At 73.6% G+C, this 49,668-nt stretch carries 48 protein-coding genes; 32 read left to right on the forward strand and 16 right to left on the reverse strand.

Annotation, left to right across the window (positions count from 1 at the left end; translation table 11 throughout):
- Nucleotides 1-20 precede the first annotated feature (20 nt).
- The 3 genes from ABZ404_RS05450 to ABZ404_RS05460 all read left to right on the forward strand — a co-directional run bounded on the left by ABZ404_RS05450 (nucleotide 21) and on the right by ABZ404_RS05460 (nucleotide 5,941).
- Complete coding sequence (locus ABZ404_RS05450; RefSeq protein ID WP_358833638.1) at nucleotides 21-2,528, forward strand: MFS transporter; 2,508 nt, start codon at nucleotides 21-23, stop codon at nucleotides 2,526-2,528.
- A 134-nt stretch (nucleotides 2,529-2,662) separates the two neighbouring features.
- Nucleotides 2,663-5,110, forward strand: a complete 2,448-nt coding sequence (locus ABZ404_RS05455) for a SpoIIE family protein phosphatase (protein ID WP_358833637.1) — start codon at nucleotides 2,663-2,665, stop codon at nucleotides 5,108-5,110.
- A 105-nt stretch (nucleotides 5,111-5,215) separates the two neighbouring features.
- A complete protein-coding gene (locus ABZ404_RS05460; RefSeq protein ID WP_358833636.1) occupies nucleotides 5,216-5,941 on the forward strand; it encodes a class I SAM-dependent methyltransferase in 726 nt (241 codons plus the stop codon).
- 28 nt (nucleotides 5,942-5,969) lie between these two features.
- Here the strand turns inward: ABZ404_RS05460 and ABZ404_RS05465 are convergent, their stop codons facing one another.
- Nucleotides 5,970-6,821 carry a lytic polysaccharide monooxygenase gene (locus ABZ404_RS05465; protein ID WP_358833635.1) on the reverse strand — a complete coding sequence of 284 codons (852 nt, stop codon included), beginning with the start codon at nucleotides 6,819-6,821 and terminating at the stop codon, nucleotides 5,970-5,972.
- A gap of 383 nt (nucleotides 6,822-7,204) precedes the next feature.
- On the opposite strand from ABZ404_RS05465, the gene ABZ404_RS05470 reads away from it, so the two are divergent.
- The 10 genes from ABZ404_RS05470 to ABZ404_RS05515 all read left to right on the forward strand — a co-directional run bounded on the left by ABZ404_RS05470 (nucleotide 7,205) and on the right by ABZ404_RS05515 (nucleotide 16,534).
- The gene (locus ABZ404_RS05470; RefSeq protein WP_358833634.1) at nucleotides 7,205-7,582 is read left to right on the forward strand and encodes a WXG100 family type VII secretion target; all 378 of its coding nucleotides are present in this window, start codon (nucleotides 7,205-7,207) and stop codon (nucleotides 7,580-7,582) included.
- Between the two features lie 9 nt (nucleotides 7,583-7,591).
- Entirely contained in the window at nucleotides 7,592-7,765 is a 174-nt protein-coding gene (locus ABZ404_RS05475; RefSeq protein WP_358833633.1) for a hypothetical protein, read from the forward strand.
- Nucleotides 7,766-7,897: 132 nt separating this feature from the next.
- Nucleotides 7,898-9,574, forward strand: coding sequence for an RNase A-like domain-containing protein (locus ABZ404_RS05480; protein WP_358833632.1), 1,677 nt, complete (start codon nucleotides 7,898-7,900; stop codon nucleotides 9,572-9,574).
- Between the two features lie 31 nt (nucleotides 9,575-9,605).
- Nucleotides 9,606-10,163 (forward strand): hypothetical protein, encoded by a 558-nt coding sequence (locus tag ABZ404_RS05485; RefSeq protein WP_358833631.1) that lies wholly within the window; start codon nucleotides 9,606-9,608, stop codon nucleotides 10,161-10,163.
- A 9-nt stretch (nucleotides 10,164-10,172) separates the two neighbouring features.
- Nucleotides 10,173-10,472 (forward strand): RNase A-like domain-containing protein, encoded by a 300-nt coding sequence (locus ABZ404_RS05490; protein ID WP_358833630.1) that lies wholly within the window; start codon nucleotides 10,173-10,175, stop codon nucleotides 10,470-10,472.
- Nucleotides 10,473-10,482: 10 nt separating this feature from the next.
- Nucleotides 10,483-11,169 (forward strand): contact-dependent growth inhibition system immunity protein, encoded by a 687-nt coding sequence (locus tag ABZ404_RS05495; protein WP_358833629.1) that lies wholly within the window; start codon nucleotides 10,483-10,485, stop codon nucleotides 11,167-11,169.
- A 211-nt stretch (nucleotides 11,170-11,380) separates the two neighbouring features.
- Nucleotides 11,381-12,214, forward strand: coding sequence for a M55 family metallopeptidase (locus tag ABZ404_RS05500; RefSeq protein WP_358833628.1), 834 nt, complete (start codon nucleotides 11,381-11,383; stop codon nucleotides 12,212-12,214).
- A complete protein-coding gene (locus ABZ404_RS05505) occupies nucleotides 12,207-13,532 on the forward strand; it encodes a M20/M25/M40 family metallo-hydrolase (RefSeq protein WP_358833627.1) in 1,326 nt (441 codons plus the stop codon). The genes ABZ404_RS05500 and ABZ404_RS05505 overlap by 8 nt, the downstream gene beginning before the upstream one ends.
- Before the next feature lie 15 nt (nucleotides 13,533-13,547).
- Nucleotides 13,548-15,569: a prolyl oligopeptidase family serine peptidase gene (locus ABZ404_RS05510; protein ID WP_358990146.1), complete on the forward strand. Its 2,022-nt coding sequence runs from the start codon at nucleotides 13,548-13,550 to the stop codon at nucleotides 15,567-15,569.
- Nucleotides 15,566-16,534 (forward strand): LD-carboxypeptidase, encoded by a 969-nt coding sequence (locus tag ABZ404_RS05515; protein WP_358836085.1) that lies wholly within the window; start codon nucleotides 15,566-15,568, stop codon nucleotides 16,532-16,534. The genes ABZ404_RS05510 and ABZ404_RS05515 overlap by 4 nt, the downstream gene beginning before the upstream one ends.
- Before the next feature lie 34 nt (nucleotides 16,535-16,568).
- On the opposite strand, the gene ABZ404_RS05520 is transcribed toward ABZ404_RS05515, so the two are convergent.
- Nucleotides 16,569-17,660 (reverse strand): adenosine deaminase, encoded by a 1,092-nt coding sequence (locus ABZ404_RS05520; protein WP_358836086.1) that lies wholly within the window; start codon nucleotides 17,658-17,660, stop codon nucleotides 16,569-16,571.
- A gap of 33 nt (nucleotides 17,661-17,693) precedes the next feature.
- Complete coding sequence (locus ABZ404_RS05525; protein WP_358836087.1) at nucleotides 17,694-18,434, reverse strand: GntR family transcriptional regulator; 741 nt, start codon at nucleotides 18,432-18,434, stop codon at nucleotides 17,694-17,696.
- A gap of 242 nt (nucleotides 18,435-18,676) precedes the next feature.
- Here ABZ404_RS05525 and ABZ404_RS05530 point away from each other — a divergent pair, with 242 nt between their 5' ends.
- The 3 genes from ABZ404_RS05530 (at nucleotide 18,677) to ABZ404_RS05540 (ending at nucleotide 21,858) form a co-directional block, all read left to right on the forward strand.
- Nucleotides 18,677-19,114, forward strand: a complete 438-nt coding sequence (locus ABZ404_RS05530; RefSeq protein ID WP_358836088.1) for a YdeI/OmpD-associated family protein — start codon at nucleotides 18,677-18,679, stop codon at nucleotides 19,112-19,114.
- A gap of 89 nt (nucleotides 19,115-19,203) precedes the next feature.
- Nucleotides 19,204-19,737 carry a GNAT family N-acetyltransferase gene (locus ABZ404_RS05535; RefSeq protein WP_358836094.1) on the forward strand — a complete coding sequence of 178 codons (534 nt, stop codon included), beginning with the start codon at nucleotides 19,204-19,206 and terminating at the stop codon, nucleotides 19,735-19,737.
- Between the two features lie 135 nt (nucleotides 19,738-19,872).
- Nucleotides 19,873-21,858, forward strand: coding sequence for a DUF5107 domain-containing protein (locus tag ABZ404_RS05540; protein ID WP_358836089.1), 1,986 nt, complete (start codon nucleotides 19,873-19,875; stop codon nucleotides 21,856-21,858).
- A 102-nt stretch (nucleotides 21,859-21,960) separates the two neighbouring features.
- Here ABZ404_RS05540 and ABZ404_RS05545 read toward each other — a convergent pair whose 3' ends face one another.
- On the reverse strand, nucleotides 21,961-22,308 hold the full coding sequence (locus ABZ404_RS05545; RefSeq protein ID WP_358836090.1) for a VOC family protein: 348 nt from the start codon (nucleotides 22,306-22,308) through the stop codon (nucleotides 21,961-21,963).
- 24 nt (nucleotides 22,309-22,332) lie between these two features.
- A complete protein-coding gene (locus ABZ404_RS05550) occupies nucleotides 22,333-23,142 on the reverse strand; it encodes a methyltransferase domain-containing protein (RefSeq protein ID WP_358836091.1) in 810 nt (269 codons plus the stop codon).
- Nucleotides 23,143-23,382: 240 nt separating this feature from the next.
- On the opposite strand from ABZ404_RS05550, the gene ABZ404_RS05555 reads away from it, so the two are divergent.
- A complete protein-coding gene (locus ABZ404_RS05555) occupies nucleotides 23,383-24,144 on the forward strand; it encodes an MBL fold metallo-hydrolase (protein ID WP_358836092.1) in 762 nt (253 codons plus the stop codon).
- A 28-nt stretch (nucleotides 24,145-24,172) separates the two neighbouring features.
- Here the strand turns inward: ABZ404_RS05555 and ABZ404_RS05560 are convergent, their stop codons facing one another.
- Complete coding sequence (locus tag ABZ404_RS05560; RefSeq protein WP_358990148.1) at nucleotides 24,173-25,690, reverse strand: phosphatase PAP2 family protein; 1,518 nt, start codon at nucleotides 25,688-25,690, stop codon at nucleotides 24,173-24,175.
- Between the two features lie 74 nt (nucleotides 25,691-25,764).
- On the opposite strand from ABZ404_RS05560, the gene ABZ404_RS05565 reads away from it, so the two are divergent.
- Nucleotides 25,765-26,355, forward strand: a complete 591-nt coding sequence (locus ABZ404_RS05565) for a TIGR03086 family metal-binding protein (RefSeq protein ID WP_358834377.1) — start codon at nucleotides 25,765-25,767, stop codon at nucleotides 26,353-26,355.
- Between the two features lie 7 nt (nucleotides 26,356-26,362).
- Here ABZ404_RS05565 and ABZ404_RS05570 read toward each other — a convergent pair whose 3' ends face one another.
- Nucleotides 26,363-26,842 carry a CBS domain-containing protein gene (locus tag ABZ404_RS05570; RefSeq protein WP_358834378.1) on the reverse strand — a complete coding sequence of 160 codons (480 nt, stop codon included), beginning with the start codon at nucleotides 26,840-26,842 and terminating at the stop codon, nucleotides 26,363-26,365.
- A 251-nt stretch (nucleotides 26,843-27,093) separates the two neighbouring features.
- Between ABZ404_RS05570 and ABZ404_RS05575 the strand changes: the two genes are divergently transcribed.
- Nucleotides 27,094-27,927, forward strand: coding sequence for an RNA polymerase sigma factor SigF (locus tag ABZ404_RS05575; RefSeq protein WP_358834379.1), 834 nt, complete (start codon nucleotides 27,094-27,096; stop codon nucleotides 27,925-27,927).
- Here the strand turns inward: ABZ404_RS05575 and ABZ404_RS05580 are convergent.
- On the reverse strand, nucleotides 27,839-29,041 hold the full coding sequence (locus tag ABZ404_RS05580) for a PAS domain-containing protein (protein WP_358834380.1): 1,203 nt from the start codon (nucleotides 29,039-29,041) through the stop codon (nucleotides 27,839-27,841). The genes ABZ404_RS05575 and ABZ404_RS05580 overlap by 89 nt on opposite strands.
- Nucleotides 29,042-29,112: 71 nt before the next feature.
- On the opposite strand from ABZ404_RS05580, the gene ABZ404_RS05585 reads away from it, so the two are divergent.
- Together ABZ404_RS05585 and ABZ404_RS05590 are read left to right on the forward strand one after the other, a co-directional pair.
- Nucleotides 29,113-29,820 (forward strand): ANTAR domain-containing protein, encoded by a 708-nt coding sequence (locus tag ABZ404_RS05585; protein ID WP_358834381.1) that lies wholly within the window; start codon nucleotides 29,113-29,115, stop codon nucleotides 29,818-29,820.
- A gap of 124 nt (nucleotides 29,821-29,944) precedes the next feature.
- The gene (locus tag ABZ404_RS05590; RefSeq protein ID WP_358834382.1) at nucleotides 29,945-31,159 is read left to right on the forward strand and encodes an aminotransferase class I/II-fold pyridoxal phosphate-dependent enzyme; all 1,215 of its coding nucleotides are present in this window, start codon (nucleotides 29,945-29,947) and stop codon (nucleotides 31,157-31,159) included.
- A 114-nt stretch (nucleotides 31,160-31,273) separates the two neighbouring features.
- Here ABZ404_RS05590 and ABZ404_RS05595 read toward each other — a convergent pair whose 3' ends face one another.
- Together ABZ404_RS05595 and ABZ404_RS05600 are read right to left on the reverse strand one after the other, a co-directional pair.
- Nucleotides 31,274-31,930, reverse strand: a complete 657-nt coding sequence (locus ABZ404_RS05595) for a VTT domain-containing protein (protein ID WP_358834396.1) — start codon at nucleotides 31,928-31,930, stop codon at nucleotides 31,274-31,276.
- On the reverse strand, nucleotides 31,930-32,700 hold the full coding sequence (locus ABZ404_RS05600) for an MBL fold metallo-hydrolase (protein WP_358834383.1): 771 nt from the start codon (nucleotides 32,698-32,700) through the stop codon (nucleotides 31,930-31,932). The genes ABZ404_RS05595 and ABZ404_RS05600 overlap by 1 nt, the downstream gene beginning before the upstream one ends.
- 267 nt (nucleotides 32,701-32,967) lie before the next feature.
- Here ABZ404_RS05600 and ABZ404_RS05605 point away from each other — a divergent pair, with 267 nt between their 5' ends.
- From ABZ404_RS05605 to ABZ404_RS05630, 6 genes are all read left to right on the forward strand, one after another.
- On the forward strand, nucleotides 32,968-33,372 hold the full coding sequence (locus ABZ404_RS05605) for a hypothetical protein (protein WP_358834384.1): 405 nt from the start codon (nucleotides 32,968-32,970) through the stop codon (nucleotides 33,370-33,372).
- 112 nt (nucleotides 33,373-33,484) lie between these two features.
- A complete protein-coding gene (locus ABZ404_RS05610; RefSeq protein ID WP_358834397.1) occupies nucleotides 33,485-35,611 on the forward strand; it encodes a phage holin family protein in 2,127 nt (708 codons plus the stop codon).
- A gap of 66 nt (nucleotides 35,612-35,677) precedes the next feature.
- Complete coding sequence (locus ABZ404_RS05615) at nucleotides 35,678-37,060, forward strand: amino acid permease (RefSeq protein WP_358834385.1); 1,383 nt, start codon at nucleotides 35,678-35,680, stop codon at nucleotides 37,058-37,060.
- 124 nt (nucleotides 37,061-37,184) lie between these two features.
- On the forward strand, nucleotides 37,185-37,523 hold the full coding sequence (locus ABZ404_RS05620) for a hypothetical protein (RefSeq protein ID WP_358834386.1): 339 nt from the start codon (nucleotides 37,185-37,187) through the stop codon (nucleotides 37,521-37,523).
- 62 nt (nucleotides 37,524-37,585) lie between these two features.
- On the forward strand, nucleotides 37,586-37,732 hold the full coding sequence (locus ABZ404_RS05625) for a hypothetical protein (RefSeq protein WP_358834387.1): 147 nt from the start codon (nucleotides 37,586-37,588) through the stop codon (nucleotides 37,730-37,732).
- Nucleotides 37,733-37,887: 155 nt separating this feature from the next.
- Nucleotides 37,888-39,468, forward strand: coding sequence for an alpha/beta hydrolase (locus ABZ404_RS05630; RefSeq protein WP_358834388.1), 1,581 nt, complete (start codon nucleotides 37,888-37,890; stop codon nucleotides 39,466-39,468).
- Between the two features lie 24 nt (nucleotides 39,469-39,492).
- On the opposite strand, the gene ABZ404_RS05635 is transcribed toward ABZ404_RS05630, so the two are convergent.
- Nucleotides 39,493-40,581 (reverse strand): type III polyketide synthase, encoded by a 1,089-nt coding sequence (locus tag ABZ404_RS05635; protein WP_358834389.1) that lies wholly within the window; start codon nucleotides 40,579-40,581, stop codon nucleotides 39,493-39,495.
- 384 nt (nucleotides 40,582-40,965) lie between these two features.
- Between ABZ404_RS05635 and ABZ404_RS05640 the strand changes: the two genes are divergently transcribed.
- Entirely contained in the window at nucleotides 40,966-41,352 is a 387-nt protein-coding gene (locus tag ABZ404_RS05640) for a nuclear transport factor 2 family protein (RefSeq protein ID WP_358834398.1), read from the forward strand.
- On the opposite strand, the gene ABZ404_RS05645 is transcribed toward ABZ404_RS05640, so the two are convergent.
- Together ABZ404_RS05645 and ABZ404_RS05650 are read right to left on the reverse strand one after the other, a co-directional pair.
- Complete coding sequence (locus ABZ404_RS05645; RefSeq protein ID WP_358834390.1) at nucleotides 41,342-42,145, reverse strand: helix-turn-helix transcriptional regulator; 804 nt, start codon at nucleotides 42,143-42,145, stop codon at nucleotides 41,342-41,344. The genes ABZ404_RS05640 and ABZ404_RS05645 overlap by 11 nt on opposite strands.
- A gap of 3 nt (nucleotides 42,146-42,148) precedes the next feature.
- Nucleotides 42,149-43,477, reverse strand: coding sequence for a glycosyltransferase 87 family protein (locus tag ABZ404_RS05650; protein ID WP_358834399.1), 1,329 nt, complete (start codon nucleotides 43,475-43,477; stop codon nucleotides 42,149-42,151).
- 223 nt (nucleotides 43,478-43,700) lie between these two features.
- Between ABZ404_RS05650 and ABZ404_RS05655 the strand changes: the two genes are divergently transcribed.
- Both ABZ404_RS05655 and ABZ404_RS05660 read left to right on the forward strand, forming a co-directional pair.
- Nucleotides 43,701-44,861, forward strand: coding sequence for a molybdopterin-dependent oxidoreductase (locus ABZ404_RS05655; RefSeq protein WP_358834391.1), 1,161 nt, complete (start codon nucleotides 43,701-43,703; stop codon nucleotides 44,859-44,861).
- The gene (locus ABZ404_RS05660) at nucleotides 44,861-45,283 is read left to right on the forward strand and encodes a hypothetical protein (protein ID WP_358834392.1); all 423 of its coding nucleotides are present in this window, start codon (nucleotides 44,861-44,863) and stop codon (nucleotides 45,281-45,283) included. Before ABZ404_RS05655 ends, ABZ404_RS05660 begins: the two co-directional genes overlap by 1 nt.
- 243 nt (nucleotides 45,284-45,526) lie before the next feature.
- Here ABZ404_RS05660 and ABZ404_RS05665 read toward each other — a convergent pair whose 3' ends face one another.
- From ABZ404_RS05665 to ABZ404_RS05675, 3 genes are read right to left on the reverse strand one after another with little or no spacing between them, the layout of a single operon-like run.
- Nucleotides 45,527-46,186 (reverse strand): methyltransferase domain-containing protein, encoded by a 660-nt coding sequence (locus tag ABZ404_RS05665; RefSeq protein ID WP_358834393.1) that lies wholly within the window; start codon nucleotides 46,184-46,186, stop codon nucleotides 45,527-45,529.
- Nucleotides 46,183-46,863: a TIGR04282 family arsenosugar biosynthesis glycosyltransferase gene (locus ABZ404_RS05670; RefSeq protein WP_358834394.1), complete on the reverse strand. Its 681-nt coding sequence runs from the start codon at nucleotides 46,861-46,863 to the stop codon at nucleotides 46,183-46,185. The genes ABZ404_RS05665 and ABZ404_RS05670 overlap by 4 nt, the downstream gene beginning before the upstream one ends.
- The gene (locus ABZ404_RS05675; protein WP_358990151.1) at nucleotides 46,860-47,570 is read right to left on the reverse strand and encodes a glycosyltransferase family 2 protein; all 711 of its coding nucleotides are present in this window, start codon (nucleotides 47,568-47,570) and stop codon (nucleotides 46,860-46,862) included. The genes ABZ404_RS05670 and ABZ404_RS05675 overlap by 4 nt, the downstream gene beginning before the upstream one ends.
- A gap of 125 nt (nucleotides 47,571-47,695) precedes the next feature.
- Between ABZ404_RS05675 and ABZ404_RS05680 the strand changes: the two genes are divergently transcribed.
- Nucleotides 47,696-48,436, forward strand: a complete 741-nt coding sequence (locus tag ABZ404_RS05680; RefSeq protein WP_358835201.1) for a response regulator transcription factor — start codon at nucleotides 47,696-47,698, stop codon at nucleotides 48,434-48,436.
- Nucleotide 48,437: 1 nt separating this feature from the next.
- Nucleotides 48,438-49,550, forward strand: a complete 1,113-nt coding sequence (locus ABZ404_RS05685; protein WP_358835200.1) for a HAMP domain-containing sensor histidine kinase — start codon at nucleotides 48,438-48,440, stop codon at nucleotides 49,548-49,550.
- The last annotated feature ends 118 nt before the right edge of the window (nucleotides 49,551-49,668 follow it).

A 49,668-nucleotide genomic window follows, 5' to 3' on the forward strand; every position in this document is an offset into this window, starting at 1 on the left:
GCGCGACGAGGGGAGCAGACGTGGGTGGGATCACTCTGGTGAAGGACCCGGCGCGGGGCGGGCCTTCGGGGGAGCGGCGGCGGGCACGGCGGGCCGTGCGGGAGCCGGTCCCGGAGTTCTCCGACACGGCGGCGGCCGTCCCGGCCGATCCGGCGCCGCCTGCCGGACAGCCTGCCGGACAGCCTGCCGGACGGCCTGCCGGGCCGCCCGCCGGACCGTCCGAGGCCCCCGTGGCGCTCAGCGCGCGCCGGGTGCGGCTGGTCTTCGTCGGGCTGATGCTCACCATGCTGCTCGCGGCCCTCGACCAGATGATCGTGGCGACCGCGCTGCCGAAGATCGTCGGTGATCTCCACGGCCTCGACAAGGTGTCCTGGGCCGTCACCGCCTATCTGCTGGCCTCCACCATCGGGCTGCCCGTCTACGGCAAGCTCGGGGACCTCTTCGGCCGCAAACCCGTCTTCCAGTTCGCCATCGTCGTCTTCGTGATCGGCTCGGCGCTGGCCGGCTGGGCGCGGACCATGGACGAGCTCATCGCCTTCCGCGCCGTCCAGGGCGTCGGCGGCGGCGGGCTCATGATCGGCGTGCAGGCGATCATCGCGGACATCGTGCCGCCCCGCAGGCGCGGCCGCTTCATGGGCCTGATCGGCGCCGTCTACGGTCTGGCCTCCGTGGCCGGGCCCCTGCTCGGCGGGTTCTTCACCGACCACACCTCCTGGCGCTGGTGCTTCTACATCAACGTCCCCTTCGGCCTGGTCACCCTCGCCGTCATCGCCGTCGTCCTCCAGCTGCCCCGCCCCGCCGCCCGCCCGCGCCTGGACGTCCTCGGCTCGCTCCTGCTCATCGCCGCCTCGACCTGTGTGGTGCTGCTGACCAGTTGGGGCGGGACGGAGTACGCGTGGGACTCGCGTGTCATCCTGGGGCTCGCCGCCGGAGCCCTGGGTACGACCCTGCTCTTCGTCGTGGCCGAGCACCACGCGCGCGAACCCGTCATCCCGCTGCGGCTGTTCCGCGACCCGGTCTTCGCCATCTCCGGACTGGTCGGCGCGGTCATCGGCGTCGCGCTCTTCGGCGCGGCCAGCTATCTGCCGACCTTCCTCCAGATGGTCGACGGCGCCAGCGCCACCGAGTCCGGGCTGCTGGTCCTGCCGATGATGGGCGGCATCGTCGCCGCATCGATCATCTCCGGCCAGCTCATCAGCCGCACCGGCCGCTACAAGATCTACCCGGTCCTCGGCAGCGCGGTCGCCGCCGTCGGCATGGGGCTGCTCTCCCGGCTCGAGACGGACACGCCCCGGCTGGACTACAGCGTCTGGATGGCGGTTCTCGGCATCGGTATCGGCCTGGTGATGCCGGTGCTCGTCCTCGCCGTGCAGAACGCCGCCGACCCCGCCGACCTCGGTGCCGCCACCAGCGCCAACAACTACTTCCGCCAGATCGGCGGCAGCGTGGGGGCCGCCGTCTTCGGCACCCTGTTCACCAACCGCCTCGCCCACTCCCTCACCGAGCAGCTCCCCGCGGGCGCCCGCCTTCCCGACCCCGAGTCGATCACCCCGCAGCTGGTGCACACCCTGCCGCCCACCCTGCGCGACGGCTACATCCGCGCCTACGCCGAGGCCATGCCGCGGATCTTCCTCTACCTGGTGCCGGTCCTGGTGCTCGGCCTCCTGCTCGCCTTCTTCCTCAAGGAGAAACCGCTGGTGTCCCAGAACGCCCCCGCCGTCGACGCGACCCCCGTGCCCCAGGCGCGTACGCCCCACGCCCCCGCCCACAGCGGCGTCCCGGTCTGCGGCACGGTGCAGCACAGCGACGGCACCACCGTGCCGCGCGCCGCGCTCACCCTCGTCGACGTGCGCGGACAGCAGGTGGGGCGCGGCGGCAGCGGCGAGGACGGGCGGTACGCGCTGAGCGTTCCGGGGGCCGGCAGCTACGTCCTGATCGCGGCGGCCGGAGGGCACCAGCCGCAGGCCGTCTCGGTGACCGTGGGGGAGCGCCCGGTCGAGCTCGACGTGGTCCTCGGCGGCGCCGGACGGCTGGCCGGGTCGGTGGTCACCGCCGACGGCACTCCGGTACGGGACGCGGCCGTCACCCTCACCGACGTACGGGGCGAGGTCGTCGCCACCACCCGCAGCGGGCGCGAAGGCGCCTACGTGATGAGCGAGTTGGTGGCCGGAGAGTACACCCTGGCCGCCAGCGCTCCCGCCTTCCGGCCGGCGGCCCTCCCCGTCAGCGTCCAGTCCTCGCGCGAGACCCGCCAGGACATCGAGCTCGCGGGCGGCGCCGTGCTGCGCGGCACGGTCAGGGCGAGCGGCGGACGGACGGTCGAGGACGCGCGCGTGACGCTGCTCGACGCGGCCGGGAACGTGGTCGACACCCTCACCACCGGACCCGACGGCACCTTCCGCTTCGTCGACCTCTCCTCCGGCGAGTACACGGTGATCGCGGCCGGCTATCCGCCGGTGGCCACGGTGCTCCGGGTCGCCGGTGGCGGACGCACCGAGCGGGACCTCCAACTGGGCCACGAGGACTGACTATTCTTCAACCACGTGCCCGGTACACGCGGGCGTACGCCGTATTCCGGCGTTGCCCCGCGCGGGGCCTTCGCATGGCCGTACGGTAGGTGGCACAGCCGCAGATCCTTGCGGCGGGGAAGGAGCCTCCACCCATGGACAGTGGCACTCCGCCGACGCTGCCCCGGCAGTCCGCCGTGGCCGGACGGATTCCGCTTGCCGTGATCGTCGTGGACGGCGACGGGCTGGTGTCGCACTGGTCGACCGGTGCGCGCCGGCTGTTCGGGCCCACCCGCGAGGAGGCGGTGGGCCGTCCCGCCCTCGACCTGCTGCCGGTCTCCGGCGCGCTGGACGAGGACCGGTCCGGCGACGCGCTGGGCGACCTGGACGCCTACGACATGTTCGGCCCGGCGCTGGACGCCTCGCTCAACGGCCTGACGTCCTACCCCACGGCCGGGCGCGCCGCCCTCTCGGACCCCGGGCGGCCCCGCGTCGACGTGCTCTGGTGGGCGTATCCGCTGGTCGGGCCCGGCTCCGGGCGGCTTCTGGTGCTGGCGGCGGACGCGGCGCTGCTGCACGCCGGCCACCCGGGGCCCGGCCGGGGCGGTGTGGAGCGGATAGCACCCGGCTTCGCGCTGCACACCGAGTTCCAGGGCGCGGACGAGCTGGCCCGGCGGCTGCCCGAGATCCTGCCCAGCATGAGCGTCGGCGAGAGCTCCCGGATCGTCTCGCAGGTGCTCGAACTGGGCTATCCCGTCCTGGAGTTCAGCCAGCACGACCGGGTGCCCGTGACGCCCGACTGGGGTGTGCCCCGCCGCCCCGGGCGCAGGGCCGTGCGCGGCGCCGAGCAGGACCCGGCCGCCGTCGGGACGGTGCCCGCGCCCGAGCCCGAGTTCGCGCAGGACCTGGAGTACGCCGCCGTGCGCGAGCGGCTGGAGTTCCTCAACGAGGTCAGCGGCCGTATCGGTTCCTCCCTCGATCTGTCCCGCACCATCCAGGAGGTGAGCGCCGCCGTGGTGCCGCGCTTCACCGATGTCGCGGGCACCTATCTGCGCGAACAGGTCATCGCCGGTGAGGGGTTCCCGGATGGGCCGCCGGACGAGACCACCCTGTGGCACCGGGTCGCCCTCGAACACGTCGACGCACCCGGGCGGTGGGACGACGTCGTCCCCGTGGGCGAGTCCATGCCGTTCCCCGCGCACACCCCCTTCTTCCAGTGCATGACGACCGGCGAGCCCGTGCTCGTCCCGCGCATCAGCGAGCAGATGGGCACCGCCATCGCCTCGCAGTTCGAAAAGCGCGACATCCGGCCTCTGATCAACGGCCGGTCGATGCTGGTGGTTCCCCTCAAGGCGCGCAACGTGGTGCTCGGGTTCATGATCCTTCTGCGCCACGCGGAACGGGCCGAGTTCAACGACATGGACCGGGTGACCGGCGCCGAACTCGCCGCCCGCGCCGGGCTTGTCCTCGACAACGCCCGTATGTACACCTACCAGGAGAGCGTCGCCGAGACCCTCCAGGACTCGATGCTGCCGCAGGTCACCCCGCAGATGACCGGCTGCGACACCGCCACGCGCTATCTGCCCGGCACCCTGCTCGGCCGGGTCGGCGGCGACTGGTTCGACTCCATCAAGCTGCCCGGCTCCCGGATCGCCCTGGTGGTCGGCGACGTCATGGGCCACGGACTCAACTCGGCCGCGATGATGGGCCAGTTGCGTACCGCCGTGCAGACCATGGCGGCGCTGGACCTGCCGCCCGCCCAACTGCTGCGCAACCTGGACGACCTCGCGCAGCGGCTCGGCGAGCACTATCTGGCGACCTGCCTCTACGCGGTGTACGACCCCATCGAGGGCGAGCTCCTGCTGGCCAACGCGGGCCATGTGCCGCCGGTCCTGGTCCGCGCCGCCGACGGCCGCAGCGAGCTGCTGGAGCTGCCGACCGGCGCGCCCATCGGCGTCGGCGGGGTGCCCTTCGAGACCGTGCGGTTGCGTGTCGAGCCGGGCGACCGGCTGGTGATGTGCACCGATGGCCTGGTCGAGGTGCGCGGCGAGGACATCGGCGTGGGCCTCGCGACCCTCTGCGAGTCCGCCGCGCACCCGGCGGCCTCCATGGACGACGCCTGCGACACCATCATCCGCGCCCTCAACATCCGGGGCGGCCGCAAGGACGACGTCGCCCTCCTGATGGCCCGGCTCAACGGCATCGCGCGCGAGGACGTGGCCGAGTGGTCGCTCGCCATCGACGCGCGCGAGGTGGCACGGTCCCGGCGCCTGGTCGTCGGCCGGCTGCGCGACTGGGGTCTGGAGGACCTGGTGGAGACCGTGGAGCTGCTGGTCAGCGAGGTCGTCACCAATGCCGTACGGCACGCGCACAGCCACCAGGTACGGCTGCGGATGGTGCGGGCCGAGACGCTGCGCTGCGAGGTCGTCGACGACGACCACACGCTGCCGATGCTGCTGCACGCGGGAGCGCTGGACGAGTCGGGGCGGGGCCTGCGGGTGGTGAGCCGGCTGGCCCGCGAGTGGGGGACGAGCCGTACGGGCGGGGGCAAGACCGTGTGGTTCGAGGTGCCGCTGCCGTCCAGGGGGCGCACGAGGCGCTGAACCGGCTCGAACGGGGCGTGAAGGCTTGCGCCGGGCCCTTGTCGGCGTGCCTCCGGAGCGATAGACCGATCTTGACACTGTGCGTGCCAGCCTGGGGAGTCGGTCATGAGCGTGACGAGTCGGTACAAGGACGCCTGGGAAGGCTTCTGGAACGAGGCGCCCGACGAGACGGGCGCGGTGTTCTGGGACGCCGAGCCGGCTCTCACGGCGGGCCCCCACCTCGCCCTCTTCGAGCCCCATCTCACCGATCTGGCCCTGCCGATGGTCGATCTGGGGTGCGGCAACGGCACCCAGACCCGCTTCCTCGCCGACCGCTACGACCGCGTGGTCGGCGTCGACCTCTCGCCCGCCGCGGTGGAGCGGGCCAGAAGCCAGGACCCGGACGGGCGCGCCCGGTTCGAGCAGTTGGACGCGACCGACGAGAAGGCCGTCCAGGACCTGCACGCGCGCCTGGGCGACGCCAACGTGTATGTGCGCGGGGTGCTGCACCAGTGCGAGCCGGCCGCCCGCGGGCCCCTGGCCGACGCCGTCGCCACGCTGGTCGGGACGCGCGGCCGGGCCCTGCTGGTGGAGCTCGCGGAGGCGGCCAAGCAGGTCCTGGCGGGCCTGACCCAGGACCCGGCGGGGGCGCCGCCGAAGCTGCGCCCGGTCTTCGCCCACGGCCTCACCCCGGGCGAGGTGGCCGACGCGGCCGTGCCCGAGCTGCTGGGCGCGGCCGGGCTGACGGTCCTGGCCCGCGGCGAACTGCCCCTGACCACGACCGAGTACCGCCCGGACGGCACCCGGATCGCGCTGCCCTCCACGTGGTGGGTGGTGGGGCGCGCCGGGTGAGGGCCGGCGCGCCCGTGCCCGCCGCGGGTCAGAATTCCTTGCGCCGGCGCAGCAGCAGGACGCCGCCGGCCAGGACACCCGCCAGGGAGGCGGCCGCGACGGGCTGCGCCGCCGTGCCGGGGGCGAACGAGTCCTTGGGCGCCGCCCCGCCGCCGTGCCCGTGGTGGCTGACGGTGGACTTGGCGGCGCCCGCGTCGATGGTGCGCTGACTGGGCGCGGCCGGCTGGGCGGCGGCCTGCGCGGCCTGGCCGTACACGACGTCGGAGCAGCTGTAGAACGCCTCCGGGCTGTCGCTGCGCTGCCACACCTTGTAGATGACGTGGCGGCCGGTGCGGGCGGGCAGGTTCGCGGTGAAGGTGTACGAGCCGTCGGTGGAGGTCCGGGTCGTGGCGTACGTGGCGACCGGCCGGGAGTCCAGGTCGGACCACTTCAGGGGCTTCGTCGGGTCGAAGCCCTCCTTGGTGATGTAGAGCGTCATGGTCCCGGAGTGCGGGGCCGTCACCCGGAACCTGAACCCGAAGGGGCCCGTCGAGACACCGGTGGCGGGCCAGTCGGTACGGGCCCAGTCCAGCGCGCGGTACTTCTCGCGGTTGGCCGAGCACAACTTGCCGTCCGGGATGAGCTGTTGGTGGTGCCCGTCGGCGTTGGCGATGTTGACCTCGTTCCAGTCGTAGAGCGGCTGGGTGCCGGAGTCGGCGACCAGGTCCTTGCACACCTGCGACTTGGGGGTCTCGGGGCCTTCCGCGTAGCAGGCGGCGACCCGGCTGACCGGGTTGAACACGGCACCGTGCGCGGAGGCGGGCGACCCGGCGACGGAGAGCAGTGACGCGGACGCCACACCGAGAACACCGAGGGCGGCTGCTGTACGTCGTACGGACATGTGGGGGCTCCTTCTCAGCTGGTTCCTCAGCTGGTTCGGACCAGAGGCTGGCATTGGTCTGGACCAACATGCAAGAGGTCTGCACCAATTGGGTGTGGGGAGGGGGGCGGGGTAGTCGCGCGGATCTGTCCAGAGGTGCGCCTCCTGGCTAGTCCGTCGGGCCAGGTAGTTCGACGAGGTCCAGAGCAGGCGCGATCCGACCGTCGCCAGCGGCAAGATTGTCCAAGTCCGGACCGGCACGGAGCCCAAGTGCTGGGCTCGGCAAGTGGACCCAGCCGCCCAGTCATCTCTCCCTGTTAAAGTGCAAGCGAGGGAAACGTTTGATCGGTTGAGCGGTCACGGGGCACGGGGGCGGATACGTGACGACAGATCCAGACCTGAAGGTGAGCAGCGAGAACTTGACCAAGCTCGCTGACGACCTGGATGAAATGCAGCGCTACCTCGACCGGCAGGTCAAGCGGATGGATACGCTCGTAGACGTGATCGAGACTCGCTGGCAAGGGCCTGCTGCTGGGGCCTACCGACGACACCACCGGGACGCAGCCAAGGAAGCGGTCCGTATCCGTGAGCTCATGAAGCTGATCGAAGCAGCTGTGCGTATGAGCCGGGGAGGGTTCACCGAGCAGGAGCTCGAAACGCTCGCGGCGTTCAGGCGCATCCAGATGTCCGTGGATGTGGACAAGGAGGCTGCTGCGCTTTCCACCCCCAGCGTCGGGAGCGATCCGGCCACCCCGCGTACGAGTCGCTTGCAAGATCTGTGAGGGGGAAGGATGCCTCACGATGACGACAACATAGCGGTCGATCTCGCTGCGTTGCAGCTTCTCGCCGGCCAGCTGGAAAAGATCCTCAAAGAGCTGAACGAGAACGTCCATGCCATGCATGATCGAGTGGAGAAGGTCGTCCTTACTTGGCGCGGGGAGGCTCGCGAGGCCCTTCATCGATAAGCTTGACGAGTGGGACCGGTCCGCAAAGGACCTACAGGCGACACAGGCGTGGCTCCACGGCGTCGTCACGACGGGCCAGATTAACTATGCGGCGGCACATGCCGCGGTGTTGCGTGGTTGGGGAGCGGCGTGATGAGCATGCCGCCGCCTCCACCCCCATTGAAGAACGGGGAAATCGACGTCACTCCCGGTGCGTTGCATGCACTTTCGGGTTACGTTGCCCATCTTCAGGACGGACTGCACAAGGGGGCCGTCCAACTTCTGGATGAGCTTGCCCGGTACCCCGACTGCGGGGGTTACGGAACCGCTGCATGGGAGTTCGCTACCGCTTACAAAGAGGTGGGCGATCGTTTCATCGAAGTCTGGGCCAAATCGGTGGCGAGTGTCGGGGGTGCGGCCGTGGGGTTCACCCTGACCGCGAACAACTATGCGACCGCAGACGCGGCCACGGACCCCTCGGGCGCCAAGGCACGAACCCAACCACCGCCGCTTGTCATCGATACGCCTCCGAACTACGGGCTCGTGACAGAACTCAGATGGGCCGACGTAGACCAGAGTCAGGATATCTTCCAGTTGGCACTGGAAGCAGCTGAAGCCGGAGCCTTGGCGATCATCAGGCCACTCTTGGAAGACGTCTACCGTATGGGTAAGGCGGCGGAGATCATGCCGTTGCCCGATTACCTTGGCCTGGACAATATCTCCGTTGCGTGGGCTTACGCGGGCACGGCCGTCACTGCTACGGACGGAAACCTCAGTAGCGCCCTTCACAGCTACACCGATCGGTCCAACGGTGAGTGGACCGTGGCCATGCGGCAATTCTGCAGTGCCGTCTGGGGCACGAGCGCGTGGGGCAAGAGTCGCGAGGGATACGCGTGGAATCATGATTTGGCGCAGCCTGGCCACGCCAGCAGCCACCCGGTCATGGACGTGATGGTCAAGACGTGCGACGTCATGAGTGATGCCTTGCGCGCATGGGCGGTCGCCGCTCAAGACGTGCGGGACGACCTTCGTCGGCTGTACTACGAAGCGGTCATCAAAGCGCTGCCGCACATCGACACGAGTGATGGCCTGGGGTTGAAAGATCTCAAGAGCTTCGGTAAAGGGCTCCTCCATATGGGGAAGGGCTTCGCGAAGGGCTTCGCTCTAGAGGTCGACCAAGAGGCAATGAATTCTGCGGTTGAGGCTTACAACAACCGCGTGCATCGGCAAGTCGCCGAACTCAAAAAATTGCATGGGGCTCTGAATGAGGCGTATGACAGTGCTCCTACGTTCGACGCCGAGTCAGCCCGGGCGGAGTCATTTGGTGCCCGCGCCCTAACTGATTTTAAGAGCGATCCACTCTACACGGTGGCCGGCGATGACGAGAGCAACCACAAATACCCGCTCGACCTGGCGAACCAAGAGGGCTTGCTCGGTTCCCATGTAGTGGACAAGCACGTGGGCAAAACCGATGAGCAGTTGGCACAGAGGCTCAGGGATCAGCAGATTGTCAGACCTTCCGGTATCCGGCCAGAAGCTGTTTCTTCGTTCATCAACCTCGCGGATGCCCAGAAATACACTCAAGCTGCTCTGGACGAACCGTCAAACCAAAGGAAGATCGATAATTGGCTTGCAGGTAACCCCGGCCCTAATTCATCGCGCTCACTTCTGTTGAGGACGAACGGTACTGTAGGTAGATCTTGGGACCGGGGCGACACCGCTGCACGCGACGTGACTAATGTGTGGGTCGTCCTGAGGCCGAACCGGGGAGGTACGCCACCGTTCGTCGTCCTTACTTCCATGCCCACTGACAAGACCCAGCACCCGTAGTGTGCGATTCCGAGAGACTGAGGTACGGCCCGTGATTCAGATTGACCCCGCCTCGTGGAGCCGTTCTTTGCGGGCCATTTTCGGCGAGGGTATGTTCGCGGCCGTAGGTCCGCGGCGGAGTGATGACTGGCGACGCGACGCCCTCGATGTTATGAATCTTCGGACGGAAGATCCGCGCGGCTGGGTGAAGCTTGCAATGGCGCCCGGAGGCGGCGTTTATGGCAAGGGAATGGACAATCCGTTCAGTGCTGTCACGATCGCTGACTTCCAAGCCGCTTTTCCTGTTCCCAGGAAGGGGGCGGAGCAAATCCTGGTCACTCTCCAAGGCGAATGGTTCCAAACGGAAGATATCCCGGGATTCCAGGCGAGGGAGATCGAGTTGACCCTGCACGCTGGATCGATCTTGTCCAGATTCGGGCAAGATGCGCTCTTCTATACGAACGCTGCAGCTGCACAACAGAATCCCCATGGCGATATGCTCCTTCGCGAGGGTGTCTATGAGGGCTTCACCAGTCATGTCATGGATTGTGGTGTAATCGCTGTCTCCGCCACCGAAGTCGGCGTCTTCTGGGGCTTCACGATTGACTGAGGATTTCCTGTGCGTACCCGCTCAGCTACCTACCCCGACCGTGCCACCGCACAGTGGTGTACCCAGCAGGTCGTCACACGCAACGAGCAGGCCGTACATCGCTGGCTCGCTCAGGGCACGCGACCGAGGCTCACTATTGAGGCATCTTGGCCTTCGCGCCGGGAACCGATCGGGCGTGTACTGCTCCAGGCGATGATGCTTGCCGGTCACGAGCCCGTTGACGTACGGGCCGCGCGGGTGACGCTGAGGCGTGAAGTGTCGAGTCCGCATGGTTTCGTCGTGCACGCCACCTACCCGATCTACGTATGAGGGTGCCGCAGTGTCTATGAAGCCGCTCGAGTTCGACCGCCGATATGGTGAACTCGACATCGTCGTCGCGGCCTTTGTGGGACAGGAACCGGAGAGTCCGGAGCCTGACACAGTGCCGTCGGCGCTTGAGGCGTACCTGCGGCACACCTGGCACACCAGGCCTTGGGCGCTCTCTGTCGCAGAACAACAACTCCGGGAGTACGCGCGGAACCCTCCCGGCCGCTTGCGACTGCGCCTGGGTGAGTTCTATTCGGTACCCGACATCGGGTTGCCCGAGTCCCGCACGCAGAGCTGGTTGTCCGAAATGGCCGATCATGTAAAGCGCAGCATCGAATCCGGTCATGTACCACCCCCTACCGCACCCCAGACGCACTGGGAGTGGCACGCCCGCTTCGCGGAATTGGGTCAGTTCCTCGGCGGATGGTTCTCACAGGACATGCCTGATGAATTCGTTGACCACGATACTGCGGTTCGAGACTACAAGGATTCGGTAGATCCCCAGTTGGTTGCCCGACTGGTCGGGGAGATCCATGAATTGCTGGCTCTGAGGCTGGAGGCTCACGACTACGCCATCGCCGTCGGTGAGTTGGGCATGGAGGTCGAGCCGCCGGTGCCCATGACGACCGAGGAGTGGCTCCATGCGGTGGCGGACAGCCTCGCGATGGCCGGGCCCGGACACGGGAAGAATCACGAGTGAGGGCGGAGCATGAGGGGCTGATCCGGTTCGGTACTGCTGCAGGGGCCTCCCGTCGTCGGCGCTGACGCGGTCCTGAGCCGAGTGCCCTGAACCCGAGGCGGGCACGGGCCGGTGCTGTGCGCGATGCCGCCGCCACTGATCCCGGCCCCTGGGCGCCCTACGGCGGTGTGGCCTCTGGCCGACATATTCGGCGGCCGGTAGCGTCGTGCGCATGAAGATCCTCATCAGCGCCGACATGGAGGGCGCCACCGGTGTCACCTGGCCCGGTGACGTGCTGCCGGGTGCTCCGCAGTGGGAGCGGTGTCGTGCCCTGTTCACGTCGGACGTCAACGCCGCGGCGCTGGGTTTCTTCGACGGTGGTGCCGACGAGGTCCTCGTCAACGAGGCGCACTGGTCCATGCGCAATCTGCTGCTGGAGCGGCTGGACGAGCGCGTGCAGATGCTCACCGGGCGCCACAAGTCGCTGTCGATGGTCGAAGGCGTGCAGCACGGCGACGTGGACGGCATCGCCTTCGTCGGGTACCACACGGGAGCGGGCGCCGAAGGCGTCCTGGCCCACACCTATCTCGCCAACTCCCTCACGGGCGTCTGGCTGAACGGGACACGGGCGAGCGAGGGGCTGCTCAACGCCCGGGTGGTCGCGGAGTACGGAGTGCCGGTGGTCCTGGTCACCGGTGACGACCTCACCTGCGCGGACGCCGAAAAGTACGCCCCGGGGGCGCGCAAGGTGGCGGTGAAGGACCACGTCTCGCGGTACGCGGCGGTGTGCCGCACCCCCGCGCGGACCGCCGCCGACATCAGGGCGGCCGCGAAGGAGGCGGCGGCCCTGGCGAGGCGTCATGACCCTGTCCGGGGCGGGCCGTTCACCGTCGAGATCGAGTTCGACGCGGAGCACCTGGCGGGGGCCGCCACGGTGGTCCCGGGCGCGGAGCGCACCGGTGAGCGCCGCGTCGCCTACACCAGCGACACCATGTACGAGGGCATCCGCACCTTCAAGGCGGTCACCACGATCGTCTCGGCCGCGGTGGAGGAGCAGTATGGCTGAGCACATCGACACGGCCGCGCTGGACGAGGTGGTGGCCTTCACCTCCGAGCTCATCCGGATCGACACCACCAACCGCGGGGGCGGCGACTGCCGCGAGCGCCCCGCCGCGGAGTACGTGGCGGAGCGGCTCGCCGCCACCGGCCTGGAGCCCACCCTGCTGGAGCGGACGCCGGGCCGCACCAACGTGGTGGCGCGCATCGAGGGCACCGACCCCTCCGCCGACGCGCTCCTGGTCCACGGCCACCTCGACGTGGTGCCCGCCGAACCGGCCGACTGGAGCGTGCACCCGTTCTCCGGGGAGGTCCGCGACGGCGTGGTGTGGGGGCGGGGCGCCGTCGACATGAAGAACATGGACGCGATGGTCCTCACGGTCGTCCGGGCCTGGGCGCGCGCCGGCGTGCGCCCCCGCCGGGACATCGTCATCGCCTACACCGCGGACGAGGAGGCCAGCGCGGTCGACGGCTCCGGTTTCCTCGCCGACCACCACCCCGGCCTCTTCGAGGGGTGCACCGAGGGCATCAGCGAGTCCGGCGCGTTCACCTTCCACGCCGGCCCCCGCCTCCAGCTGTACCCGATCGCGGCGGGCGAGCGCGGCACCGGCTGGCTGAAGCTCACCGCGCACGGCCGGGCCGGCCACGGCTCCAAGGTGAACGCGGCCAACGCCGTCAGCCGGCTGGCCGCCGCGGTCGCCCGGATCGGGGAGCACCGCTGGCCGGTCCGGCTCACCCCGACCGTCCGGGCGGCCCTGAGCGAGCTCGCCGCGCTGTACGGGATCGACGTCGACCCGGCAGCCCGCGGCTTCGACGTGGACGCGCTCCTCGGCAAGCTCGGCCCGGCCGCCGCCCTGGTGGAGCCGACCGTCCGCAACAGCTCCAACCCGACGATGCTGGAAGCCGGTTACAAGATCAACGTGATCCCGGGGCACGCCACGGCGTATGTGGACGGGCGGTTCCTGCCGGGCACGGAGGACGAGTTCCGCGACACGCTCGACCGGCTCACCGGCCCGGACGTCGACTGGGAGTTCCACCACAAGGAGGTCGCCCTCCAGGCCCCGGTGGACACCCCCACGTACGCCAAACTGCGCGCCGCCGTCGAGGAGTTCGCCCCCGAGGGGCACGTCGTGCCGTACTGCATGTCCGGCGGTACCGACGCCAAGCAGTTCTCCCGGCTCGGCATCACCGGATACGGCTTCTCGCCGCTGAGGCTGCCGCCCGGCTTCGACTACCAGGCGCTGTTCCACGGCGTCGACGAACGGGTCCCGGTGGACGCCCTCCACTTCGGCGTGCGGGTCCTCGACCACTATCTGCGTTCCGCTTAGGGGGAGTTGGAAGACATGGTGCCCATCGGGCCTTACGGAACCTGGCCGTCGCCCATCGACGCCGAGCTGGCCGCCACCCACGACGGCGCGCCCGACTTCGCCGGCATCGTCGGCGAGGAGGTGTGGTGGACCGAGCCGCGCCCCACCGAGGGCGGCCGCCGCGCCCTGGTCCGCCGCCGGGCGGACGGCACCGCCCGGTCGCTGCTGCCCCCTCCGTGGAACGTACGCAGCCGGGTCATCGAGTACGGCGGCGTGCCGTGGGCCGCGGCGGCGCGGGACACCGGGGGGCCGCTCGTGGTCTTCGTCCACTTCGCGGACCAGCGGCTGTACGCGTACGAGCCGGACGGCGCGGGGGAGCCGAGGCCGCTCACCCCGCTGTCGGCGGTGGGGGAGGGGCTGCGCTGGGCCGAACCCGTCCTCATGGCCGGGCGCGGCGAAGTGTGGTGCGTCCTGGAGGAGTTCACCGGCGACGCCCCGACCGACGTGCGCCGGGTGCTGGCGGCCGTACCGCTCGACGGCTCGGCCGCCGAGGACCGCGGCCGGGTGCGCGAGCTCTCCGACGGGCGGCACCGCTTCGTCACCGGCCCCCGGCTCTCCCCGGACGGCTCCCGCGCCGCCTACCTCGCCTGGGACCACCCGAACATGCCGTGGGACGGCACCGAGCTGATCCTCGCGGAGCTGGGGGAGGACGGCGTCCTCACGGGGGCGCACCCCGTCGCGGGCGGCCCCGGCGAGTCCATCGCCCAGGTGGAGTGGGCGCCCGACGGCCGGCTGCTGTTCTCCTCCGACCGCACCGGCTGGTGGAACCTCTACCGGATGGACCCGGCGCCCGCGGACCCGCTCTCCTCCCACCCCGCCGACCGCGCGGGCACGGCCGTGGCGCTCTGTCCCCGCGAGGAGGAGTTCGGCGGTCCGCTCTGGCAGATCGGCCGCCGCTGGTTCCAGCCCCTGGACAGCGGTCTGATCGCTGTCGTCCATGGCCGGGGCGCGACCGCGCTCGGCATACTCGACCCGGAGAGCGGCGAGGTGGTGGACGCGGCCGGCCCCTGGACCGCCTGGCAGGCGACGCTCGCGGCGCACGGCAGCCGGGTCGTCGGCGTCGGCGCCAGCCCGCGCACGGCGGCCGAGGTGGTCGAGCTGGACACCCGCTCGGGCCGCACCCGGGTCGTCGGACGCCCCCACGAGGACGTGGTGGACCCCGCGTACTACCCGGAACCGCAGATCCGCACCTTCACCGGCCCCGGCGGCCGCGACATCCACGCCCTGGTCTACCCGCCACACCACCCCGGCCGGGTGGCGCCCGCCGAGGAGCTGCCGCCGTATGTGATCCGGGTGCACGGCGGCCCGACCGGGCAGGTGCCCCTCGTCCTCGATCTGGAGATCGCCTACTTCACCTCGCGCGGCATCGGCGTGGCCGAGGTCAACTACGGCGGCTCCACGGGGTACGGACGGGAGTACCGCGACCGGCTGCGCGAGCAGTGGGGCGTCGTCGACGTCGAGGACTGCGCGGCGGTGGCCCGCGCGCTCGCCGACGAGGGCACCGCCGACCCCCGGCGCCTGGCCGTCCGGGGCGGCAGCGCGGGCGGCTGGACCGCGGCGCTCTCCCTCGCGACCACCGACGTCTACGCCTGCGGCACCGTCCTCTACCCCGTCCTCGACCTCACCGACTGGTCCTCCCCCGAGGGGACGCACGACTTCGAGTCGCGGTACATGGAATCCCTCATCGGCCCCCGCGCCGAGTTCCCCGGGCGGTACGCGCAACGCTCGCCGATCACCCACGCGGAGCGGATCACCACACCGTTCCTGCTGCTCCAGGGCCTCGACGACCCGATCTGCCGGCCCGCCCAGTGCGAACGGTTCCTGGCCCGGACGGCGGGCCGCGGCGTACCGCACGCCTATCTCGCCTTCGAGGGCGAGGGCCACGGCTTCCGGCGGGCGGACACGCTGATCCGCGCCCTGGAGGCCGAACTCTCCCTGTACGCCCAGACGTTCGGCATCGACCGGCCCGACATCCCCCTCCTGGAGCTGGACAAGTGACGCCCGCGCACCCCGCCCCCACCCGCGCCCCCGTGCCCCTCACCCGGCCCCCGCGACTGCGGCCGGGCGCCCGGGTGGCGGTGGTGGCCCCGAGTGGTCCGGTGGTGGGCGAGCGGCTCGACGCGGGGCTCGACATCCTGCGCGGCTGGGACCTCGACCCGGTCGTGCTGCCCCATGTCCGCGACCGGCACCCGGAGTTCGGCTACCTCGCGGGCGGCGACGACGCCAGGGCGCGCGACCTCCAGCGGGCGTGGTGCGACCCGTCGGTCGACGCGGTGCTCTGCGCGCGCGGCGGGTACGGGGCGCAGCGCATGGTGGACCTGGTCGACTGGAGCGCGATGCGGGCCGCCGGGCCCAAGGTGTTCGTCGGCTACAGCGACGTGACCGCGCTGCACGAGGCGTTCGCCGCGCGTCTCGGGCTCTCCACGCTGTACGGGCCGATGGTGTCGGCCGAGACGTTCCTCAAGGACGACCCGACCCAGCGCTCCCTGCGCACCACCCTCTTCGCCCCCGAGGCGGCCCGCACGCTCCGAGCGGACGGTGCCCGCCCGATGGTGCCGGGCCGGGCCCGGGGGACCACGGTGGGCGGCTGTCTCGCCCTGCTCGCCGCGGGTCTCGGCACCCCGGACGCCCTGGCCTCGGTGCGCGGCGGGCTGCTGCTCCTGGAGGACGTGGGCGAGGAGGACTACCGGATCGACCGCATCCTGACCCAGCTGCTGCGCTCGGGATGGCTGGACGGGGTGGCCGGGGTGGTGCTCGGCTCCTGGGAGGCCTGCGGACCGTACGAGAAGGTGCGGGCCGTGCTGGCCGACCGGCTCGCCCCGCTCGGCGTGCCGGTGGTGGAGCACTTCGGCTTCGGCCACTGCACCCCCTCGCTCACCATGCCGCTGGGGGTCCCCGCGGTCCTCGACGCCGACGCGGGCACGCTCACTCTGGAGGTGCCCGCGCTGGTGCAGGTGCCGTAGGACGGGGGGCGTGCCCGGGGCGAGGCGGCCGTCGCTAGAGGGCGGCGTACCCCGGGCGGACCAGCTCGTCGATGATGCGGCGGCGCTCCGGCAGCGGCAGGAACGCGGCCTCGACGGCGGCGACGGTGAACTGCTCGAACACCTCGGGCCCGTAGCCGAAGGCGTCCGCCATGTGCTGGAACTCCTCGCTCATGGTGGTGCCCGAGACCAGCCGGTTGTCGGTGTTCAGGGTGACCCGGAAGCCGAGGCGGCGCAGCAGGTCGATCGGGTGCGAGGCGTAGTCCTTGGCCGCGCCGGTCTGGAGGTTCGAGGTCGGGCAGACCTCCAGGGCGATGCGGTTGTCGCGCAGGTAGGAGGCGAGGTGGCCGAGGTCGGCCGTGCCGTCCTCGTGGACCGTGATGTCGTCGGTGATCCGCACCCCGTGCCCGACGCGCTCCGCGCCGCAGATCTGCACGGCCTCGTGGATCGACTCGGCGCCGACGGCCTCGCCCGCGTGGATGGTGAAGTGGCAGTTCGCCCGCTTCAGGTGCTGGAAGGCGGGGAGGTGGCGGGCCGGCGGGTTGCCGATCTCGCCGCCCGCGATGTCGAACCCGGCCACCCCGCGGTCGCGGTGCGCCACGGTCAGCTCGGCGATCTCCAGGGAGCGGTCGGTGTGGCGCATCCCGGTGAGCAGGGCGCGCACGGTGATCCGCCCGCCGGTGCGGCGCTCGCCCTCGCGCAGGCCCGCGTTCACCGCGTCGACGACCTCGTCGAGGGTGAGCCCGCGCTCCAGGTGCTGCTCGGGCGCGTACCGCACCTCCGCGTAGACGACCCCGTCCGCCGCCAGGTCCTCGGCGCACTCCGCCGCGATCCGCTCCAGCGCCTCACGGGTCTGCATCACCGCGCAGGTGTGGGCGAAGGTCTCCAGGTAGCGCTCCAGCGAACCGGAGTCCGCCGCGTCCCGGAACCAGACCGCGAGCGCCGCCGGGTCCTCGGTCGGCAGACCCTCGTAGCCGCAGGCGCGGGCCAGCTCGACGATCGTGGCGGGACGCAGACCACCGTCGAGGTGGTCATGGAGGACGGCCTTGGGCGCGCGGCGTATCCAGTCGGCGACGGGCTGGGCGGCGGAGTTGTCAGACAAGTGCATGACCGGGGAGTGTACAGCCTGGGTCGGCCCGGCCTACCCGCCGTGGAGCACCGGCAGGGCCGGGGCGCCGCTCGGGAGCATGTGCTTGGCGGCGAGGACGGGGGTGCCCTCCACCCGGACGACCTGGGTGACCAGGACGGCCGGGGTCTCCGCCGGGCGCTCCAGCTGCTCGCCCCTGCGGCGCCCGAGCAGGGTCGCCGTCACCCCGCTGTGCGCGCTCAGCGGTACGCCCCGGGAGGCGTCCGCGAGCACCGCCAGCATGGAGCGGGCGGGCTCGTCGGCCAGGGCGGCGGCGAAGGCGGGGTGCAGCCGTTCGAGCACGTCCTGGGGCGCGGCCCACTCATGGCACAACGCCACCGCGAGACCCTCGCCGACCAACACGGTCTCCCAGAACCGCAGCTCGGCCCCGGCGCCGGGGAGCAGGTGCTGGGTGGTGAAGTCGGTGGGCTCCTCCACGCTGCGCAGCAGCGCGCGCACCCGTACCGGCCCGCCCGCCCCGAGCAGCTCCTCCAGCGGCTGGAGCTGCTCGAAGCCGCGTCGGGGCGGCCGGTCGTTCACGGTCCGCCCCACGCCCCGGCGCACCGAGAGCAGCCCGTCCTCCTGGAGCAGCAGCAGCGCCTCGCGCAGCGCCGGACGGCTCACCCCCAGCTCGCCCGCGAGCCTCGGCTCCGAGGGCAGGGTGGAACCGGGCGGGTAGGTGCCGTCGTGGATCGCGTCGGCGATCCGCTCGTACAGGGCGACGACCGGCCTGCGCTGCTGTCCGCTGACTGCCATGGCGCAAGCATGACCCGACCCCTACTTGTCTGACAAGGCGGCCGGGCGGCCGGTGCCCCGGCCGGAACCGCCCCTCACCCGTACGGCCCGCTCCGGCGCCCGTGCCGTACGGCATCCGCCCATCCTGTACGGGAGGAGCGGCGCGACCTGTCGGCGCGGCGCGGGAACGGCCGGTCGGGGAGCAACTCCCGGTATATCGTGGCCGGTTGACACGGCAGACGGTACGGACGAGGAGTGCGAGCATGAAGTTCAGGGCCACGGTCATCCCGTCCGGCAACGCGCTGGGCGTCGAGGTGCCGCAGGACGTCATCGACGAGCTCGGGCAGGGCAAGCGGCCCCCGGTGGTGGTCAAGATCAACGGCCACTCCTGGCGTACCAGGGTCGCCGCCATGCGCGGACAGATCCTCATCGGCATCAGCGCGGCCAACCGCGAGGCGAGCGGGGTCGACCTGGGCGAGGAGATCGAGGTGGAGCTGCGCCTCGACGACGAGCCGCGGGTGGTCGAGGCGCCGAACGACCTCGCGGCCGTCCTCGACGCGGACCCCGCGCTGCGCGGGGCGTACGAGCGGATGGCCTTCAGCCTCAAGCGCAAGCAGGTCGGGGAGATCGAGAGCGCCAAGAGCCCCGAGACGCGGCAGCGGCGCATCGACAAACTGGTGGAGTCGCTCCGCGGCAAGTGACCCCGAGGGCCGCCCGCCCCACGAGCCCCGCCCGGCCACCTCACCCCCCCGTTCCCCCCCAGTACCCTGACCCCGTGCTCGACAAGATCGTGTATCTCGCCCGGGGCCCCCGTGTGGGCCTTCGGTCCTTCGCGCTCGGGGACGCGGAGGAGTTCACCGCGCTGGCCCGCGCGAGCCGGTCCCTGCATGCGCCGTGGCTGTTCCCGCCCACCGAACCCGACGCGTATGCCGTCTACGCGGAGCGGCTGCTGGCGGACCCGAACCGGTACGGGTTCCTCGTCTGCACCCCCGAGGACGACCGGATCGCCGGGTTCATCAACATCAACAACGTCGTCCAGGGCGCCTTCCTCAGCGGCGCCCTCGGCTACGGCGCCTTCGCGCACGCCGCCGGGCGCGGGCTGATGAGCGAGGCGCTGGACGTGGTCACCCGGTACGCGTTCGCCACGCTCGGACTGCACCGCCTGGAAGCCAACATCCAGCCGGGCAACCTCGCCTCCATCGCCCTGGTGCGCCGCGCCGGATTCCGCCTGGAGGGCTTCTCGCCCGACTTCCTCTTCATCGACGGCGCCTGGCGCGACCACCAGCGCTGGGCGATCACGGCGGAGATGGTCGAACCCCGCTGAACCCCCGCCCGGACGGCGGCCTTTGCGCAATCCTGACCAGGGGCTCCTCTGGTCAGCGCGGCGCCCGCCGTGTTCCATGGTCACGGGGAGGCCGCGGGGACGGGGCGGCCGACCGCGCGAGGGAATGAGGGTGTCTTGGCCACGACCGTGCGACGTTCCGTACTGACCCTGCCCGCCGCCCCGTTGGGGCAGCCCAACCCGCTGCCCGCGCTGCGGCCGCTCGACGAGGTGCACACCCTCGACGATCCGGCCGGTCGTGTCCGCGAGGACATGCCGCGCGACATGGCCCGGCAGATCGGCCACCAGCCGCTGAGCACGGTCCTGCCGGTACGGATCCTCGACGGCTACGGCCGTGAGCGCACCCCCACCGACCTGGACACCCTCGTCCTGGAGAACTCCCGGCTGCGGGTCACCGTCCTGCCCGGCCTCGGCGGCCGGATCCGCTCCCTCTTCCACAAGCCGACCGGCCGCGAACTCCTCTACGTCAACCCCGTCCTCCAGCCCGCCGGCTTCGCCCTGAACGGCGCCTGGTTCTCCGGCGGGATCGAGTGGAACATCGGTGCCACCGGCCACTCCACCCTCGCCTTCGCCCCGGTGCACGCGGCCGTCGTCCCGGCCCCCGACGGCGGGGAGATGCTGCGGCTGTGGGAGTGGGAGCGGCTGCGCGACCTGCCGTTCCAGGTGGACCTCTGGCTGCCCGAGGACGCCGACTTCCTGTACGTGGGCGTCCGCGTGCGCAACCCGCACGAGCGGGCCGCGCCCGTCTACTGGTGGTCCAACACCGCCGTGGAGGAGGGGACGCGCACCCGCGTCCTCGCCCCCGCCGACAGCGCCTGGCACTTCGGGTACGCGCGCACCCTGCGGCGCGTGCCGGTCCCGGAGGGGGACGGCGCCGACCCTACGTACCCGCTGCGCGGCGAGCACCCCGCCGACTACTTCTACGAGGTGCCCGACGGCGCCCGCCGCTGGATCGCCTCGCTCGACGCGTCCGGGCAGGGCCTGGTGCAGACGTCGACCGACCTGCTGCGGGGACGCAAACTGTTCCTGTGGGGCACGGGCCGGGTCGGGCGGCGCTGGCAGGAGTGGCTCACCGAGCCCGGCACCGCCGGCTACGCCGAGATCCAGGCGGGCCTGGCCCGCACCCAGCTGGAGCACGTACCGCTGGAGGCGGGCGGGGAGTTCGCCTGGCTGGAGGCGTACGGACCGCTCGCCGCCGATCCCGGGCAGGTGCACGGCGACGACTGGCGGGCGGCCCGCGAGGAGGTGGCGCGCCGACTGGAGAGGGCGCTGCCGCGCGCGACCGTCGAGGAGGCGTACGCGGCCTGGCGCCCGTACGCCGACGCCGAGCCCACCACCTCCCTGGCCACCGGGTCCGGCTGGGGGGCGCTCGAAGTGCTGCGGGGGAACCTGAAGCTGCCGGGTACGCCGTTTCCCGAGTCGACGCTCGGCGAGGAGCAGGCGCCCTGGCTCGCGCTGCTGCACGCGGGCGCGCTGCCCGAGCCGCGCCGGGTCGTGCCGCCGGGCCCGACCCTGGTGGCGCCGCACTGGCGCGACATGCTGGAGACGGCACCCGCGTCCCCGCTCACCGAGTACCACCTCGGGGTCGCGCAGTGGCACGCGGGCGACCGGGCGCAGGCGGTGCGCAGTTGGGAGCGCGGGCTGCCGCTCGCGCCCTCGCGCTGGCCGCTGCTGCGCTGCCTCGCGGTCGCGGACCGGCTCGCGGGCAACCCGGACCGGGCCGCCGACCTCTACGCCGAGGCGTTCGACGACCTGTGCGAGGAGCGGCGGGACGGGGAGCACTGGGTGGCGGCGACCGCCGCGCTGGGCCGCGAGGCGATCACGGCCCTGCTCGCGGCGGACCGGCCCGACGCCGCCCGCGCCGTCTGGGACCGGCTGCGGGACCCCGTACGGGCGCGTGGGGCGTTCCGGCTCCTGGAGGCCCGCATCCTGCTGGCCGAGGGGGACCCGGCCGGGGCGCGGGCCGTCTTCGACGCGGGGTTCGAGGTGGCGGACCTGCGCGAGGGCGCGGAGGTGCCGGCCGAGGTGTGGTCGCGGATCACGGACGACCCGCTGCCGGACCGGTACGCGTACGCGTACCGGACGCGGCCACCGTCCTGCTGAGGGGGGCGCTTCGGAGTGCGGGAGCTTGCCGGACCGGCACCGCGCCCCCATGACGGACGCTGTCGCGCCCGCGCGCCACGACCCCGCGCCCCGGTGGGCCGGTTACCCCCGGTGGTCCACGTACTCGAACACCGAACCGTCCGGGTGGACCGCGATCAGGTTGCGGCCCACCGGGGTGGGGACCGGGCCCGCGATGACGCGGGCGCCCACCCCGGTCAGGGCGCGGTAGGCGTCGTCGAGGTCCTTCACGGCGATCGTGGCCGACACCTTGCGCAGGATCTCCAGCTCCGACTCCGGACCGCTCATCAGCAGGAAGCAGCCGACCGCGGCGACCGAGACCCCGCCGCGTTCGAAGCGCAGGGCCTTGCTTCCGACGAGGCCTTCGTAGAAGGCCACCGAGGTCTCCAGATCGTCGACGCAGACGCGCAAAGTGGTTCCGAGGATCTCCATACGAACGAGCCTAGTTGGTGACCGTCAGACGCGGCAGAGGATCTCGCCGTGGGGGACCATGAACCACCCGTCGTCGGCGGCGGCCCACTCCCGCCACCCCTCGGCGATCTCCGCGAGACCGGCATCGGTGGTGTGGCCGCCGTCCACCGCGAGCCGTGCGTACGTGGACGCCACCGTGCGCTCCGCCCACAGCCCGCTCCACCACGCGCGCTCGTCGGACGTGGCGAAACACCAGGCCGAGGCGGTGCAGGTGAGGTCGGTGAACCCGGCCGCGCGCGCCCACGACCGCAGCCGCCGCCCCGCGTCCGGCTCGCCCCCGTTGGCCCGGGCGACGCGGTGGTAGAGCGCCAGCCAGGCGTCCAGGGAGGGGACTTCGGGGAACCAGGTGAAGGAGGCGTAGTCGCTGTCGCGTACCGCGACCAGACCGCCCGGACGGGTGACCCGGCGCATCTCGCGCAGGGCCCGGACGGGGTCTCCCACGTGTTGCAGCACCTGGTGGGCGTGGACGACGTCGAAGGAGGCGTCGGGGTGGTCGAGGGCGTGCACGTCCGCGACCGCGAACGCCATGTTGGACCGCCCGCGCTCCTCGGCGTACGCCCGCGCCCGCTCGACGATGCCGGGCGCCGCGTCGACCGCCGTGACGTGCCCGTCCGGGACCAGCGCGGCCAGGTCGGCGGAGAGGGTGCCGGGCCCGCAGCCGATGTCCAGGATCCGCGCGTCGGGCCGGAGTTCGCCGAGCAGATACGCGGCGGAGTTGGCCGCGGTGCGCCAGGTGTGCGAGCGCAGGACGGACGCGTGGTGGCCGTGCGTGTAGACGGCGGTCTCCTGGGGCATGACCGGCTCCCTCTCTCCCTGTCGGAGCTGTCCGACCTGTGCGGTCGGTACGGCCACCGTACGCCGCCATGTCGCATGGTGAGACCTGTGTTTCACCATATGGACCGCGTGGTCCAGTCCGCCGGGCGCGCTCCGGGGCGGGCGCACTCCACGCGGTCCGTACTACCGCCGGGGTGGAACACCCCGTAGCGTCGGGTGCGTTACCCCTGCCGAGCAAGGAAGATCACTTGGGAGGGCACCATGGGTGAGGTAGCGATCCGGTACGTGGGCGGCCCGACCGCCGTCGTGGAGATCTGCGGTTTCCGGCTGGTCACCGACCCGACCTTCGACGCGCCCGGCGACTATCCGATCGGACCGGGCCGCAAGCTCGTCAAGACGGCGGGACCGGCCGTCGAGGCCGGTGAGATGGGCGCCGTGGACGCGGTGCTGCTCTCGCACGACCAGCACCCCGACAACCTCGACGAGTCCGGCCGCGCCTATCTGGCCGGGGTGCCGCTCGTCCTGTCGACGCCCGCCGCCCACACCAGGCTCGGGAACGCCGTGACCGCGCTGCCCACCTGGCGGACGTACGAACTCGGTGAACGGCTGCGGATCACCGGAGTGCCCGCGCTCCACGGGCCCGACGGCGCCGAGGCGGTGACCGGCGAGGTCACCGGCTTCGTCCTGCACGGCGACGCGGTGCCGACCGTCTACATCAGCGGCGACAACGCCTCGCTGGACCACGTCCGCGCGATCGCCGGGCGCTTCGGGCCGGTCGACGTGGCCGTGCTCTTCGCCGGGGCGGCGCGCACCGCGCTCCTCGACGGCGCCCCACTGACCCTGACCAGCGAGGCCGCCGCCGAGGCCGCCCGGATCCTGGGCGCCCGCCATGTCGTGCCGCTCCACTTCGAGCACTGGGGCCACTTCAGCGAGGGCGCGGACTCCCTGACCGAGGCGTTCGCCGCCGCCGGGCTCGGCCAGCGGCTGCGGCTGCTCCAGCCCGGCGGGACGTTCACCGACTAGACGGCCGCGTCACCGCCCGGCCCGCGCCTCACGCGCGGACCGGCGGCCGGTACACCGTCAGCGCCTCGGGCAGCTTGTCGACCGTCAGCTCACCCTCTATGTGGGCGACCTCCCCGTCGTACGCCACCGGGGTGCGCGGCGCGAGGGCGCCGATGCGCAGTCGGCGCAGCCGCCGGGCCGCGTGGACGGGGGAGCGGCTGAGGGGTCCGGCGAGCGCGGCCGCCAGCAGCCGCAGTCCGGGCAGCCTGCCGCCGTGCACCACCCGCACGTCGAGCAGCCCGTCGGCCAGGTCGTAGCGGTGCGCGGGGGCCGGGCCGAGACGCTGGTAGATGCAGTTGCCCGCGAACAGCAGCCACAGCGCGTGCGGCTTGCCGTGCACCTCGGCCTCCAGCGGCCGCTCGCCGCGCAGCACCTCGAACGCCGCCAGCACCCCGGCCGGCCAGCCGCCGATCCGCGGCGACCAGCGCTCGCGCAGCCGCACCAGCTCCGGGTAGACGCCGAGGCTGAAGGTGTTGACGAAGTACCCGGCGGCCGTGCCGTCCGGGCCCGGCGTGAACCGGCCCAGGTCCACCTTGACCGCGTCGCCCGCCTCCAGCGCGCGTGCGGTGTCCTGGACCTCCTCGATGCCCAGGTCGTACGCGAAGTGGTTGAGGGTGCCGCCGGGGAACACCGCGAGCGGCACACCGTGCCGGGCGGCGGCCACCGCGGCCCGGTTCACCGTGCCGTCGCCGCCGCAGACCCCGAGCGCCCGGCCGCGCCGGGCCGCCTTGTCGAACGTCGCCTCAAGGTCCTCGGGCGCGCACTCGATCACCTCGGCCAGCGGCAGCGCGTCACGTACCGCGGAGGCCTTGGCGGCGGCCGTGCCGGAGCGCTCGTTGACCACCACCACCAGATGCTCGCCGCCGGGCAGCGCGGGCGCCTCCGTGTACGGCCGGCCGGGCGCGGGCAGCTGGCGCCGGGTGGGGACCAGGCCGCGGACGGCGAAGGCCGCGCCGACGCCGAGGGCCGCGCCCACCACGACGTCACCCGGATAGTGCACCCCGGTGTACACGCGGGAGGCGGCCACCGAGAAGGCGACCGGGGCCACCAGCGCGCCCCAGCCCAGCGACTCCAGGGCTACCCCGGTCGCGAAGGCCGCCGCCGAGGCGGAGTGGCCGGACGGGAAGGACGTGGTGATCGGCTGGCGCTTCAACTGCCGCACCAGCGGCACCAGCTCCAGTATCGGCCGGGGCCTCTGCACCGAGCGCTTGGCCACCGTGTTGACGGTCGCCGAGGCGAGCGCGAGCGAGGCCACCCCGCGCAGCGCCGCCCGCCGCGCCCGGGGCGAGCCGGTGGCCGCCATCGCGGCGGCGGCGCCGAACCAGAGCAGCCCGTGGTCGGCGGCCCGGCTCAGCCGCGGCAACACCGCGCGGGCCCCGGGCCAGTTGCGGCCGGCGGCCACCTGGAACAGCTCGCGGTCGCGGTCGCTGAGGCGGCGGGGCAGGCCGCCGGTCCAGAACGAACGCTCGACGGGGGGTGGCACGGACGGCTGGGACGGAAAAGACATGGACCATGGGTACCCGCCCGCGGACAGCGCAATCCGTGCTTGAGCCGTCGGCTCCCGTCGGACACAGTGGCCTCATGGATTCCCCAGCGTCCGCGGACCGCACCCGGCTCCTCGGCCTCCACCGCGAGGCCCTCGCCCTCTTCGGCTCCCACGTCCACGCCGTCCGGCCCGGGCAGTGGGACCTGCCCACGCCGTGCGCCGAGTGGACCGTGCGGGACCTCGTCAACCATCTGGCCGTCGAGCAGCTGTGGGTGCCGCCGCTGGTCGAACAGGGCCGCACCATCGCCGAGGTCGGGGACGCCTTCGACGGCGACGTCCTCGGCGAGGACCCGGCGGACGTCTGGGAGACCGTACGGGCCGCCGCGGAGGCCGCCTTCGCCGCGCCGGGCGCGCTGGAGGGCACGGTCGACCTCTCGTACGGCAGGACGCCCGCCGCCGCGTACTGCTCGCAGCTGACGGCGGACGCCGTGGTGCACTCCTGGGACCTGGCCCGGGCCATCGGCGCCGACGAGCGGCTGCCGGACGCGCTGGTGGACGCGGCGGGCCGGGAGTTCGGCGGCTACGCCGACCAGCTGCCGCCGAGCCTGTTCGCCGCGCCCGTGGCGGTGCCCGAGGGGGCCGACGCCCAGACGCGGCTGCTCGCGATGCTGGGCCGTACCGCCTGACGGCGGATCAGGGAAGGTGAGGGGGCCTCGGCCGGTCGTCCCAGCGGCCCTGGCGGGGCACCCGGGCGGGACGGGGCGCCGCCGCCGGGCCGCTCCGCGGCGGCGCCGGGCGGCAGTCCTGGTGCGCGGTGACGTCCCGCAGGCTCACCAGCCCCAGCGGCCGGCCGCCCTCCACCACCGGCAGCCGCCGCACGGCGTGCCGCCGCATCAGCCGCAGCGCCGTCGCCACCTCGTCGTCGGGGCGCACGCTCACCGAGGACCGGGTGCACACCGACTGGGCGCTGACCGCCAGCGGATCGACGCCCTCGGCCACCGCGCGCACCGCGATGTCCCGGTCGGTGAGCACCCCGATCAGCCGGTCGCCCCGGGCCACCAGCACGTCCCCGACGTCCTGGGCGCGCATCAGCCGGGCCGCCTCGACCAGTGAGGCGTCGGGCCGTACGGCCGCGACACCCGCCGTCATCACCTCACGGACGTACCGTGCCATCGCTGTCCGCCCTTCCTCCGTGCCGGATCGGTCCTGGCGCAGTACCCCCGCCCACGACGGCCATGCCCGAAATCCGGGGGGTTTGGAGTGCGAGACCCCGGGCAGGCGCACGTCGTGCTTCGGACCGGAGGCACGTCCGTGGGAGCGGCTGTCCGCTCCGGGCGTGCCCGTGCTCCGGCCGCGGCCCCCGGCACAGCCCCCTCCCAGCGGTGACCACCATCCGATTACACCGTCCCCAGGGAGCTGTCCGCATGCGTACGTACGCACCTGCCACAGCCAAGCACTCGCACGACGACGCGCCCGACACCGCCGACGCGTTCCTCCGTCTCGCCGCCCTGCCCCCCGGGCCCGAGCGGCACGCGCTGCGCCAGGAGCTCGTCCGTGCCTGGCTGCCGATGGCCGAGCGGCTGGCCGGCCGGTTCCGCAACCGCGGCGAGGCCCTCGACGACCTGCGCCAGGTCGCCGCCCTCGGTCTGGTCAAGGCCGTCGACCGCTACGACCCGGAGCGCGGCGCCGCGTTCGAGAGCTTCGCGGTGCCGACCATCACCGGCGAGCTCAAGCGCCACTTCCGCGACCACATGTGGACCCTGCACGTGCCGCGCCGGGTCCAGGACCTGCGCGGCCGGGTCCGCGCCGCCCGCCAGGAACTCATGCAGAGCGGGGGCTCGCCCAATCCCTCGGTGGCGGACATCGCCGCGCACACCGGGATGACCGAGGACGAGGTCAAGGCCGGTCTCGAAGCGCTGGACAGCTTCTCCGCGCTCTCCCTCGACGCCGAACTGCCGGGCACCGAGGACGGGTACAGCCTCAGCGACTCCCTGGGCGCGCCCGACCCGGCGCTCGACGTCGTCGTCGACCGCGAGTCGGTCAAGCCCGGGCTGCGCCGGCTGCCGCCGCGCGAGCGCCAGATCCTCTACATGCGCTTCTTCCGGGACATGACGCAGAGCAGCATCGCCGAGGACCTGGGCATCTCCCAGATGCACGTCTCCCGGCTGATCACCCGCTGCTGCACTCGGCTGCGGGATCAGGCCCTGCGGGAGCAGACTCCGGCCGCTCACCGCCCGGCGGAGCGGGACGCCGCATAGCCAGCGCCACATGGCGGGACATCACGTCCACCGCCTGCGCCTCCGCCATCGAGAACGGGCGGGCCGCACCCGTACGGAAGAGGGTGAGCACCCCCTGTACGGGGCCGGGCGCGCCGAGCGGTACGCACAGCAGCGACGTCACGTCCGCGCGGGCGAGGACCGCCGTGCCCGCCGCGTCGTGGCCGAACCCGTCGGTGTCCTCGGGCTGGAGCTGGAGCGCGGTCACCCCCGCCCGGGCGGCCTCGGCCACCAGCGGGGCGCGGGACGGGTCCTGCCCCGCGAGTGCCCGGCGCAGTCCGGCGTCCTCCTCGGCGGCCGGACCCAGCACGGCGACACGCCGCAGCCCGTCCTCCACCACATCGGCGATCACCCACTGGGCGAAGCGCCCGCAGAGCACCCGGGCAGCGGTCTCCAGCACCTCGGCGCCGTTCCCCGGCGGCAGCCGCAGCAGCGCCCCGGCCATCGTGTCCACCAGGTCCATCAGCCGGGCGTGCCGCGTCGACTCGGTGAGGTCGGGCACCTCGGGCACCGGGACGGTGGCAGGGGCGGGCGGTGACATCCCCGGCTGGAAGACGACCAGGACGGCCGGCTGCGGCTCGTCCGGCGGACGCAGCGCGGACAGCGTGACGAACAGCGGCTCCCCGGGCCGCTGCTGGAGGCGGACGGTCAGCCCCCGGTCGCCCTCGCCGCGGGCCACGGCCGCCGCCTGGGAGCGGAAGGCGGCGCGGTCGCCCGGCATCAGCAGGGCGGCCAGCGGCCGACCGGTCGCGTAACCGGCGCGGGCCCCGGTCAGACCGGTGGCCGCGAAGTTCAGCCTGCGCACCACCGTCTCGCGGTCGACGAGCGCCACCGGCAGCGGCAGCCGCTGGAACAGCGCCTTCAGCAGCAGCCGCTCCTGCCGGTCGGCCGGGGACCCGGCCGCACCCGCGGCGTCGGCGACGCACCGCTCGTAGCGGGGCCACAACTGGTCGGCCACATGCTGGAGTTCGAAGAGCGCGGCGTCGAGGAGGGTGAGCTGCTCCCCGGCGTCCTGGGAGCGCGCGGTGCGCAGCTCGCCCACCCGTCTGACGAAGTCCGCCAGTTCCTCGCCGAACTCGTCCACCGTCTGCGTCATAGCAGCAAGTTAGCCGCTGGCGCCGTTTCCTGGTCCCGGCGCGGGGAATGCGCGGTTCAGGAGGTTTTCCCATGTTCTCCGAGCCGGAACACCAACGACCGCACCCCGTCTCGCCCGTGGGCCGGCTCTCCCGGCTCGCCGAGCAGTCGGTGCGCTGCGCGCCCGCCTCCTGCGGCGCCGTCGCGACCCTCGCCGACAGCGGTCCCGAGCGCCGTGTCACCGCCACGCACCCCGACCTCGAACCGCTGGTGAGCGTCCAGTTGGAGTGCGGCGAGGGGCCCATCCCGACCGCGCTGGACGTCGGCGCCCCGGTGGACACCGGAGACCTGCTGACGGAGGAGCGCTGGCCGGGCTACCGCGCGGTCGCCCTGGAGTCGGGCGTACGGTCCTGTGTGACCCTTCCGTTCCGCCGCGGCGGCGTCGAGGTCACCCTCAGCCTTTACAGCTTCCGTCCTGGCGCGCTCGACGACGCCGTGAGCGGCCCGGTGAGCATCCTCGGCGAGGAGGCGACGGCCGGGATCGCGCGCGACCGCCGCTACCGCGCGGCGCTGGCCGAGGTGGAGCAGCTGGAGGCCGCGCTGCGCACCCGTCCGGTGATCGACCAGGCGAGCGGCATCGTGATGCACGTCCTGGGCTGCGACGCGCAGAAGGCCTTCGCGCTGCTGCGCACCCTCTCGCAGCACGCCAACCGCAAGCTGTCCGACGTCGCCGAGGGCGTGGTGCGGACCAAGGGCCGGGGTCTGGAGGACGAGCTCTCCGCCCTCACCCGCCTCTCCTGAACGGGCGCCGCCACCGGATCGGGAACGGCCGGGCGGGCATGAGGAGCGGCGCTGCGGAGCAAACCTCCGTATAAAGGGCTCAAGGGCCGAAACGGCGGACCGCACGGCGTGAAGGAGGCGGCGCATGCACGGGACGGTGGCGGAAGGCCGGGGACCCGTCCGGTACGGACCGCCCGCCCCCGGCACCGGGCTGCCCGTCCTGCCCCGGCTCGCCGAGGTGCTCGCGGAGGCCGCCGGGCGCACCCGGCCCGAGCCCCCGGGCGGCGGACCCGAACTGCGCGGCGCCGCCTGCGGCTACTGGCACCGGCGCGGACTGCGCTGCGACCCGGACCTGGTGGCCGCCGCGCCCGGCGCCCAGCCGCTCCTGTTCGCCCTGCTCGCCTCGTTCGGCGGCGACGTCCTGCTGCCCCGCCCCTGCCCGGCCTGGTGGACCCCGCAGGCCCGGCTGCTCGGGCGGCCCGCCTTCCACGTGCCGACCCCGGCGGAGTGCGGTGGCGTGCCCGATCCGTACGCCCTGCTGGAGACCGTGCGCCGGGTGCGCACCGAGGGCGGGCTGCCCCGGGTCCTGGTGCTCTCCGTCGCCGACGACCCGGCCGCGACGGTCGCGCCGCCCGAGACCGTACGGGAGGCGTGCGAGGCGGCCGTGGGGGAGGGGCTGCACATCATCAGCGACGAGACCTGGCGCGACACCCTGCACCGGCCGCACGAGACGGTCCTGTTCAGCCCCGCCGAGATGTGCCCCGACGACGTCACCGTCCTGTCGGACCTGTCCGGCGCGCTCACCCCCGCCGGGTGGCCCGCCGCCGTGGCCCGCTTCCCCGGCACCGAGCACGGCGCCCAGCGCCGGGCCCGCACCCTTGACGTCCTCACCGCGCTCGGCTCGGTGGTGGCGGGCCCGGTCGCGGAGGCCGCGGCGTACGCCCTGGGCGAGCCCGACCCGGTGGCGGTACGGATGCGCCGGGCCGCGGTCCTGCACGGCACCCTCGCCGCCGAGGCCCACCGCGCGGTCCTCGCCGCCGGGGCCTTCGCCCGGCCCCCGCAGGCGGGCCGCCACCTCTACGCCGACTTCGGCGGGCTGCGGAGCCGGCTGGCCGCGCGCGGGGTCACCGACTCGATGGAGCTGGAGGAGTACCTGACCGCCCGGCTCGGCGCCCCCGCCCCCGGCGGCCACCGCTTCGGCGACGAACTGGGCGCGCTGCGCGCCCGGCTCGCCACGGGACCGCTCCTCGGGGCGACCGAGGAGGAGGCCGCGCGAACCCTTGAGGCACCGGACCCGCTACGACTGCCGCACGTACGCCAGGCCCTGACCACGTTCGCGGAGGCCCTCGCCGGGCTGTGAGTACCCGGCTGCCCCGGGCGAGCGGCAGGTGCCGGTCAGGGGGCCCGGACCGGTGGTGGGCGGGCGGGACGCCGAACCGCATGGTTCCACGGCGCCCCTCCCGCCACCCGCCCGCTACTCGGGGTGCGGCGCCTCGGCCGGATCGGCGGGCGTGCCGTGCCTCGCCCTGCGCCACACCGCCGGGGCCGCGCCGATCAGTACCGTCAGCGCCACCGCCGCCACCACGCCCTGCCACGGCTCCGGGAAGAGCGAGCCGCCCAGGATGCCGATCAGGCCGTACGCACCGGCCCAGGCCACACACGCGGGAACGTCGCCGCGGATGAAGGTGCGCAGCGGCATCCCGCCCAGCAGGCACGCCAGCATCACCGGGATCCGGCCCGCCGGGACGAGCCGGGACAGGACCAGGACCGCCGCCCCGTGCCGGTTCAGCTTCTCCTCGGCCTGCGCCAGGCGGTCCGGGGCCGCCCGGTCCCGCAGCGCCGCCAGCCACCGCGACCCGCCGCGCGAGCGCACCCCGCGCCGCCCCAGCCAGTACAGGCCGACGTCCCCCAGGAACGCGGCCAGCGCGCCCACCCCGAAGACCAGCAGCAGTGAGAACCACGCCGTCTGGTGGAAGGCGACGACCGCCGCCGTCGACACCAGCGCCCCGGTCGGCACCACCGGCACCAGCGAGCCGAGGACCACCAGGATGAACAGGGACGGATAGCCGAGCGCCTGCTGGGTCGGCTCCGGCGGGACCTGGGCCGCCGCCCGCGCCAGGAACGCGGCGATCACCGGGTGGCCCCGGGCCGTACGCTCTCGCCGTGCGCCGGGCGGTGCACCGTCACCCCGGGCGCCAGCCGGGCCGCGTGGCGGACGAAGTCGTCGCCGGGCGCGTGGAACTCGTGCGGGCGCACCCCGTCGAGCCCGATCGGCCAGTACGTGCCGTAGTGCACCGGGACCGCCGCCCGCGCGTCGAGCCGTGCCAGGGCCTCGGCGGCCCGGCCCGCGTCCAGATGGCCCGGGCCCAGGAACGGACCCCAGCCGCCGACCGGCAGCAGCGCCACGTCCACCGGCCCGACCTCCTCGGCCATCGAGTCGAAGAGCCCGGTGTCCCCGGCGAAGTAGGTGCGGGCCCGGCCCTCGATGACGAAGCCGAGCGCGGGCGCCCGGTGCGGCCCGAACGGCAGCCGGCGCCCGTCGTGCCGTGCGCTCACCGCCCGTATCCGCAGCTCCCCCGCCTCGACGAGGTCTCCGGGCCGCACCTCGGTCAGCGGCAGCCCGAGCCGGCGCAGCCCCGGCACGGCCGCGACCGCGCCGTGCGGCACCACGAGCCGGGTCCCGGGGGCGAGCCGGGCGAGCGAGGGCAGGTGCAGATGGTCGGAGTGCAGATGCGAGACGAGGACGACGTCGGCGACGGCGGCGTCGGGCGGCGGCAGAGCCCCCTGCCGCCTGCGCAAATGGGCCAGCCGCCGGGCGAAGAGCGGGTCGGTGAGCACCCGCACGCCGGAGTCCTCGACCGTGCAGGTGGCATGACCCCACCAGGTGATCTCCACCGGCACCCGAAATCTCCTCCGCTCGAAAACCACCGTGCGCGCTGTTGTGTACGAGCCTATGTGTCGGGGGGCGCACCGGACGGGGCCCGGGGTACTCATAGGTCACGAAGGGAAGGCCCGGCATGATCATGCACTCGGAGCAGTGCCCGCGTTGCGGCGGGATACTCGCGGTCACCCAGGACGGCTGGAAGATCTGCCACTCATGCGGCTACTCCTCGCCGCCGTGAACCAGGAGTAGGGTCGGCACCACGACGAAGGGCATGGGGGTCGGTCATGGGTGACGTGCGAGTGGCGGCGATCGCCAGTCTGACCCCGCTGGAGGAACTCGACCTCGACCCCTTCCTGGTGGACACCCGCAGCCAGCACGACATGTGCGCGCGCTGGGCCGCCGACAAGGGATACGTCGTCACCCGGCAGCTGCTCTTCTACGGGCTGCGCCCCGACCACGAGGGCCTGTGGACGGACGTGGAGGCCGGCCAGGTGGACCTCTTCGTCGCGCCCAACGAGCGCGTCCTGGCGCGCGCGTTGACGTCCGTGCCGGACTTCTCCGCGGAGTGCGAGCGGCGCGGGGTGCGGCTGGAGACGGCCGGGCTCGTCGAACCGGACTACGACGCGGCCAAGAAGGCCCACATCCACCGCAGGCTCTCGATGCCCACCGCCGGCTACGACGGCTGCTGACGCCCACCCCGCCCAGCACGCTCCGCACCGCCGGTCCATCGCGTCGGCCACGACCCGCCCCTGTGACACGCTGGGGGTGAACGGGCCAGGCGGAGAGGCAGTGACGAGCGGCGTGAGTGCGGGGCGATGGCGGACGGCGGGCAGCGCCCTGGTGCGGGTGGTCGTGGTGTGGGCGGTGTCCACCCTCACGATGATGGCGCTCGCGGGGATCCTCCCCGACTTCCGGCTGAAGTCCGCGGGCGGCGACAGCATCACCCGCGTCGCGCTCACCGCGGTCTGGGGCGCGGGGGCGTTCGGTCTGCTCAGCGCCCTGGTGTGGCCGCTGGTGGTGCGGGCCTTCCTGCTGGTCCCGGCCCTGGTCCTGGGCCTGTTGGTGTTCTTCCTCAACGGCTCGCTGCTGCTGATCGCGCTGAGCCTGATCCCCAGCGGGCGCGGCGCGGCCCAGCCGGAGACCGCGGTGGTGGTGGCCGCGGTGATGTCGGCCGTCGCCTCGGCGACCTCCACCGCGCTGGCGGTCCGCGACGACAACGCCTACCGGCGCAGACTCTCGCGCCTGGCCGACCGGCGCCGCCGCAGACGCGGTGACGACCGGCCGGGCGAGGAGACGCCCGGCACGGTCTTCCTCCAGCTCGACGGCGTCGGCCACGACGTCCTGTGCCACGCGGTCGGCGCCGGTCTGATGCCGACGGTGGCCGGCTGGCTGGAGCGCACCCACCGGCTCACCCCGTGGCGCACCGACTGGTCCAGCCAGACCGGCGCCAGCCAGCTCGGCATCCTGCACGGCTCCACCTTCGACGTGCCCGCCTTCCGCTGGTACGAGAAGGAGACCGGCGAGCTGATGGTCTCCAACCGCCCGGCCTGCGCCGTCGAACTCCAGCGCCGCGCGGTGGAGCGCACCGGCGACGCCGGACTGCTCACCGTCGACGGCGCCAGCCGGGGCAACCTCTTCTCCGGCGGCGCCGACCAGCTCGCCCTGGTCCTGTCGATGGCGGCCCGGCGCGGCCCGCGCAACCGCTCCCGGGCGGGCTACTTCGCGTACTTCTCCGACCCGGCCAACGCCGTGCGCACCGCGCTCTCCTTCGTCGCCGAGGTCGGCCGGGAGATCGGCCAGTCCACCCGCGCCCGGCTGCGCGGCGAGACGCCGCGGGTGCGGCGCGGCGGGCTCTATCCGTTCATCCGGGCCTTCGCGACCGTCGTCGAGCGCGATGTGGTGGTCGCCGCGGTGATCGGCGACATGCTCGCCGGGCGCACCGCCGTCTACGCCGACCTGGTGGCGTACGACGAGGTGGCCCACCACTCCGGGCCGCGCGGCCGGGACGCCCGCAAGGTCCTGGAACGGCTCGACCGGTCCATCGCGCTGCTCGCCAAGGTGGCCGAGCACGCCCCGCGCGCGTACCGGATAGTGCTCCTGTCCGACCACGGGCAGAGCCCGGGGGAGACCTTCGCGGGTGCCTACGGACTGACCCTGAAGGACCTGGTCCGGGCCGGATGCGGGCTGCCCGTGCCGCGCGGCGCCGGGCGCACCAGGAGCGGCGCGGAGGCGCGGGACGCGGTGCGGGTCGCGCTGCACCGGCCGGTCGCGGGCAACGGGGAGCCGGGCCCCGCCTCCGACCCGGTCGTGCTCGCCTCCGGCAACCTCGGCCTCGTCTCCTTCCCCGGCACCGCGGGGCGGCTCAGCCGCGAGGAGATCGACCGGCGCCACCCCGCGCTCCTGCGCACCCTCGCCGGCCACCCCGGCATCGGGTTCCTGCTGGTGCGCAGCGAGGAGCACGGCGCCGTGGTCATCGGCGGGGCGGACGCGGACCGCCTCCAGGAGGTGCCGATCGGTGAACTGCGGGACGGCAGCGGCCCGCTGACCGGGTTCGGGCCGGGCGCCGCCGAGGCCGTGCGGCGCACCGACACCTTCCCGCACACCGCCGACATCATGATCAATTCCATGTACGACCCGGTCACCGGCGAGGTGCACGCCTTCGAGGAGCAGATCGGTTCGCACGGCGGGCTCGGCGGCGAGCAGGCGCACGCCTTCCTGCTGTGGCCGCGGGTGCTGTCGGCGCCGGTCGCCGACGGGGACCTGCTGGTGGGCGCCGAGCAGGTGCACCGGGTGCTGCGGCGGTGGCTGCGCGAGTGCATGGGGCCGCAGGTGCCGGTTTCGGCCGGCCCGCAGATTCCGCGGCCCGAGGCAGAAGCGGAAGGACCTTTTCCGGTTGAGGGGGCGGCCGTACGGGACAAATCCGCGTGATTTTGAGCAGGGCCCTCCGTACCCGACCATGAACGGGTTTTGGCACGGAGAGAGGCGCACCACCCCATGACCACGCAGGACACCCAGAGCAGGCATGCCCGGCAGTTCGGATTGCCGGTGGCGACCGCCCTGGTCATGGGCAACATCATCGGCGGCGGCATCTTCCTGCTGCCCGCGTCCGTCGCCCCCTTCGGCACCATCAGCCTGCTCGCCTTCGCGGTCCTGACCGTCGGCGCGATCGCGCTGGCCCTGGTCTTCGGACGCCTGGCCCAGCGGCTGCCGCGGACCGGCGGCCCGTACGTCTACGCGCGCGAGGCGTTCGGCGACTTCGCGGGCTTCCTCGCGGCCTGGTCGTACTGGATCACCACCTGGGTCTCCAACGCGGCGCTCGCCGTGGCGGCCGTCGGCTACCTCGACGTGCTGGTCCCCCTGCACGGCGACAAGGCGGCCACCATCGCGGCGGCCCTGGCCCTCCAGTGGCTCCCCGCGCTCGCCAACCTCGCGGGCACCCGGTACGTGGGCGCGGTCCAACTGGTCTCCACCGTCCTGAAGTTCGCGCCCCTGCTGCTGGTGGCGGTCGGCGGGCTCTTCTTCTTCGACCCGGCCAACCTCGGCCCCCTCCAGGCCGACGACCACAGCGCGATGGGCGCCGTCTCCGCCTCCGCGGCGATCCTGCTCTTCAGCTACCTCGGCGTCGAATCGGCCGCCGTCAGCGCGGGCGAGGTCCGCGACCCGCGCCGCAACGTCGGCCGCGCCACCATCCTCGGCACCCTCGGCGCCGCCCTGATCTACCTCCTGGGCACCCTCGCGGTCTTCGGCACCGTGCCCCACGACCGCCTGGTGACCTCCACCGCCCCCTTCACCGACTCCGTGAACGCCATGTTCGGCGGCGCCTGGGGCGGCACCGCGGTCGCCGTCGCAGCCCTGGTGTCCATGGTCGGCGCCCTCAACGGCTGGACCCTGCTGAGCGCCCAGACCCCGTACGCCGCCGCCCGCGACGGACTGTTCCCGCAGGCCTTCGCGCGAAAGAACCGGGGCGTGCCCACCGTGGGCGTCCTGGTCACGGTCGTCCTCGCCTCGTCGCTGACCGTCTACAACTACACGGCCGGCTCGAAGGGCGTCTTCGAGATGCTGGTCCTGGTCACCACCTTCACGGCGACCGTTCCCTATCTGCTGTCCACGGCCGCCCAGATCTACTTCCTCGCCTCCGGCCGCGCCGACCGCGTCCACCGCGGCCGGCTCGTCCGCGACGGCCTGCTCGCCGCGCTCGCCGCCGCCTTCTCCCTCTGGCTGGTCGCCGGCTCCGGCTACCAGGCGGTCTACCAGGGCGTGCTGTTCCTCTTCGCGGGCGTGCTGGTGTACGCCGTCCTCGCCGCCCGCAAGCAGGCCGCCCGCCAGGACGCGGCGGAGCTGCCCGAGCAGGTGGTACGGGAGGGTGTCCGGGCATGACCGGGAGGCTCGCCCGACTGGCGCGCCGGTCCGACGAGTTCACGGGCTGACGGACATTCACCCGGGAGAGGGGATCTCGCCCGGATCCGAGCAGGTCACGGTCGTTCGCGGGCAGGGTTGTGGCATGCCGCCCGCTCTCCCCGCCACCCTGCGCCGCACCCTCGTGGTGCTGCTCGTGGTGGCCGCGCTGCTCGGGGCGGCGCCGGGGGCGGAGGCGGCGGGGCCGCCCGTGGACCGGGCGGCCTCCTCCTCGATGGTGCCGGGCCCGGTGGGCGAGGAGCAGCCCGACGAGGCCGCTCCCGCGCCCCGGGCGGCGGCCCGCCCGAGCCGCCCGGCGCCGGACACCCGCTCCGCGCCGGCGGCCCCCCGGCCCGCCGGATCCGGGCGGTCCGCGGCGGCCCGGGGCGGTCCCGGCCGGTTTGCCTCCCCCGACGGGGTGCGCTGTGTGGTGCTGCGCTGCTGAGCGTTCCGTGCGGAACGACCCAGCGGTACGTCAACTCACCAGCACAGCGAGGTGGTTCAGCCATGCCCATCGACCCCTTCGCGGCGCTCAACGCGATGCTGCGCGCCGAGGCCGCCCGGATCCGACCGGCCACCGCGACCCCCGAACCCGAGGACCCCGAACCCCGCGAGGAGCCGCGCCGACCTCCGGCCGACCCGCACGGCGAGTAGCCGGGACCCCCACGGCAGGGCGGTGGCCCGTTCCTGGCCACCGCCCTGGTGACCTGCTGTTCTCACGGAGCGTGACGACAGTGGGTGGTTCGTCGTGCGGTACTCCGTTCGGCGGCTTACGTTTGCTCCGGGAACACCCGACCGAGAGGTCTGCCATGCGCGGAGGTACGACAGCGGGCGCGGCCGGTGCGGCGATGGCGCTGCTCGCCCTGGCGGTCCCGGCCGCGGCGGACGGCGCCCAGCCCGATCTGAGCCGCTTCTACTCCCAGCGCCTGGTCTGGGGCGGCTGCACGGTCAAGGACGCCCCCAAGGGCATGGAGTGCGCCGAGCTGACCGTGCCCATCGACTACGCCCGGCCCGAGGACGGCACCATCGCCCTGGCGGTGGCCCGGGTGCGGGCGGCCGAGTCGGGCGAGGGCCCGACCGGCACGGGCACCGGGGCGGCCCCGGCCCGCGCCGGCGCCCCCAAGGGGTCGCTGGTGCTGAACTTCGGCGGCCCGGGGGAGTCCGGCCTCAAGGGGCTCGGCGACTTCATGGCCGACACCGCGCGCCTGGCGCCCGCCTACGACCTGGTGACCTTCGACCCGCGCGGGGTGGGCCGCAGCGCCCCCGTCCGCTGCGGCGCCGAGGCCGAGGAGGTCATCGAGGGCTCCTCCGGCAGCGTTCCGGCCGATGACGCCGAGGGGCGGGCCCAGCTCGTCGAGGAGCTGCGGGCGGTGGCCGAGGGGTGCCGCAGGACCACCGGCAAGCTCCTGCCGTACGTCGGCACCATCAACGCCTCGCGCGACCTGGACGTCCTGCGCCGGGCGCTCGGCGACCGGAAGCTGAACTACTTCGGCATCTCCTACGGCACCCGGCTCGGCGCGGTCTACGCGGCGCAGTTCCCCCGGCGCACCGGCCGGATGGTCCTGGACGCCGTGGACTCGCTGACGGCCGACGCCGCCCGGTCCGCGTTCGCCCAGGCCACGGCCTTCCAGAAGGCTCTGGACACCTTCCTGTCGGACTGCGCCGCCCGGGGCGCCCGCTGCCCGCTCGGGGCGAGCACCGCCCGGGCGGCCGGCACCCTGGACGCGACCGTCGCCCGGCTGGAGCGCGCCGGCGCCAAAACCGCCTCCGGCGCCGACTTCACCTCCGCCGACCTGCGGACCGCCCTCACCGACGCGCTCTACGCCGAGCAGCTGTGGCCGACGCTCGCGCGGGGCATCGCGGCCCTCCACGACAAGGGCGACCCGGCGCTCCTGGAGGAGATCACCCGGCAGTTCGCGGGGAAGGACACCCGGAGCGGCCGCACCGAGGACGACAACAGCCGCGAGGCGCTCCTCGCCGTCAACTGCGCCGACGACCCGGTGCGCGCCAAGGACCCGGCCGCGGAACTCGCCTCACTGGAGGCGAGGTTCGCCAAGGCCAGCCCCATGTTCGGCCCCGAGCAGGCGGGCGCGGCGATCTCCTGCACGGGCTGGCCCGCCGGTACGGACTTCATCCGCTCGATCCACCGCACCGGCGCGCCGCCCGCCCTGCTCATCGGCACCAGGGGCGACCCCGCCACCCCCTACCCGTGGGCGGCGGAGACGGCCCGGCGCCTCGGCAAGGGCGTGGTCCTCACCTACGAGGGCGAGGGGCACGGCGGCTACACCGCCTCGCAGTGCGTCCGGGACGCGGCGGACGCCTTCCTGCTCGACGGCGTCCTGCCCGCCGCGGGGACGTCCTGCGCCCGCGAGACGCCCCCGCAGCGCTGAGGCGGGCTCTGGGCGCGGCGGGTCTCAGGTGCTCATCGCCGCCGCCATCGCCGCCGGGACGGGGGCCGCCGCGACCCAGCGCCCGATCGCCGTCTCGGCCGTGATGCCGGGACCGAAACCCGCGATGAGGCCGCCCGCCCCGTCGGCGGCGCCCCCCTCGTCGAAGAGCCGGGCCAGCGCGTCGAAGACCACGGAGCTGGCGATATTGCCGCGCTCGGTGAGGGTGGCCCGGCTGAAGCGGAACATCTCCGGCGGCAGCTCCAGGAAGTGGCACAGGTCGTCCAGGATGCGCGGGCCGCCCGCGTGCACGATGAAGAAGTCCATGTCCGGGATGGCCCAACTGTGCTGGGCGACCAGCGCCTTGAGCGCGGGAGCGAGCATCTCCATGGTGCCGGGGACGCGCTTGTCGAGCAGGAAGTGGAACCCGGTGTCACGCACCGCGTACGAGATCCAGTCCTCGGTGTTGGGCACCAGGTGCGAGCCGTTGCGTTCGATCCGTACGCCCGTGCCGCCCTCGCCGCGCACCACGGCCGCGGAGATCGCGTCGCCGAACAGACCGTTGGAGAGCAGCGAGCCGACGCCGATGTCGGTCGGCTGGTAGCAGAGCGAGCAGAACTCGCAGGACACGATCAGTACGTTGGCCCGCGGATAGGCGGTGCAGAAGTCGTGCGCGCGGTTGATCGCGGCGCCGCCCGCGGCACAGCCGAGCTGGGCGATCGGCAGCTGCCGGGTCTCGGTCCTGAATCCCATGGTGTTGATCAGCCAGGCGGTCAGCGACGGCATCATGAAGCCGGTGCAGGAGACGTAGACGATCAGGTCGATCTCCTGCGGCTCGACCTCGGCGTTGGCCAGCGCCTGCCGGACGACGCCGGGCACCCGGGCCTTGGCCTCCGACTCGTACAGCAGGTTGCGCTCCTCGAAGCCGGGGTGGCGCAGGGTGTCCTCGATGGGCTGCACGAGGTGGCGGGTGAGGACCCCGGTGTTCTGGATGAGGCGCAGGACGAGGTCCCGCTGAGGGTGGTCGGCGTGGGTCTCACGGGCAAGGGCGAGCGTCTCCTCCTGCGTGATCACATGGTCGGGTACGGCTACTGAGGGGCGGCACAGGGTGGCCATGGAACTTCCTTGTCTCCTGCCGGGCGGACGCCTGCGGTTTCCACGCGGGTGCTCCAGGGGTGTGCGGACGTGTGCCTGTGACGTATCCCCGAGCGTGATCATGGGCATGTCCTCGAAGGGGGCATTTAACCGATTAGAGGGATATTGCGGACCGGGTAGGTCACTCGGGTGACGGGCCCCCGGGACGGGCCCGCGACGACCCGGGGCGGACGGGCTCGGACGCCCCCACCCGGACCGCGTCCGGACCGCATTACCTGGGCGGTAATCGACCCCCGCCACCCCCGCCCGGCAAGGTGGAGCCATCGGGTCCCGGGCGGCGCACTCCGGCCGGGGCCCGGCTTCCACCCCGGTACCTGTCTTCCCGACCCACTTCCACGGAGGCTGATTCCCTTGTCCGAGAACCGCTACGAGACCGCCGTCGCCCGCTACTTCGAGGCGTGGAACGCCACCGGCTCGGCCGAGGAGCTGGCCAAGGCCGTCGAGGCCGCCTGGAGCGAGGGTGGCGGCTACACCGACCCGCTGTCCGACGTCACCGGCCACGAGGCCATAGCGGCGGTCATCGGCGGCACCCACGCCCAGTTCCCCGGTTACGTCTTCCGTCTGGAGGGCACGGTCGACGGGCACCACGACGTGGCCCGGTTCCGCTGGGAGCTGGTGTCGGCCGCGGACGGGTCCGCGCCGGTCGCCGGATCCGATGTGGTCACCCTCGCCGGGGACGGCCGGATCGCCACCGTCGCGGGCTTCCTCGACCGCGTACCGCCTACGGCGTGAGCGACCGGAGGTACGCGAACGTCTCCGGGTCGGCCGGCAGGAACGTCTCGATGGCCAGCTCGGAGACGGTCACGTCCATCGGCGTGTTGAACGTGGCGATCGTCGACAGGAACGACAGGACCGTGCCCCGGTGTTCGATGCGCAGCGGCAGCGCGAAGGGGCAGTCGGCGCGCTCGGAGGTGTCCTCTTCCGCCGCCTCCGGAACCGGGTGCGCCGCGACCTCCTCGTACAGCTCGCGCAGCGCGTCCGAGCGCAGGAGCGCGATCTGACGCTCCATCTGCTCCAGCAGGTGTCCGCGCCACTGGCGGAGGTTGCGGATGCGCGGCGCCAGGCCCTGCGGGTGCAGGGTCAGGCGCATCGCGTTGAGCGGCGGGACGAGCAGCCGCTCCGGCACGCCTTCGAGGAGCATCGCGATGCCCCGGTTCGCCGCCAGGACCGTGTACGTGCCGTCGACTATCAGCGCCGGGAACGGCTCGTACCCCCGCAGCAGGCGCTCCATGCCGTCGCGCAGGGCGCCCATGGAAGGATCCTCCAGGGACGTCTCGGTGAACCGCGGGGCGTAACCCGCCGCCAGGAGCAGGGCGTTGCGCTCGCGGACCGGCACCTCCAGGTGCTCCGCGAGGCGCAGGACCATCTCCTGGCTCGGGCGCGACCTGCCCGTCTCCACGAAGCTGATGTGCCGCGCCGAGGAGTCGGCGCGCAGGGCGAGCTCCAGCTGGCTGATCCTGCGCTGCTCGCGCCAGCCGCGCAGCAGCGGCCCTACTCCCGTGTCGGTCGCGGCAGTTGTCGTCATGGATCAGACACTAACCCGCGCCACTGACAGCGACCGGCGCCGCACCCCCCACCCGGCCAGCGCGACCGCCGCGGCCACCGCGTACGCGCTCGTCCTGACGGTGTCGAAGGAGTCCGGCACGGCCCGCGCGGTCACATAGCAGACGGCTCCCGCCGCGGCGACCACCAGCCACTCCCAGCGGCCGTCCAGGGCCACCAGCGCGACGAGCAGCAGCGCGTACCAGGAGTAGCCCGGGGTCATCAGGCAGAACGCCCAGCCCAGCACCAACAGGGCGCCCGACCAGGGGCGTTCGGGATCGCCCCGGCGCAGTACGTACAGGACGACGAGCGCCATGACGAGGAGCGCCGCGGGCAGCGCCCAGGCGTCCGGGACCACCAGCCGCAGCAGTCCGTACCGGCTGCGGGCGGACGCGTCGTCGTACCCCTCCTCCTTGGCGTACCCGCCCAGATAGCCGAAGACCGAGGCGTCCGAGACCAGGACGTACGGCAGATAGGAGAGCGCCACGCACAGCGCCGCCGGGACGAGCACGGCCGCCGCGCGCCGCCAGTCGGGGCGGCGCCCCTCGAGCACGCCCGCGAGGGCGCCCGGCAGCACCACGGCGGGCAGCATCTTCGCCGCGATCCCGGCGCCGATCAGGACTCCGCCGGCCGCTTGGCGGCGCGCCGCGACCGCGCCGAGCCCCGCCACGGCCAAGAGCACCGCCAGCACGTCCACATGCGCGTTGTTCACCGCCTCGACCGGCACCGCGGGGCACCACGCCCAGTACGCCGCACGCGCCGGGTCGGCGCCGCGCCGCCGCAGGACGAGCAGCAGCACACCCGTGGTGGCCACCGCCAGCACGGCGCCACCCATCTGCAACGGCTTGTGGCGCGCCGCCGAGGGGGACAGGCCGTGGACACCGAGGAAGTACGCCTCCGCCACCGGGGGGTAGATCGTGTGCACCCTGGGGCGGTTGAGGCGGGTGCAGCGGTCCGGCTCGCCGAACCGGGCCCGGTCCGGACCCTCGCACCCGGCGCCCCGGGGGAACAGCCAGTCGTCGCGCAGCGAAGCCAGCTCCGGGTCGGCGGGGGCGTGGTCGTAGGGCGAGATCCCCGCCGCCTGCACCCGGCCGTCCCAGGCATAGCGGAACATGTCCGTGCTGGTGGTCGGCGGCGCCGCCAGACCCGTCGCCGCGACCAGCACCCCGCCCGCCAGGACCAGGCCCGCACGGTGGCGCGCCGGGACCCGCCGCAGCGACCATGCGGCCGCCGCGAACAGCAGCCAGCAGGCCAGATACCACCAGGAGAGCGTACTGGGGCGGACGGGGCGGCCGCCCTCGACGGACGTGCACACGAGCACGGCGGTCAGCGCGGCCAGCAGCACGGCGGCCGGGGCCGAGCGGCGCAGCGCCCCGGGCGCGGCGGGCGGGGCGTACGGGGCGGCGGCGGTTCGCGGAGCGATCACCCGACCACATTCGCAGGCCGACGGGCGCCCGGACGGCCCAACGCACCACGCGTCCGGGAACCGTAAGGTGTCAGGCGCCCTGTTCAGGGCGGTCAGGGGATGTCATGGGGACATGAGGCCACGACTTCCGTTCCCCCCGCCGCCGTCCACGCTGCTGCCGTCGTTCCGGGGCGCGCTGCACGACAGGCGCACCACGACGGCGATCGGCCGGCTGCTCGGCGCGGCCGTGCTCGTCTGCATGGTCACCGGGGTGCTCAGCCACTACCTCCAGCACCCGCCGGGCTGGCTGGCGAACGAGCTGCCCGCCCGCCCCGGCTGGGGCTACCGGCTGACCCAGGGCCTGCACGTGGGGGTGGGCATCGCCGCGATCCCGCTGCTCTTCGGCAAGCTGTGGACCGTCTACCCGAAGCTGTTCGTGTGGCCGGCGTTCACCGGCGTACGGCACGCTCTGGAGCGGCTCTCGGTCGCGGTGCTCGTCGCGGGCGCGATGTTCGAGCTGCTGACCGGGCTGCTCAACACCGTGCAGTGGTACCCCTGGCCGTTCAGCTTCGTCCCCGTGCACTTCGCGGTCGCCTGGCTGCTGACCGGTGCGCTGCTGCTGCACCTGGCCGTCAAGTGGCCGGACATCAGGGCGTACTGGTGGCGGCGCTCGCCCGCCACGCGCGCGCTGCCGGGCGAGCCGGAGAACGCGCTCGACCGGCGCTCGCTCCTCACCGGTCTGGCGGTCGCGGTCGGCGCGGTGACCGTCACCACGGTCGGCCAGTCCGTGACCCCGCTCAAGTCCCTCGACCTCCTGGCACCGCGCCACCCCGACCACGGCCCGCTGGGCCTGCCCGTCAACCGCACGGCGGCGGCGGCCGGGACGACCCGGGTCGACACGGCGGCCTGGCGGCTGACGGTGGCGGGGCCGCGCCCGTACGAGCTGAGCCTCGACGAGCTGGCCGCGCTGCCGCAGTACGAAGTCGAGCTGCCCATCGCCTGCGTGGAGGGGTGGAGCAAGAACGCGCACTGGACCGGCGTACGGATCAGGGACCTGATGGAGCGGGCCGGGGCGCCCGGGGCCGCGCTGCGGGTCGTCTCGCTCGAACGGCACGGCGCCTACCGGGTGATGGACATGGGCCGCACCTACGCGCGCGACCCGCTCACCCTCCTCGCGCTCCGGCTCAACGGACAGGTGCTCACCCCCGACCACGGCTATCCGGCCCGGATCATCGCCCCCAACCGGCCCGGCGTGCTCCAGACCAAGTGGGTCTCGCGACTGGAGGTGCGGTGATGGCGGGGCGGTACGCGGTGGGCGCGCTCGGGCTCGCGCTGATGGGGCTCGGCGTGTCGCTGGTGTGGGCGCAGGGGGCGTGGGACGTGGCGGTGTGGCTGGCCGGGGCGGTCGTGCTGCACGACGGGTTCGTCGCGCCGCTGGTGCTGCTCGTCGGCCTGGGCGTGGTGGCGGCCCGGCCCCGGGTGCGCGGCCCGCTGCGGGCGGCCCTGGTGACCGGCGGCTGCCTCACGGCGATCGCCCTGCCGGACATCCTGCGGCCGGGCCCGGTGAACAACGCGACGGTGCTGCCGCTGGACTACGTCCGCAACTGGCTGGTGCTGCTGGCGGTGGTCGCGGTCGCGGGGGCGCTGGTGGCGGCCGGACAAAGCCTGTGGCGCGGGCGCCGCGCAAAGCCCCCGGCTTCCCCGCCCGGCCCCTGACGGGCGTCGCCGCCCCGCCTCCTGGCTTCCCCGTGCGGGTCCTGCGTGCGCCACCCCCCGCCTCCGGGTTCCCCGTGCCGGCCCTGACGGTCGCCGTCGCCCCGCCTCCTGGCTTCCCCGTGCGGGTCCTACGTGCGCCGCCCCCCGCCTCCGGGTTCCCGGTGCCGGCCCTGACGGACCGTCGCCGCCCCGCCTCCGTACCCTCCCGCGTGGGCCACGGAGGTGAGGGGCCCGGCCCCGCGTTCATAGCCGGCGCAGTACGAGGAACGGGCGTCCGGCCGCCGTCCACCGCTCGGCCGGGTGCCAGCCGGTTCTCTCCGCGTACCGCAGCAGGGCGGCGGTGCCCAGGCGCGACCAGGGGAAGGCCACCCCGAAGGCGCCGCGCCCGTCGGCCACCCGTACCTCGACGTGCTCGTCCACGTCGAGGGGCGCCGCCTCCACGATCAACTGCCCGCCCGTGTCCACCAGCCGGGCCGTGCGCGCGAGCAGCGCCGCCGGGTCGCCGCCGATGCCGATGTTGCCGTCGAGCAGCAGCGCGGTGTGCCAGCGGCCCTCGCCCGGCAGCGGGTCGAAGACCGACCGGCACAGGGCGCTGCCGCCCGAGCGCCGGGTGCGGCGCACCGCCTCGGGGCTGACGTCGACGCCGAGCGCGGCCGTACCGAGCGCGGCCAGCGCCACCACCAGGCGCCCGGGCCCGCACCCGATGTCGAGCACGGCGCCCCGGCACCGCCGCAGCACGGTGAGGTCGGCCGGGTCCGGCGCCGCGCACCACCGTTCCACCTCCAGCGGCAGCAGCCACCCGTCCCTGCGGTGCAGGAACAGCGGCCCGCGCCCGCTGCGCAGGGCGTCGGTGTACGGATCGGCCCGCCAGGCGAGCGCGGCGGGCACGGTCGTCGCGGTCATCGCGCGGGGCCCCGCCGCCCCGCCCCGGCGGCCGTCGCCAGGGCGCCGCCCCGGCACGCGGCCACCGCCCGCCCGAACCGGCCGTCGGGGACGAGCGCCGCCACCTCCGCCGCGTCGGCCGCCGTGTCCACGTCCCGCAGCGGCGCCAGCTCGCGCACGGTGAGTCCCGCGTCGTCCAGCCGCCGCCGCTGGACCGCGCCCGTCTCGGGCACGGACATGGGCACCCCGCGCAGCAGGGACGGATCGGGGGCGGTCAGGCCCAGCGCCCAGAAACCGCCGTCGGCCGCCGGGCCGAACCACGCCTCGCCGGGCGCCCAGCCGGCCAGGGCGGGCGCCAGCAGGGCCGGGCTCAGCTGCGGGGTGTCCATGCCGACGAGCAGGGCCGGGCCGGAGTCGAGCGCGAACGCCGCCGCCAGCCGCTCGTCCAGGCCGCCCGCGCCCTGCGGGACGACCTCGATGCCCGGCGGCAGCCACGGCCCCGGCGCCCCGTCCAGGACCAGGATCCGGCGCCGGGCCGGTGCGGCGAGCACCGCGTCCAGCGTGTCGGCGAGCGCGGCCCCGGCGATGCGGGCGGCCTGCTCGGGCGAGTACGGCGGGGTCAGCCGGGTCTTGACCCGGCCCGGCACCGGCGCCTTGGCGATCACCAGCAGGGCGACCGGCGCGCCCTGCGCCGTCACCGGGTGTCCGCGGTCGTGGCGGGCCGCGGCGGGGCGGGCGGCAGCGCGAGCACCGCGCGCATGTCCCGTACGGCCTGCCAGGTGCCCCGCCAGGTGCCCGTCACCTTCGATCTGCCGGTGCGCGGCAGATACGGCACGTCGTGCTCGCGCACCCGCCACCCGGCGTCCGCCGCGCGCACCACCGTCTCCAGCGGATAGCCGCTGCGCCGGTCCGCGACGCCGAGGGCGAGCAGCGGCACCCGCCGGGCCGCCCGCAGCGGGCCCAGATCGTGCAGCCGCAGCCCGGTGCGGCGGCGCAGCATCCGGGACAGGGCCAGGTTCCCGGCCCGCGCGTGCGGCGGCCACGCCCCGCGCGCGGTGGGCCTGCGGCGCCCGAGGACGAGGTCGGCGTCCCCGGCGGCCACCTCCCGTACGAAGGGCGCCAGCAGCCCGGGGTCGAGCGAGCCGTCGCAGTCGCAGAAGCAGACGTACTCGGCGCGCGCCGCGAGCAGGCCCGCGTGGCAGGCCGCGCCGAAACCGCGCCGGGCCTCGCGCACCACGGTCGCGCCGAGCGCGCGGGCCAGCTCCGCCGAGCCGTCCGTCGAGCCGTTGTCGACGACGACGGCCCGCCACCCCTCGGGAATCCGGGCCAGCACCCAGGGCAGCGCCTCGGCCTCGTCGAGGCAGGGCAGTACGACGTCCACCGTCGTGGGAATCGAGTCGGTCACGCCTCTCACGGTACGAAGCCGCGGCGGACAAATCGGGACTTCGGGTTCTTACGAAACAGGGACATCGCCCCGCGTCCGCCATCCGGGTGGCGACGGCGGCGCCCGCCGGGTGCGACGCTGTGGCCATGCACAGTGACCGGTCCCGCATCCTCGTCGTCGACGACGACCCGACCGTGGCCGAGGTGGTCACCGGATACCTGGAACGCGCCGGGTACGAGGTCGAGCACGTCGGCGACGGCCCCGCCGCCCTGCGCGCGGCCGGTGCGCGCCGGCCCGACCTCGTCGTCCTCGACCTGATGCTGCCGGGCATGGACGGTCTGGAGGTCTGCCGCGTGCTGCGCGGCGCGGGGCCCGTACCGGTCATCATGCTCACCGCGCGCGGCGACGAGGACGACCGCGTGCTGGGCCTGGAGATCGGCGCGGACGACTACGTCACCAAGCCGTTCAGCCCCCGCGAGCTGGTGCTGCGCGTCGACTCGGTGCTGCGCCGCGCCCGCGCCGCCGGCGTCCGGCCGGGGCCGCCGGTGCGGCGGGCGGGCATCGTCCTGGACCCGGCCGCCCGCCGCGCCGTCAAGGGGGAGACCGAACTCGCCCTGACGCTGCGGGAGTTCGACCTCCTGGCCTATCTGATGAGCCACCCCGGTGAGGCCGTCACCCGCGAACGGCTGATGCACGACGTGTGGGGCTGGGAGTTCGGCGACCTGTCCACCGTCACCGTCCATGTGCGGCGGCTGCGCGGCAAGGTCGAGGACGACCCCGCCAAGCCGCGGCTCATCCAGACGGTGTGGGGCGTCGGATACCGCTTCGAGGAACCGGACGACGGCGCCGGGCCGCGCCACGTCCGGCACGCGGGGGAGGAGGTCTGAGATGAAGGACGTCCTGCTCATCGCCGTGTACGCGTTCCTCGGCGCCGCCGCCGCGGGCCTGCTCGGGGCGCTCGCGCTGCGCCTGCTGCGCCACCGCTCGGTGACCGCCTCGCTCGCCGTGGTGGCCGCCGTCGCGGTCAGCGCCATGCTCGCCGGGACCCTCGCGGTGGCCTGGGAGATGTTCCTGTCCTCCCACGACCTGAAGGTCGTCACCCTGGTCATCGCGATGGCCGCGGCCGTCTCGCTCGCCACCGCGCTGGTCCTGGGCCGCCGGGTCGTCACCAGCAGCCACCAACTGGCCCTGGCCACCCGCTCGTTCGGCGAGGGCGGCAGCTTCGCCGCGCCCGAGGGACCGGCCACCGCGGAACTCGCCGCGCTCAGCCGTGAACTGGCCGCCACCAGCGCCCGCCTCTCCGCCTCCCGTGAGCGCGAACGCGCCCTGGAGACCTCCCGCCGCGAACTCGTCGCCTGGATCTCGCACGACCTGCGCACCCCCCTCGCGGGGCTGCGCGCGATGGCCGAGGCGCTGGAGGACGGCATGGCCAAGGACCCCGAGCGCTATTTCCGGCAGATCCGGACCGAGGTCGAGCGCCTCAACGGCATGGTGGGCGACCTCTTCGAGCTGTCCCGCATCCATGCCGGGGCCCTCGCCCTCAACCCGGCCCGGATGTCCGTCCACGACCTGGTGGGGGACGCGCTGGCGGGCGCCGACCCGCTCGCCCGCGAACACGGCGTCCGGCTCGTCGGCGACCGTGTCGAGCCGGTCCCGGTGGAGGTGGACGGCAAGGAGATGACCCGGGTCCTGGCCAACCTGCTGGTCAACGCGATCCGGCACACCCCGGCCGACGGCACGGTCGCGGTCGCCGCCGAGGCACGCGCCGAGTCGGTGGTGCTGTCGGTGACGGACGGCTGCGGCGGCATCCCCGACGACGACCTGACCCGCGTCTTCGACACCGGCTGGCGCGGCACCGAGGCGCGCACCCCGCCGGGCGGCGCGGGCCTGGGCCTCGCCATCGTGCGGGGCATCGTGGAGGCCCACGCGGGCAGCGCCGCCGTCCACAACGTGCACGGCGGCTGCCGCTTCGAGCTGATCCTCCCGGCGGCCCCTTCCTGACGGGCCCCGCGTTCCGGCGGTCCCTTCCTGACGGGCCCCGCGTTCCGGCGGTCCCTTCCTGACGGGCCCCGCGTTCCGGCGGTCCCTTCCTGACGGCCCCCGCGTTCCGGCGGTCCCT

It is taken from the genome of Streptomyces sp. NPDC005878 (assembly GCF_040629815.1).
In the GTDB taxonomy this organism is placed as follows: Bacteria; Actinomycetota; Actinomycetes; order Streptomycetales; family Streptomycetaceae; genus Streptomyces.

Excerpts from the sequence above, each read along its gene's own strand:
- ABZ404_RS05455 (WP_358833637.1), top strand. The coding sequence starts at position 2,663 with ATGGACAGTGGCACTCCGCCGACGCTGCCCCGGCAGTCCGCCGTGGCC.
- ABZ404_RS05460 (WP_358833636.1), top strand. The coding sequence starts at position 5,216 with ATGAGCGTGACGAGTCGGTACAAGGACGCCTGGGAAGGCTTCTGGAAC.
- ABZ404_RS05465 (WP_358833635.1), bottom strand. The coding sequence starts at position 6,821 with ATGTCCGTACGACGTACAGCAGCCGCCCTCGGTGTTCTCGGTGTGGCG.
- ABZ404_RS05475 (WP_358833633.1), top strand. The coding sequence starts at position 7,592 with ATGCCTCACGATGACGACAACATAGCGGTCGATCTCGCTGCGTTGCAG.
- ABZ404_RS05480 (WP_358833632.1), top strand. The coding sequence starts at position 7,898 with ATGAGCATGCCGCCGCCTCCACCCCCATTGAAGAACGGGGAAATCGAC.
- ABZ404_RS05500 (WP_358833628.1), top strand. The coding sequence starts at position 11,381 with ATGAAGATCCTCATCAGCGCCGACATGGAGGGCGCCACCGGTGTCACC.
- ABZ404_RS05505 (WP_358833627.1), top strand. The coding sequence starts at position 12,207 with ATGGCTGAGCACATCGACACGGCCGCGCTGGACGAGGTGGTGGCCTTC.
- ABZ404_RS05510 (WP_358990146.1), top strand. The coding sequence starts at position 13,548 with ATGGTGCCCATCGGGCCTTACGGAACCTGGCCGTCGCCCATCGACGCC.
- ABZ404_RS05520 (WP_358836086.1), bottom strand. The coding sequence starts at position 17,660 with ATGCACTTGTCTGACAACTCCGCCGCCCAGCCCGTCGCCGACTGGATA.
- ABZ404_RS05525 (WP_358836087.1), bottom strand. The coding sequence starts at position 18,434 with ATGGCAGTCAGCGGACAGCAGCGCAGGCCGGTCGTCGCCCTGTACGAG.
- ABZ404_RS05530 (WP_358836088.1), top strand. The coding sequence starts at position 18,677 with ATGAAGTTCAGGGCCACGGTCATCCCGTCCGGCAACGCGCTGGGCGTC.
- ABZ404_RS05545 (WP_358836090.1), bottom strand. The coding sequence starts at position 22,308 with ATGGAGATCCTCGGAACCACTTTGCGCGTCTGCGTCGACGATCTGGAG.
- ABZ404_RS05550 (WP_358836091.1), bottom strand. The coding sequence starts at position 23,142 with ATGCCCCAGGAGACCGCCGTCTACACGCACGGCCACCACGCGTCCGTC.
- ABZ404_RS05555 (WP_358836092.1), top strand. The coding sequence starts at position 23,383 with ATGGGTGAGGTAGCGATCCGGTACGTGGGCGGCCCGACCGCCGTCGTG.
- ABZ404_RS05560 (WP_358990148.1), bottom strand. The coding sequence starts at position 25,690 with ATGTCTTTTCCGTCCCAGCCGTCCGTGCCACCCCCCGTCGAGCGTTCG.
- ABZ404_RS05565 (WP_358834377.1), top strand. The coding sequence starts at position 25,765 with ATGGATTCCCCAGCGTCCGCGGACCGCACCCGGCTCCTCGGCCTCCAC.
- ABZ404_RS05570 (WP_358834378.1), bottom strand. The coding sequence starts at position 26,842 with ATGGCACGGTACGTCCGTGAGGTGATGACGGCGGGTGTCGCGGCCGTA.
- ABZ404_RS05575 (WP_358834379.1), top strand. The coding sequence starts at position 27,094 with ATGCGTACGTACGCACCTGCCACAGCCAAGCACTCGCACGACGACGCG.
- ABZ404_RS05580 (WP_358834380.1), bottom strand. The coding sequence starts at position 29,041 with ATGACGCAGACGGTGGACGAGTTCGGCGAGGAACTGGCGGACTTCGTC.
- ABZ404_RS05585 (WP_358834381.1), top strand. The coding sequence starts at position 29,113 with ATGTTCTCCGAGCCGGAACACCAACGACCGCACCCCGTCTCGCCCGTG.
- ABZ404_RS05590 (WP_358834382.1), top strand. The coding sequence starts at position 29,945 with ATGCACGGGACGGTGGCGGAAGGCCGGGGACCCGTCCGGTACGGACCG.
- ABZ404_RS05605 (WP_358834384.1), top strand. The coding sequence starts at position 32,968 with ATGGGTGACGTGCGAGTGGCGGCGATCGCCAGTCTGACCCCGCTGGAG.
- ABZ404_RS05615 (WP_358834385.1), top strand. The coding sequence starts at position 35,678 with ATGACCACGCAGGACACCCAGAGCAGGCATGCCCGGCAGTTCGGATTG.
- ABZ404_RS05620 (WP_358834386.1), top strand. The coding sequence starts at position 37,185 with ATGCCGCCCGCTCTCCCCGCCACCCTGCGCCGCACCCTCGTGGTGCTG.
- ABZ404_RS05625 (WP_358834387.1), top strand. The coding sequence starts at position 37,586 with ATGCCCATCGACCCCTTCGCGGCGCTCAACGCGATGCTGCGCGCCGAG.
- ABZ404_RS05630 (WP_358834388.1), top strand. The coding sequence starts at position 37,888 with ATGCGCGGAGGTACGACAGCGGGCGCGGCCGGTGCGGCGATGGCGCTG.
- ABZ404_RS05635 (WP_358834389.1), bottom strand. The coding sequence starts at position 40,581 with ATGGCCACCCTGTGCCGCCCCTCAGTAGCCGTACCCGACCATGTGATC.
- ABZ404_RS05645 (WP_358834390.1), bottom strand. The coding sequence starts at position 42,145 with ATGACGACAACTGCCGCGACCGACACGGGAGTAGGGCCGCTGCTGCGC.
- ABZ404_RS05655 (WP_358834391.1), top strand. The coding sequence starts at position 43,701 with ATGAGGCCACGACTTCCGTTCCCCCCGCCGCCGTCCACGCTGCTGCCG.
- ABZ404_RS05660 (WP_358834392.1), top strand. The coding sequence starts at position 44,861 with ATGGCGGGGCGGTACGCGGTGGGCGCGCTCGGGCTCGCGCTGATGGGG.
- ABZ404_RS05665 (WP_358834393.1), bottom strand. The coding sequence starts at position 46,186 with ATGACCGCGACGACCGTGCCCGCCGCGCTCGCCTGGCGGGCCGATCCG.
- ABZ404_RS05680 (WP_358835201.1), top strand. The coding sequence starts at position 47,696 with ATGCACAGTGACCGGTCCCGCATCCTCGTCGTCGACGACGACCCGACC.
- ABZ404_RS05685 (WP_358835200.1), top strand. The coding sequence starts at position 48,438 with ATGAAGGACGTCCTGCTCATCGCCGTGTACGCGTTCCTCGGCGCCGCC.